This window comes from Micromonospora matsumotoense (assembly GCF_900091525.1).
Taxonomy (GTDB): Bacteria; Actinomycetota; Actinomycetes; order Mycobacteriales; family Micromonosporaceae; genus Micromonospora; species Micromonospora matsumotoensis.
The window spans coordinates 169,585-226,801 of sequence record NZ_FMCU01000008.1; the positions used below are offsets into that span (position 1 = coordinate 169,585).

Sequence of the window (57,217 nt, forward strand, 5' to 3'; positions counted from 1 at the left end):
TCGCGGCGCTGCTGCACACCCACGGGGCGCTGGCGTGCTGGGACTACGCCGCCGCCGGCCCGTACGTGCCGATCCGGATGGCTGAGTCGACGCCGGGAGCGGCGGACGACAAGGACGCGGTCTTCCTGTCCCCGCACAAGTTCGTCGGTGGCCCGCAGACCCCCGGGGTCCTGGTGGTGCGCCGGGACCTGATGCGCAACCGGGTCCCGACGGTGCCCGGTGGCGGCACCGTGGCGTTCGTCGACCCCGTGGGGCACCGGTACCTCGACGATCCGGTGGCCCGCGAGGAGGGCGGCACTCCGGCGATCGTCGAGTCGATCCGGGCGGGCCTGGTGTTCGCCCTCAAGCAGTCCGTCGGCGCGGACGTCATCCAGGCCCGCGAGGAGCGGCTGTGGTCGCGGGCGCTGCGCCGCTGGTCGGCGAACCCGGGGATCGTGGTCCTGGGCAACCCCCGGGCGCGGCGGCTGCCCATCGTGTCGGTGCAGATCCGCCACGGCAGCCGCCACCTGCACCACAACTTCGTCGTCGCGCTGCTCAACGACCTGTTCGGCATCCAGGCCCGGGGCGGGTGTTCCTGCGCGGGCCCCTACGGGCATCGCCTGCTGGGCATCGACGAGGAGCACTCCCGGGCGTTCCGGGAGCAGATCGCCCTGGGCTGGGAGGGGATCAAGCCCGGTTGGACCCGGATCAGCTTCGGCTACTTCGTCTCCGACCTGGTCGCCGACCATCTGATCGACGCGGTCGACCTGGTCGCCCGCCTGGGGCACCGCCTGCTGCCCGACTACCGCTTCGACGCCCGCAGCGGGCTGTGGCGTCACCACCGGGGCACGGGGCCGTCGCTGCGCCTGGCCGAGCTGGCCCGCCTGTTCACCGGCGACGACCAGCCGGCCCTGCCGCGGCGGTGGGCCGCCTGGCCGGCCACCTGCACGAGGCACGGGAGATCCTGGCGGGGCGTGGGGACCACGTCGACGAGGGGCCCACCGGCCTGCCGGCCGGCGTGGAGGCGCTGCGCTGGTTCCACCTCCCGCCGGCCTGCATGGCTGCCCCGAACGCGCCGTCCTCGCGCTGAGCAGGGTGGGCGTGGGTGGCCGAGGTTCTGTACCGCACCTACCTCTCACACGAGCAGGAAGATGGGGCCACAACATGGGTCACCATGAGCAAGAGCAAGCAGCAGACCCGGCGGGTAGATTGCGCGCCTAACTAGATCGCGATACTGTCTAGACATGGGTGATGCGGCGTGGCCGTCGGAGTGGCTTCGCGGGGTGCTCGGACCGGCCGTTCTCTCGATCCTGTCGGAGCGCGAGGCGTACGGATATCTGATCGCCCAGCGATTGGAACAGGGAGGGCTGGGCCACGTTAAGGGCGGAACCCTCTACCCGCTTCTCGCGAGGTACGAGTCCGCGGGACTGCTGGAGTCTTCGTGGCAGGAAGGCGACGGCGGACCTGGGCGTAAGTTCTTCACGATCACCGAAGCGGGAGCCGCGGAACTCAGCGGGCTCCGCGAGAGATGGGCGGCTTTCTCGCATCGCGCCGGGGCACTCATCAACCCAGAGGAAGCAATGAGATGACTCACCCCGACACAGACGCGTACCTGGACGAACTCCGCACCGCCCTGGAGTTGCGCGACGCAAGCGACCACCAGACCGCAGACATCATTCGCCAGACGCGAAGCCACCTGATCGATACCGGGGAAGACCCCTACGAGGCATTCGGCGACCCTCGCGACTACGCGAAGCAGTATGCACCGCACTCGACGCCGGTGCGATTCTGGGCTCTCATCATCGGCTCGGTCATTCTCGCAACGACCGGCGGATGGCTCCTTACGAACGGCATCATCAACCTCGTCGGCGGGAATACCGTTCTGTGGGGTCTGCCCCCCGTCGTCGGGATCATCGTCGGCAGCCTGCTCATCGTCACCTGGATGGCCGCCCTCGTGACCGTCGGAGTCCGACACGCCAGACAGCGCAGAATCCGAAACTGACGCGGCTTGGCAAGCAGCCACGACATCCACTGGCATGAGGCACGCGTCGCGACTCATCAGTAAGCTGGAACAGCGCACACGCGCACGATCACAGGCGAGCGTGTTTGGACACCTCGGCTAGCCCGGTTCGCCGGGCCGCAAGGCCGGCCCGCGGCAGGACGGCCGCTTCGGCCGTGTCCGCGGTCGCGACGGGGCCGGCACGCCGAGGCTCAGGGCGCGGCCCGGCCTCCAGTTGACCGTCGAGATCCATCGGTGCGAGCGGTCGAGACGGTGGCGACGACGCTCACACCTGGTCGGCGGACATCGGGCGGCTCAGGCAGCAGCGGACCCGTCCGGCGGTGGAGCCCGCTACGGGCCCACGTCCTTGCCCGTTACCGCGATGGCCGGTGGCTCGCAACTCCGTCCGGGTCACCGGACCTCCGTCCACGCCGACACCCCTGACCGGCGGACCGGGACGGCGACGAGGAGCAGACGTGCGCGGGGTACGGCCATGGCGGATAATCGCCCGATGACAAATCCTGACCTCGATCCCGCCGTCTATCCACCCCTCGACCCCCGTGAGCCGGTGCCGGACGACCTCGGCGAGCTTCTTCCCGACACACCCGGCGAGTTGCCGGAGGCACCGGTCGAGCCGATGCCCGACGACGGCGAGCCGGGAGCGGTGCCCGAGCCGGCATGACTCCCGGCGCCGGCGGAGCGTCGACCAGCGGTCCGGGGCGGTCGGAGACCAGCGCCATGCGTCGAGCTTCCGGGGGTTCCGGACCACCCACACGTGGCTGATCCTGCCCGTGTCGGTCGTGGCGGGTGCGAGCACGGCGAGAGTGCGGCCCTGACGATCAGTCGCGATCAGGCCCGGCGCGCCGTTGACAATCTCCTCGCCGACGGCAGCGAGGTCGGGTTGCCGGTCCCACACGCCGAGGAAGAAACTCGCGATGGCTGCTGACCCGTGCAACGGTGCGAGCATGGCGAAGACCAGGCCGCCACCGTCGATGATCGCGGTAGCGTCCGGATCGAGCGCCTCGACGAGAGCGGCGAGGTCGCCGGCCTGCCAGGCGGACCTGAACGCCCGTACGGCCGCGGCATGCTCGCCAGGCCGCGCCGTCTTGAGCATGCCGAGGGCGATGCGGCTGGCAGTCTTGTATGAGCCACGCTCGGGGGTTGGCGATGGGAGAGCGCCGACGATGTCAAGGCCACGCAGTCCGACCCGCAGGCAGCCGAATACGCCCGGCGGACCGCCGCGATCGCCCGGGCAAGCCCCGGCCTCTACACCGTCGTCGACGAGTTCCCCACCAGCGGTGGCGGGCGGACCGACGCCAGCCCACACAGGCACGACGATCCGACGTGGCAGCTCGGTGCGGGTGTCGCGCGTGGCATCGAAGGAGCCGTGTCGGTACGGGGTTGCGGAGGTCCCCTGTCCCACCCTCGCCGTCGTGGATCTGCACCCGGTGGTGTGCCGTGCCCTGTGCGCCGTCACCTGTGTGCGGTGCGGGGCGTGCGGTGTGTGCCGGGGGATCGAACCCCTGCGCCTGCCCTCGGCGCGCCGGGAGTGAGCCGGAATACCCGCCGGCTCTCGGGTTCGTGCCCGCCTCCACGTCGGCTACCTGCTCCGCAACCCGTCAGTCCAGCAGGTCGACCTCCCAGTTGGTCCGCTGGATCAGGGTGTCGACCTCGCGGAGCTGCCGGGCGAGATCGTCGGCCTGGCCGCGCAGTAGCGCCACCGGCAGCGCCGGGATCATCTTCAGCTCCGACCGCAACTGCCGAAACCCCCGCTGGCCCTCCCCCCGCAGCGGCGTCGGCGGCAGAAGTGACCACGCCGTGCCGCAACCGGAGCACGTCGCGGCGGGCCAGCGCATCGGTGAGCGTGCCACCGTCGACCACGGTGGCGGCGTTGGTGCGGTTGATCCGCCGAATCAGCGTCTCCAGTTCACCGAGCACCCCGCCGACCTCCGCCAGGAGAGCCGCCGCGTCCTCCGCGGGCGTCTCACCCTCCTGGAAACGGGCGCTGGCGACGATGCGGGCACGGAGTTGTTCGGCGCGTCGCGCCGCATCCGCGCGCAGCGCCAGAGCCTCAGCAAGCTTCATGGGCACCAGTATGACCAGCGAGGATCACCCGCCGCCTCCCCAATTCATCGGGCGACGAGCGGAGGCAGCAGCAGGCACGGTGGAGCGCCGGCCGAGTCCCGGGCAGGAGGATCGGGCACCGTTGTAGCCTCTGCGGATGGCTGATGCCGACGATGTACGCCGTCTGGCGCTCGCGCTGCCCCACGCGGTGGAGATTCCCAGCGACGGCTTCGACTTCCGCGTGGAGAACAAGGGTTTCGTCTGGTCTTATCCGGAACGCGTGCCGGGGAAACCGCGGGTGATCCGCACCGATGTCGCGGTGCTCCACGTCGGTGATGAGGGGGAGAAGCAGGCACTGCTCCTCGGCGAGCCCGCCCTGTTCTTCACGACGGCCGGCTACGACGGGCTGCCCCTGGTGATGGTGCGCCTCACCGAGGTGTCAGTCGAGCGGCTGGCCGAGCTGATCACCGATGCGTGGCGGATGCGGGCGCCCGCCGAACTGCAGGAGAGCCTGCAGGACGGATGATCCCCGCGCCGCCGTGGCCGCACGCCGCGTCCTGACGCCGTGACGATGGCGTTGCGGCGGAATCCGGGTGGACCGGTCGGGTCTTGATCGTCGAGGATCGACGGGTGTCCGTTCCCGTACGCCAGATCCGTGCTCGCTATTCGACCGCGACCATCACCGTGTACCAGGCGTATCCGCCGGAGATTGCGCTGCCGGCGGTGTCGGCCGGTCGTTTCGTGGCCCCTTTCAAGCGGGACCGGATGACGTGGATCAAGCCGTCCTTCCTGTGGATGATGTACCGCTGCGGCTGGGCCACGAAGCCCGGGCAGGAGCGCGTGCTGTCCATCGACATCACCCGGGAGGGGTTCGAGTGGGCGTTGGCACGGGCGTGCCTGAGTCACTACCACCAGGGCCTGCACGGCGACGCGGCGAACTGGTCGCGGCAGTTGAAGGCCAGCCCGGTCCGGGTGCAGTGGGACCCCGAGCGGGCACTGCGCCTGCACGCGTTGCCGTACCGGTCGTTGCAGGTCGGCCTGTCCGGCAAGGCCGTCGACCGGTACGTCGACGACTGGATCGTCGCCGTCGCGGACATCACCCCCACCGTCGAGCGGGTCCGGGACCTGCTGTGCCGGGGCGACGAACAGGCAGCCGCAGCGCAGCTGCCTGTCGCGCATGTCTACCCGCTCCCGGATCGGATCGCCGCCCACCTGGACGCCAGCCCGGACACCGCTCCCGCCGAGAACCCCGAGCGGCGGCACCGGCACTGACCGGCCGCCCCTGACCGCCGCGCCGCGGCAGGACAGGGCCCGTCGCCGCCCGGATCTCGACGGCGTCGGGCACCGTCGGGCCGGACGATCCGGCTCGGGGCGCACGTTGCCCTGCCCCGGGCCACCCGGCACCTGGTCAGGTGATCACCGGCGGTCACTCGGTGGGCTCAGGACGGGAAACCCGGTGGCCGGGGCCACTGCTGCGCCTCCGGATCGGGCTGGTAGCCCGGCGGGGGTGCCGGTGGCGTGGCGGGCCGCGACGACGCCGCGGTCACTGCGGGCGGCAGGTGGCCGGCGGGCTGCGGCCCCGGGCCGGAGATCGCCGGCACGGTCGCCCTGGGCCGCCAGACCGGCTCGCCGCCGACCAGGCCACCGAAGTCGAACTGACACTTCGGGCAGGCGCGCAGCGCGGTCTCGGCACGGCGGTCACCGCACCGTTGGCAGTAGGTCACCACCGTCTCGTCGGCGTCCATCCCCTGACACCGGGGGCAGGCGAACTTCGGGCCCTTGTTGTTGAGCTGCACCAGCCGACCGGCGAGCACGTAGGGCGTGACCAACCCGCCGATGCTGCTGGCCAGGTCCCGGGTCCGTCGGGTGCGCTCCTGCATGCGTTCCATCTCCGGGTTGGCGACCTTTTCCAGCCGGCAGGTGGTGCAGGTGCGCAGCGTCCGCACCGGCAGCAGGCCGCGCAGCCGCGCCTGCTGGTGCAGGAAGGTCACCGCCGGTACGTCCGCCGGCTCGACGGCGAGCCGGTCGGCCCCGCCTGCCGCAAGGCACTCCTCGACCCGGAACACCAGCGACTGCACCTGCCCGACCAGCTTCGGCGGCATACCGCCCGGCCGGCTGACGATCAGCGTGCCGACCATCAGCATGCCGTCGGCCAACTCGGCGGGAACCTCGGCGACGGCATCGGCCGTCTCGAAGGTGAAGGTCGCCCCGCCGGTACGGGTGACCACCGCCTGCCGTTGCGCCTGCCCGTCGCCGTCGAGCAGCCGTCCCGCGTGCCGCGAGAGGGCCGCCTGCGCCCGGTTGGCCAGGCCGGCGGCGTGCTGCATCATCGCCACGTCACCCGGGCCCGTCTGCCGCCACCACGGGGCGAACGAGGCCGCCGCCGCCGGGTCGAGCCGACCGAGGACGGCGTCGACCGTGCTCAGCACGGACTCGAAGAGGCCGACGTACACCGAGGTCACACCCCAGTTCCGCCCCAGCTTGCCCGGCCAGCGGTCGACCAGCAGCACGCCCACCCGCACACCCGGGCCGTCGGCCTCCAGGGTGATCCGCAGCAGCACCGGCACCTGGGCCGGCGAGAGGGTGACGCCCCCGAAGCGGGAGCCGCGTACCGCCTCCAGGAGGCTGAGCTGCTCGACCTTCAGCGCGAACGCGAGTTCGCGGACACTGCGCAGCAGCTGCTGGCGGGCCACGCTCGGCGGGACGCCGAGCCGTCGTTCCACGCCGGCCGCCAGCCGGCCGGGCTCCAGCCCGGCCGCGGCGGCCGGCGGCACGGCACCGGGTCCACCGGCGTCAGCCCAACTCATTCCGCTACGTCGTACGAGGTGCTGGCGTCGTAGCCCCCGGCGTCATACGACGTGCTCGTGTCGTACGACGTGCTCGTGTCGTACGAGGTGCTCGTGTCGTACGAGGTGGTGTCGTAGGAGGTGCTGGTGTCGTACGAGGTGTCGGTCAGGGAGGTGTCGGTGCCGCTGGTGGCCCAGTCGACCTCGGCGGCGGCGGTCTCCACGTGGTCGACGACGGCGTCGGAGTAGTCGTCGGAGACCGTGTAGTTGTTCTCGGCGATGTTCGCGTGGTCGGCCGCCCGGGCCATGGCGCTCTCGGCGACCTCGGTGTTGCCGGCCGCGGCGTTCTCCACGGCGTAGTCGGCCCAGTCCTGGGCGGAGTCGGCCCAGTCGTCGCCGCTGTCCGCGTGCCAGTTCGACCAGTCCTGATCGTTGACCGCGCCGCTGATCTCGCTCTCCACGATGGACGCCGCCGGCTCCGGCAGCGCCGCCACCGCCTCCGTCAGGGTGGTGTCCCCGATCGGAGTGTCGGTGGTCAGGAAGTCTCCCCAGTCCGAGTCGGCATTCATGCGTGATTCCCCAGATTCTGATGAACGTTGCGGTAGGCGGTCGTCGCCCGGGCGATCCGGCCGAACGACCAGAACTGTCCCACGACCACGCCAGGGGTCGCGCGGTCGCGGCGGTGGGGCCGCAGAGCATCGGCCGAGGTCACGGCAGGTGCCGGCCGGTAGGGGCGGGCGATGGTGTCAACATGTCGACAGATTCCGGCCGCCGCCGCGCGTGGGCCACTGGTCCGGCCCGCCCCGCCGTCAGTGGTTTCTCCACCCCGAGTCGGGCTTTAACGGCTCTCTAGGTCGGCTCAAGTCTTGTCGATAACCTGTGATCGGCTCACTACCGAGCGCCCCGATTCGAGGAGGGTTCGCCATGAACACCCAGGATGTGAAGGCCGTGCGGCCGATGAAGAAGATCACCGTCCGCAAGGCCGGGTCGGTCCGGCTGACCGCCAACGCGAACTCCCTGTACGCCCCCTTCTCCTGCTGGCCGTTCTGATCGTGGCGCGCCGCCCGGCCGGGTCTTCCGGTCGGGCGGCGCTCCGCCCGGACCGACACCACCACAGGAGGACGGCATGAGCGGCCACGCCGGCACCGATCAGGTCATCGTCCCGGCCGGGGAACCGGGCTTCGACCCGGATCGGCAGGTGCAGGTACCGCGTCTGTCGTTCCTGCCCGAGGGCGACGGTGTCGTGGTGGGCAACGCGGACACCGACTCGTATGCGGTCCTGCCCACCGATGGCGCGGAGCTCCTGCGACGGCTCGCCGAGGGGATGACGCCCCGGGCCGCCGCCGCCTGGTATGCCGAAACCTACGGCGAGGAGGTCGACATGGCCGAACTTCTCGCCGATCTGGCCGAACTGGGCCTGGTCGCCCTGTCTGACACCGTCGGGCGGGTCACTCCCTCCGCACCCGCACCGGTAAGATGGCAGCGGTTGGGCCGTGCCCTCTTCTCTCCGGTGGCCCTGCTCGCCTACGCGGCGTTGATCGTGGCCGCCGTCGCCGTCGCGGTGGCTCAACCCGACCTGCGCCCGCACTACCGGGCCATCTTTTTCACCGACTACCTGACAGTCGTCACGATCGTGCTGGCCGTCGGCCAGTGGCCGCTGATCGCCCTGCACGAGTCCGCGCACGCGCTGGCGGGGCGACGGTTGGGGCTGAGGAGCCGGCTGACCATCGGATACCGGTTGCAGTATCTGGTCTTCGAGACGGTGATGGACGGTCTGGTCACCGTCCCGCGCCGCAAGCGCTGGGTGCCGATGCTTGCCGGCATCGGCGTGGACCTGGTCGTGATGGCGCTGCTGACCCTCGCCGCCGCGGCGTTGCGCGAGCCCGACGGCTCGCTGCCGCTGCTCGCGCGGCTCTGCCTCGCGTTGAGCTTCGGCGCGCTGCTCCGCGTCGCCTGGCAGTTCTTCCTCTACCTGCGTACCGACCTGTACTACCTGCTCACCCTGGTGCTCGGCACGGTCGACCTGCACGGCAGCGCCAGCGTGCTGCTGCGGCACCGGTTCCGCCGGCTGACCGGCCGGCCGGGCCTGGACCAGCAGTGGGCACAACTACACCCCGTCGACCGGCGGACCGCACGCTGGTACTCGTGGGTGATGGTCGCCGGGTACGCCGCCACCCTGGCCACGCTGACCTTCGCCATCGTGCCGGCGGGCATCCACTTCTTCGCCGAGGCGCTGGCCGAACTCGACGGCCGGCACGGCACCGACAACCTCGTCGACTCCGCCGTGGTGCTCGTGCTCAGCGTGGCCGAACTGGCCTTTGTCGGCTACCTGGCCCTGCGCACCCGACGCCGCGCCCGGACCACGCCGGCCTGAACGCGGCCGCCATCGCAGACAACCGACGGCCCCGTGACCATTCGAAAGGTGAACCGTGCCGCAGACCCCGCACCGCTGGATCAGGGCCGCTCGACACCACGACCGGCAACGGCTGCTGACCACCGGGATCGACGTGCCCGTGCTCGCCGACCTCGATGCCCACCGGTGGTTGCGCGGGCCGTACACGGCTGCCGGCACGCTGCTGCGCGCCCTGGTGCCGACGATGCTGGCGCGGCGTCCGGACCTCGTCGCCCGGCACCAGATCGAGATCCTCTCGGTCGCGCCGGAGTTGCGGGAACTCATTCCGGCCACCCGGGAGACGCTGACCTCGCTCGCGGTGCCGGCGGAACGCACCCGGTTCTACTCCCGGATGCGGACCCTGCGCCACGCGCACGGGCTCGTCGACCTGCTCGACGCATGGCTGCGGCACCTCGACGACGGACCGAGGTGTCTGGTGGTGGAAAACCTGCACGAGGCGGACCCGACCGACCGGGAGTTCGTCGGGACGCTGCTGCGCCGGGCCGACCCCGACCTGCTGCACCTGCGGGTGGCGACGGCCACCGACTCGGTCGACGAGCCGCCCGGGGCGGTCGCCGTCCCGATCCTCGGTGCCCTCCAGCGGCACGCGGTGGCCGTGGACGGCGATCCGTCGCAGCCGGCGACCGAGCTGCCCGCCGACCCGGCGTCGCGCGCCCGGGCCTATGTCGACGGTGACTGTGTCGACGACGACCCGGCGGTGCTGACCGCCTACCGGGAGCTGCCGGCGCCGGTGCGGGCCGCCCTGCACGACGACCGGGCCGATGAACTGCTCGCCACCGGGCAGTGGTCGTGGCGGCTCGGTGCCGTCGCGCTGCATCGGGAACGGGGCCGCGCGCCGGGCTCGACCGGTGCCGACGCGCTGCGCGAGGCACTCGAATACTGCGTCAACCTGGGCTTCTACCACGCCACCCTGGACTACGGTGCGCGTGGCCGGGCGGTGATCGACTGGTCCGGACAGGTGGAGCACTGGTGGGCGTTCACCACCAAGATGACCACCTCGTTGATGGCGTTGGAACGGCCGCTGGAGGCGTTGGACCTCTATGACGAGGCGCGGGCGCAGACCGACAGCGGCATGGTGCACATGCAGGCGGCGTACGCCACCGCCATGATCTACACCCGGCACCTGGAAACCGGGAAGCGGGACCACCGCAAGGCGCGGGCCTGGTGCAACGCGGCGATCGCGTTTGCCCGGCTGGCTCCGAACCCGCAGGACAGCGCCGCCAACCTGGTCTTCAACCGCAACGGTCTGGCCCTGGTGGCGATGCACGAGGGCAAACTCACCGAGGCGCTGGACCTGATCACCACCGGCATCGCCAGCATGGAGGACGCCCTGAGCGACGACAAGCACCTGCTCCACCGCTCGGTGCTGCGTCACAACCGCTCACAACTACTCTCCGCCCTGGGCCGGCCGGAGGAGGCGCTGGCCGATCTGGAGACGGTCATCGCGATCGATCCCCACTATGCCGAGTACCACCTCGACCGGGGCACGCTGCTGCGCCGGCTGGGCCGTCTCGACGAGGCGTTGGAGAGCTACGAGCAGGCGTCGCGGCTCTCCCCGCCCTTCCCTGAGGTGCACTACAACCGGGCCGACGTGCTGCTGGAACTCGGTGCTCTCGAGCAGGCCCTGGCAGGCTTCGACAGGGTGCTCGACCTCGACCCGGAGCACCTGGACGCCCGGATCAACCGGGCCGGGCTGCGCCAGGGGCTCGGCGACGTCGAGGGGGCGTGGGCCGACGTCCGGGCCGGGCTGGCGCTCGACCCGGACAACGGCCACCTGCTCTGCGTACAGGGACAACTGGAGCTGGAGGCGGACCCGGAACAGGCCCGGCGGACGCTGACCGACGCCGTGGCGGCCGATCCGAGGCTCGCCGCCGGCTGGGCCGCCCGGGGGGTGGCCAGCTACGAGCTGGGCGACCTGCCGGCTGCCATCGCCGACCTCGGCCACGCGCTGGAACTCGACGACGATCCGGCAGTCCGTTTCAACCGGGCCCTCGCCCTGGCCGACGCCGGCCGGCAGGCCGAGGCGGATGCCGACTTCCAGGCGTGTGTGGCGGCGGACCCGACGCTCGCCGCCGAGGTGGCCGAACAACGCGAGCGACTGCTGCCCGCCTGAGCGCGGCCGGCCCGGGACCTCACCCGGCGCCGGCCGGGTTGACGGGGCGGTCCACGTCGGAGTCCCACGATGACGGGGCCACCCCCGGTCCTGCTCCGGGTCTGCGGGCTGGTCGCGACGGCCGGGTGGTGGGTGGGTACCGGCCGGGAGCGGTGGCTCGTCAGCTACGGCGGCTCCACGCCGGCGAATTCGAGGAGCTCGAACGTCGGGCGAGCCTGGGCTGCTGGTCGCCGCCGACGCGGCGACCAGCAGCCCAGGCCGTCGTCGCGCTTGTCACGTATCACCCGCCGCCGGGGCACACAGCGGCGGCGACTCCCGCTGACCGGACGGTCCCGTCGGACCGTCGTGCCATGATGCCGCTCACCCAAGGCAAGGAGCACGGCGCAATGGCCACGGTGACGGTTCGGGACGAGACGGCGACCGGCAGGGCGATCGATCAGTGGCCGCTGGCCGGCCTGCCGGAGCGCATCTCCGCGCGGGAGTTGGTCCGGTTGCGCGTCCGCGAGGAGGTGGCGCGGTTCAACGCCGACCAGACGGACCTCTTCCGGGGTCTGGTGCGGCCGACCGACGCGGAGGCGACGTGGAACGGCTACCGGGTCGGTCAGGGTCGGCGGCTGGACTGGGAACGCCAGGCGGACGCCGCCTGTGCCGCCTTCGCCCGTAACGGCTTCGTGCTGCTGGTGGGTGACCGCCAGGTCGAGGACCTGGACGAGGAGATCGACCTGCTCGCGGAGCCCGAGGTGGCCTTCGTGCGGCTCGTTGCCCTGGTGGGTGGCTGAGGTGGCCGACTGGACACGGCTGCTTCCCCCGCTGAGCGCGGCGGATCGCCAGCGGGTGGAGACCGGGGTCGCCGAAGCCGATGCCCAGGTTCGGCCGCTGCTCCGGCGGGCCAGCACCTACCACTGGACGTCGTCGGTGACCCACACCCCCGAGTGGGCCGTCACCGGGTCGTGGCCGACCGGGCTTCGCCGCTGTGCCGCGCTGGCCATGCACCTGGAGGTGGTGGCCAGTTCGATGCCGTCGGTGCTGAACAACGTCGTACGGAGTCTCGCCGACGGTGAGCACGACTGGACCCGGGCGGATCTTCTGTGGTGTCTGGAGGCTGTCGGACAGGGGCTCGACTACGACCTCGGCGTCCGCCTGGAATTGCCGGCGACGATCGCCGCGCACCTGGCTCCCGCCGACCTGGCCGATCTCGCGCCGGCGATCTCGGGCCTGTTCGACGAACTCGCCGCGAGCAACGTCCCGACGGCCGGCCCTCGACGTCGGGTCGTCACGCTGATCGGGGAGGCGCTCGACCGTGCCACGGATCGCCGCGTGCCGTCCTGGTTGCTGCACCCCGGAGATGAGTTCGGTCCGCTCGTCCGCGCCGGCCTGGGGGACGTCCTCGCCGCGCCGGGCGTGCCCGAGTTGCTGGTGCACTGTGCCTCACTCGACAAGCCGGCGGCGTCGGCGACCTGGCTGCGCGGCCTGGACCAGCAGCTCACGACCGCGACCGACGGGAGGAAGGCGGTCCGTACGATCCTGGAGGCGTTCGCCGCCCACCGGCACCCGGTGCACGACGACTCGGACCGCCTCCTGCGTGGCCTGGTGTGGGCGCTGTCGCGGGAGTCGGACGAGGCAGCGACGGACCTGCTGACCCGGGTCACCGCCGCCGCCTCGGCAGCGCCCCGCCAGGCGGCGGGTTTCCCCCACGCCCAGCGCACCGCGATCGCGGCCGTGCAACTGCTCGCCGGGCGCGACGGTGAGGCGCCGGTGCGAACCCTGGCGCGGCTCGCGGTGACCGTGAAGAACAAGGCGGTACGCAGTCGGGTGCACACCGCGCTGACCCGCCTCGGCGCTCTGCGGGGGTGGTCACTGAGCGAGGTGCTGGAACTCGCCGTCGACGACCACGGGCTCGACCCGGCCGGGACCCGGCGGACCCCCGTCGGCCCGTACGAGGCGACGGTGCGGGTCGAGGGTGAGAAGGCCCGCCTGACCTTCGCCCGCGGCGACGTCGGGCTCAAGGGCGTTCCCGCGGTGCTCAAGGAGACACACGCCGGCGAGCTGAGACAGCTGCGCGACTCGGTGAAGGCCATCAACGCGACGCTGACCGCCGAGCGCCAACGGGTGGAGGCGTTGCTGTCCGAGGAGCGCACCTGGGCGTACCCGGACTGGGCGTCCCGCTTCCTGGACCACCCGGTCACCGGGACGTACGGGCGGCGGCTGCTCTGGGAGACCAGCGCCGACGGGTGCGACTGGTCGGCGGGCCTGCCCCGCGAGGACGCCGACGGGTGGGTGATCGTCGGTCTCGACGGGCGGCCGGTCCGTGGGGGCCGGGTCCGGCTGTGGCACCCCGTCCGCGCCGGGATGGACGAGGCCCTCGCCTGGCGTGACCGGGTGCTCGGCACGGGCCTGACGCAGCCGTTCAAGCAGGCATTCCGCGAGGTCTACCTGCTCACACCGGCCGAGGAGCGGACCGGTTCCTACTCCAACCGGTTCGCCGCGCACATCCTGCGCTACCGCCAGGCGAACGCGCTCATGCGCGCCCGCGGCTGGCAGGCCGGCTACCTGGGCACCTGGGACGGCGGGTACGACAGCGAAGCCACGAAGCTCTTCGGCGGCGGCGCGTGGCGGGCGTCCTTCCACCACCAACTGGTCGGCACGGACGATCCCCAGAACTACGACGTCGACCACTGCGCCACCGATCAGGTGCGTTTCGCCCGATCCGACGGCGCGACCTGGCAACCCGTCCCGGTCGCGGACGTGCCACCGCTGGTGTTCACCGAGGCGATGCGGGACGTGGACCTGTTCGTCGGCGTCACCTCCATCGCCACCGACCCGCAGTGGGCCGACCGGGGCGAGGACCGGTTCCGGGACTACTGGCACCGCACCGTGGTCGGGGCACTGACCCCGTCGGCGGAGATACGCCGCGACGCCCTGGCCCGGCTGCTCCCCCGGATGGCCATCGCCGACCGGGTCACCCTCACGGACCGCTACCTGCACGTACGCGGGAACCTGCGCGGCTACCGGATCCACCTCGGCTCGGGCAACATCCTGATGGAGCCCCACGACGCCTACCTGTGCATCGTCCCCGCGCGCGGGGGCACCGGGCGGCTGCACCTGCCGTTCGAGGACGACCCCATGCTGTCGATGATCCTGTCGAAGGCGATCATGCTCGCCGCCGACGACACGATCACCGACCCCACGGTGGTGGCACAGTTCGCCCCATGACCGGCGGGGCGCGACCGCACGTCCCGCTCCGTGGTGTCGACACGACGTTCCACATGGCCATGCGGGGCAACCGCCGCCTGCACCACCTCATCGGTAATCACGTGCCGGCCGCTTCGTCGCCGAAGGCGGCCGGTTGATCAGCCGCTTGCGCTGTTGCGTGGACGAGGAAGCCCAGCACACCGCGCCCGCCTGACGGCTCGCCGGGCACGCACCTGACGGTTGGCTGACGGTCCCGGCCCCCACCGACATCCGGCCGGGTCGCCGCGCCCACCCGGCCGAGGAGCTCGGGCACGACTGACGTGACTTCCTTCGACATCGGCTATTGACGTCGATGTAACAGGGGGCTTAGCGTCTGTCGAACCGCTTCGTCGAACCGCTTCGACGACTACCCGGATGCGGTTGCCTGCCTGGCCGGAGGAGGTGCGCGGTGGCCACCATGCATGACGTCGCCCGCCTGGCGCAGGTCTCGGTCAGCACCGTGTCCTACGTCCTCACCGGTGCCCGGCCGATCTCCCAGGCCACCCGGGCCAAGGTGCTCACCGCCATGGCCGAACTCGACTACCAGCCCAACGCCATGGCCCGTGGCCTGGCCAGTCGGCGCAGCCGGATCCTGGGCCTGCTGCTGCCGATGGACGAGCGCGGCCTCGGCGCGACCGAGACGGCGTTCGTCACCGGGGCCGCCGCGGCGGCCAGCGCCGTCGGCTACCACCTGGTGTTGTCGCCCGTCGGTGGGGGCGGTGACCTCGACGGTCTGCGCCGGCTGGCCAGCCAGCGGATGTTCGACGGCGTCGTGCTGATGGAGGTGCAGCTCGCCGACGAGCGGGTCACCGCGCTCCAGCAGGCCGGTGTGCCGCTGGTGCTGATCGGGCGCACCGGGGACACCGACGGGCTCTCCTACGTCGACATCGACTTCGCGCAGACCGTGCGGGAGGCGGTGGCGCACCTGGTCGGCCTGGGGCACCGGCAGATCGTCTACGTCAACCACTCGGCCGAGACCCTGGCCAGCGGTTACGGGCCGGCGCTGCGTACCCGGGACGCCTTTGTCACGGCCATGACCGGCCACGGCCTGGAGCCGGTCATGATCCCGGCCCAGGACAGCGCCGCAGGCGGGCGGGCCGCGCTGGCCGCCGCCTTCGCGCGGACGCCGGACCTGACGGCGGTGCTGGCCATGAACGAGACGGCGGTCTTCGGCATCCTCGGCGAACTGACCGCGCGGGGGCTGGCCGTGCCCGACGACGTGTCGGTCGTCTCGATGGTCACCTCGCCGCAGGTCGCCGAGCTGGCCACCCCGGCGCTGACCACGATGACGTCGCCCGGGTCGGCGATGGGCCGGATCGCGATCGAGGCGCTGGTGCGCCATCTGGACGGGGCCGGTGACGAGCGCCACCAGCAACTGCTGCCGTGCGCGCTGGAGATCCGGGGATCGACCGCAGCACCACGAAGCCGCCACACCGATGGGGGCTGACCAGGAGAAACGGTCCGTCGCCGCGCGGCAACGCGACGACGGACCCAGTGAAGTACCGGGCTCGATACTCAACGAGGAGGATAGCAATGCAGCGATTCCGCCGGATCGTCGTCGCGATCGCCCTGGCGGCGACCGCGACGACCACCGTGGCCGCGTGCGGCGACGACGACAGCGGTGACGACAGCGGCGCCACGACCCTCAAGCTCTGGCACTACGAGGGCGAGAGCAGCGCGATGGGGGTCGGCTGGGACCGGGCCATCGAGATCTTCAAGACCGAGCACCCGGGCGTCGAGGTGCGCTTCGAGCGCAAGGCCTTCGAGCAGATCCAGCAGAACGCCGGCATGATCATCAACTCGTCCGAGGGCCCGGACATCATGGAGTACAACAAGGGCAACGCGACGGCCGGCCTGCTGTCGTCCCAGGGTCTGCTCACCGACCTCAGCGACGAGGCGTCGAAGCGCGGGTGGGCCGACAAGCTCAGCCCCAGCCTGCAGACCACCGCGCGCTACAGCGACAAGGGCGTGATGGGGTCGGGCAACTGGTTCGGCGTGCCGAACTACGGCGAGTACGTCACGGTCTACTACAACAAGGACCTGTTCGACCGTAACGGCGTCACGGTGCCCACCACCATGGCGGAGCTGACCGCCGCGATGGACACCTTCGTCGGCAAGGGCATCACCCCGCTCGGCACGGCCGGTGCCGAGTACCCGGCCGGGCAGCTCTTCTACCAGCTGGCCCTGTCGAAGGCCGACCGGCAGTTCGTCGACAACTACCAGCTCTACAAGAACCCGGTCGACTTCCGTGCCGACCCGCTGAAGTACGGCGCGGACACCTTCGCCGACTGGGTGCGCAGGGGCTACGTGGCCAAGGACTCGGCGAGCCTCAAGGCCGAGGACATGGGCACCGCGTTCATCGCGGGCAAGACGCCGATGATCGTGTCGGGCAGCTGGTGGTACGGCCGATTCAAGGCCGAGATGAAGGCCAACTGGGACACCTTCCTGTTCCCGGGCAACACCCTCAACGCCGGCTCGTCGGGCAACCTCTGGGTCGTCCCGACCAGCAGCAAGGCCAAGAGCCTGGCGTACGACTTCATCGACATCACCCTGCGCCCGGAGATCCAGGACCTGATCGGCAACAACGGTGGCATCCCGGTGGCCGGCGACCCCGCCAAGATCAGCGATCCGAAGGACCGCAGGCTGATCGGGGACTTCAACACGGTCAGCAAGCAGGACGGTCTGGCGTTCTACCCGGACTGGCCGGTGCCCGGCTACTACGACGTGCTGGTCGGCGGGTTCCAGAGCCTGATCAACGGGTCCAAGTCCCCCGACCAGGTGCTCGACACGATCGCCAAGCCGTACGCCGATGGCGTCAAGGAGATCACCGGCAAGTGACACGGCGAGCGGCGGGCGCGACCGGCAGCACGGCCGACGCGCCCGCCCACCCCCGCCGGGAAGGGTCCTCCATGGCAGTCCCCGACACCGTCGCCGGCACACCCTCGGCGGCGACCCGCACCCCCGCGCCCGCGCCCCGCCGCCGACCGGGGGGCCGCGCTGCGGCGTACTGGCTCTACCTGCTCCCCGGAGCGGCGCTGTTCATCCTGGTCATCGGCGTGCCGCTGGTGGGTACCGGCTACCTGTCGCTGACCCGGTGGTCGGGCGTCGGTGACCCCACCTTCGTCGGGTGGGACAACTACCAGCGGTTGCTGTCCGACGAGGTGTTCTGGGCGTCGTTCCGCAACACCGTGGCGATGATCGTCGCGATGGTGGTGGTGCCGACCCTGCTCGGGCTGCTGCTCGCCTCGGTGCTCTTCGACGTCATCGGGCGTCGGTTCAGGCCGCGTACGGCGGCGGCGTTGCGGGCCGCGTTCTATCTGCCGCAGGTGCTGCCCGTGGTGGTGGCGGGCATCGTCTGGGGTTGGATCCTGCGCCCCGACGGCGCGTTCAACAGTCTGCTCGACGCGGTCGGCCTCGGGGCGCTGCGCCACGACTGGTTGGGCGACCCGGACACCGCGCTGCCGGCGGTGATGGCGGTGATGATCTGGGTGCAGATCGGTTATCCGGTGGTCGTGTTCATGGCGGCGTTGCAGCGGGTCGACCCGGAGCTGTACGAGGCGGCCGAGGTCGACGGGGCGAACTGGCGGCACCGGTTCCGGGCGATCACCCTCCCGCAGATCCGACCGGAGACCTTCGTGGTGGCCCTGACCTGCACCATCGCCGCCCTGAAGGTGTTCGGGCCGATCTACGCGCTGACCCGGGGCGGCCCGGAGAACGCCACCAACGTGCCGTCGTACTTCGCGTACTACACGTTCTTCAAGAAGCTCCAGGTCGGGTACGGGTCCGCGATCTCCACCGTGCTCACGGTGATCATCGTGGTGGTGGCCGTGGCCTTCATCGCGGTGCAGGCCCGCACCGAACGCCGGGACCGGGGGTTCTGAGATGGCCGTCACGATCACCGAGGTTCCCCTGCGCCGGCGGGTGCGCGACCGGCACCACCGGGGCGTGCGCCGTTGGGTGGTGCTCGCACTGGTCACCGTGGGCGCGCTGGTCATGCTGGTGCCGTTCGCGTTCATGCTGCTCAACGCGTTCAAGTCGCCCGGTGACTACTCGTCGGGCGGGCCGCTGAGCTGGCCGACGGAGTTCTACACGTGGGGCCTGCGGACGTACTGGTCCGAGGTGAACTTCCCGCTCAAGCTGTGGAACTCGGCGCTCATCGCCGGGTCCGTGGCGGTGCTCGGCGTCGTCGTGTCGCTACTCAACGCGTACGCCCTGGGTATCGGCCGGGTCCGTGGCCGGCTGTGGATCGTCGGGTTGTTCCTGCTGGCCAACATGTTGCCGCAGGAGGCGTTGATCTACCCGCTGTACTACGTCGCCAAGGAGATCGGCCTCTACAACACCCGACTGTCGGTGATCATCATCTTCACCGTCATCCAGAGCGCGTTCGGCACGTACCTGCTCGCCTCGGTGCTGGGCACGTTCCCCCGCGCGCTGTTGGAGGCCGCGGCGCTGGACGGCGCCGGCACGTGGACGGTGCTGTGGCGGGTGGTCTTCCCCCACCTGCGGCCGACCCTGGCCGTCCTGCTCATCTTCTTCTTCATCTGGACCTGGAACGAGTTCCTCATCCCGCTGGTCATGCTGATCGACAACCAGACCCAGACCATCCCGGTCGCCCTCGCATCGTTGCAGGGTGACCGGCTGATGGACGCCCCGACGACCAACGCCGGCGCCCTGATCAGCCTGGTGCCGGCCATCCTGTTCTTCCTCATCTTCCAGCGCACCCTGGCGCGCGGCATCACGGCAGGAGCCGAGAAGTGAAGTTCACCGACGGGTACTGGCAACTACGCCCGGGGGTCAGCGTGCTGCGCCCCGGCACGGTCGAATCGGTCGAGCCGGACGACCGCGGCTTCACCGTCTTCGCGCCGGCCGGTCAGATCAACGGTCGCGGCGACACGCTCAACCGGCCCGTCGTCACCGTCCGCTTCTTCTCCCCCGCGCCCGGCGTGGTCGGGGTCACCATCGGGCACCACAGCGGCGGGCTGGTCCGCGAACCCCACTTCGGGTTGCACACCGACGACACCCACCCGGTCACCGTCGACATCACCGGGATCAGCGCGTCGCTGACCACCGGCGAGCTGACCGTGCGGGTCGCGCTGATCGACGGCTGGCGGGTCGAGTTCCGGCACGGCGACCGGCTGGTCACCGCGTCCACCGGGCGCAGCGTCGGCATCGTCACCGACGGCGAGGGCCGCCGGTACGTGCACGAACGGCTCGCGCTCGGCGTCGGCGAGACGGTGTACGGGTTGGGCGAGCGGTTCGGCCCGTTCGTCAAGAACGGTCAGACGGTCGACGTCTGGAACGCCGACGGCGGCACCGCCAGCGAGCAGGCGTACAAGAACGTGCCGTTCTATCTCAGCAGCGCCGGCTACGGGGTGTTCGTGGACCACCCGGAGCACGTGTCGTTCGAGGTCGGCTCGGAGGTCGTCGCGCAGACCCAGTTCAGCGTCGAGGGCCAGTCGCTCACCTACCACGTCATCGACGGGCCCACCCCGAAGGACGTGCTGCGTCGCTACACGGCGCTGACCGGCCGGCCGGCCCGGGTGCCCGCCTGGTCGTACGGGCTGTGGCTGTCCACGTCGTTCACCACGTCGTACGACGAGAAGACGGTGACCGAGTTCGTCGACGGGATGGCCGAGCGGGACCTGCCGCTGTCGGTGTTCCACTTCGACTGCTTCTGGATGCGCCAGTTCCACTGGGTCGACTTCGTGTGGGACCCGGCGACCTTCCCCGACCCGGAGGGCATGCTGCGCCGGCTGCACGAGCGGGGCCTGAAGGTGTGCGTGTGGATCAACCCGTACATCGCGCAGCGTTCGTACCTGTTCGAGGAGGGCCGCCAGGCCGGTTACCTGGTGCGCAACCCGGACGGGTCGGTGTGGCAGTGGGACAAGTGGCAGGCCGGCATGGCGCTCGTCGACTTCACCAACCCGGACGCGGTGGCCTGGTTCACCGGCAAGCTCAAGGCACTGCTGGACATGGGCGTCGACTGCTTCAAGACCGACTTCGGGGAGCGCATCCCGACCGACGTGGTGTGGCACGACGGGTCGGACCCCCAGCGCATGCACAACTACTACTCCCACCTCTACAACAAGGCGGTCTTCGCGCTGTTGGAGGCCGAGCGGGGCGAGGGCGAGGCGGTGCTGTTCGCCCGCTCGGCCACCGCCGGCGGCCAGCAGTTCCCGGTGCACTGGGGCGGCGACTGCGAGTCGACGTTCGTCGCGATGGCCGAGTCGCTGCGCGGCGGGCTGTCCCTGGCGGCGTCCGGTTTCGGCTACTGGAGCCACGACATCGGCGGCTTCGAGGGCACCCCCGACCCGGCGGTGTTCAAGCGGTGGATCGCGTTCGGCCTGCTCTCCTCGCACTCGCGGCTGCACGGCTCCGGCTCGTACCGGGTGCCGTGGGCGTACGACGAGGAGGCCGTGGACGTGCTGCGCCACTTCACCCGGCTCAAGCTCAGCCTGATGCCGTACCTGGCGGCGACGGCCGAGCAGGCGCACCGCGACGGTGTCCCGATGATGCGTCCGATGATCGTGGAGTTCCCGGACGACCCGGCCGTGGCGCACCTCGACCGGCAGTACATGCTCGGCGCGGACGTGCTGGTCGCGCCGGTGCTCAGCGCCGACGGGCAGGTCACCTTCTATGTGCCCGCCGGCACCTGGACGCACCTGGTCACCGGCGCGCAGCTCACCGGCCCGAGGTGGGTGACCGAGAAGCACGGGTACGACAGCCTGCCGGTGCTCGCCCGGCCCGGCGCGGTCATCGGGTTCGGGGCGCGCTCCGACCGGCCCGACTACGACTGGGCCGACGGGGTGGAGCTGCGGCTCTACGCTCCGGCGGAGGGGCAACGGCAGCGGGTACGCATCCCGGCGCCCGGCGAGGGGCCGGGCGCGCAGTTCGAGGTGAGCTTCCGGGGCGGGGTGGCGACCGCCGAGTTGGTGGCGGGCGAGTCGTCGGGGTACCACTGTGTGGTGGCCGGCGCGGAGAGGGCGGGACGATGACGGCACGGAACTTCCCGGAGAGCTTCGTCTGGGGGTCGGCCACGGCGGCGTACCAGATCGAGGGCGCGGCCACCGAGGACGGTCGTGGTCGGTCCATCTGGGACACCTACAGCCACACCCCCGGGCGGACCCGCAACGGCGACACCGGTGACGTGGCCGCCGACCACTACCACCGGTGGCCGCAGGACCTGGACCACCTCGCCGAGCTGGGGCTGGGCGCGTACCGTTTCTCGATCTCCTGGCCCCGGGTGCAGCCGGGCGGCTCCGGGCGGTTCCACTCCGCCGGCCTGGACTTCTACTCGCGGCTGGTCGACGGCCTGCTGGAGCGCGGCATCCGACCGGTCGCGACCATGTACCACTGGGACCTGCCGCAGGAGTTGGAGGACGCCGGCGGGTGGCCGGCGCGGGAGACGGCGCTACGCTTCGCGCAGTACGCCGCGGGGATCGTCGGCGCGCTCGGCGACCGGGTGCACACCTGGACCACGCTCAACGAGCCGTGGTGTTCGGCGTACCTGGGTTACGGCTCCGGCGTACACGCGCCCGGTCGGACCGAGCCGGCGGCCGCACTGGCGGCGGTGCACCACCTGAACCTGGCGCACGGCCTGGCCGGGCGGGTGGTCCGGGAGCTGGTGCCGAGCGCCGAGCTGTCGGTGACGCTGAACCTGCACGTCGTGCGGGGCGCATCCGACTCGGCCGCCGACTGCGACGCGGTCCGGCGGATCGACGCGTTGGCGAACCGGGCGTTCCTCGGCCCGATGCTGGACGGGGCGTACCCGGCCGACCTGCTGGCCGACACCGCCGCCGTCACCGACTGGTCGTTCGTGCGTCAGGATGACGAGAAGCTGATCGCGGTGCCGCTGGACGTGCTCGGGGTCAACTACTACTCCAGCACCCTGGTCCGCGCCTGGGACGGACACTCGGCCCGCTCCGACGCCGACGGGCACGGCGCCTCGGCCCACTCGCCGTGGGTGGGCGCCGAGGACGTCGACTTCCTGCCGCAGCCCGGCCCGTACACGGCGATGGGGTGGAACATCGACCCGCCGGCCTTCACCGAGCTGCTGCTGCGGTTGCGTCGCGAGTACCCCGGCCAGCCGTTGATGATCACCGAGAACGGCGCGGCGTTCGACGACGTGGTGTCGGCCGACGGGCGGGTCCACGACGACCGGCGAATCGACTACCTGCGCCGGCACATCGGCGCGGTGGCCGAGGCCCGCGCGCAGGGCGCGGACGTCCGGGGCTACTTCGTCTGGTCGCTGCTGGACAACTTCGAGTGGGGCTACGGCTACGACCGCCGCTTCGGCATCATCCGCGTCGACTACGACACTCAGGAGCGCACCTGGAAGGACAGCGCCCACTGGTACCGCCACCTGGTCGCCAGCGGCCAGTTGGACGACTAGGTTCGCGGTGGGCCCGTCGTCGGCGGGCCCACCGCGGTCGAGGCGGCGCCGGACTTCGCGCTGCTGGCCCCGGCGACGCTCAATGTGGTGTGTTTCCGTTACCGGCCGCCGGGTGTCACCGACGAGGAGGCCGACCGGCTGAACACGGCGCTCGGGTCCGCCGTTCTCGACGACGGCCGCGTCCACCTGGGCACCACCCGGCATCGGGGCCGGGTCGCCTTCCGCCCGGCTCTCGTCACCTGGCGGACCACGGCGTCGGACGTGGCTCAGTTGCCGGCGTGCTGCGGCAGCTGGCCGGGCAACTCGACGATCTGCCGCCTGCGCCGTCAGGCCACCGCAACAGCGTCGCGGACGATCGCCCCGCTGCGGCGAGGTCCGACCGAACACTGAGCCCTGACCGGGTGTCGGCTGCCGGCCACCGCGACCTTCGTGGGCTGGGGCGGCACCTCGGGCCGCCCCAGCCGGTGACGGATCAGACAGGGGCGATCGCGAGGTCGGTGACCTGGCCGTCCTTGATGCCGAACACGAACGAGAAGGACAGCGGCCCGCCGGGGAAGTCGCCGTCCCCGGAGGCCACCAGCCGGTCGTCCGCGAACGAGGTCGGCGTGAGCACGATCTTGGGGGTGATCAGATGCCCCTGGATCCACTCGCGGATCTCGGTCTCGCCGGCCCAGGTTTTCCCGTCATCGCGCACGGTGGCCCCGTCGCCGAAGACCGCGACCAGCGCGTTCGCGTCGTGCGCGTTGGTGGCTGCGATGAAGTTCTCGACAACGTCGGGCAGCGTGATGTCATTCATGTCTACTCTCCGGTTTCTCGGGTGCCAGGACGCGAGGGCGTGCTGGCACATCCCTGCGGTACCTCAGCAGCACGATGCCGATGAGGCGGCGGCCCGTCACCGGCTGTGCAGCGCGGTGATCAGCTCAAGGCGTCGACACCACTGTGGCGACAGGCGCAGAAGTCCGCACTGCGTGAGAGCTTCTCGTTCGCGTGCAGCTCCGCGAGTGCGTTCTCGTGCATCGCCACAACGACGTCGTAGCCGGAGTTGCCGAGCACGATCCGGTGCGGTGGAACGGGTGCGTTCATCGCGCTGACCACGGCTTGCACGCCACGAACAGGGTCACCTGCCTGCTTGCCGTTGGCGTCCACGAACGCCGCCTTGACGGCCTCGACCATCGGCACGTAGGCGTCGACGGTCTCGTTGACGGGCTCGTTCTGGAAGTAGGAGAAGGCGCTGGTACGGAAGGCTCCCGGCTCTACGGCGAGCACGCGTACACCGAACGGCTCGACTTCCTGGCGCAGCGTCTCGGTGAGTCCTTCGATCGCGAACTTCGCCGCCGCGTAGTAGCCGAACCCCTGTGCGCCGACGAGGCCGGCCACCGACGACATGTTCACGATCCAGCCGTCGCCGCGTGCCCGCATACCCGGGAGGACCGCGCGGATCACTTCGACGACGGCGAACAGGTTGAGGTCGAACGTGCGGCGGATCGTCTCGTCGGGGGCCCCCTCGATCGAGCCGTACCAGCCACGGCCCGCGCTGTTGACGAGCACGTCGATTCCGCCGAACCGTTCCTCTGCCGTCTTGACCGCCGCACGCACCTGGTCGGAATCGGTGACATCGAGCTGGAGAACCAGGACACGGTCGCCGTACGGTTCAGCCCATTCCTGCAGTTCAGAGGGTCGACGCGCGGTCACCGCCACCTGGTCTCCCTGGGCCAGTGCAGCCCCGGCATAGACCAGGCCGAACCCTCCGGGCGTCCCACCAGTGATGAACCAGGTCCTCATGGACTTCTCCCCTCGCTATAGAGAGCAATGTAGCGCTACATGAGTTACCATAGCAAGCGTGAAGAACGCACGGGATCGCCTCCTGCTCGCCGCGGCGGAGTTGCTGGAGAGCGGCGCTACGGTGTCCACGAGGGCGGTGTGCGAACGCGCCGGGGTGCAGGCCCCGACGCTGTACCACCACTTCGGCAGCAAGCAGGGCCTGATCGATGCCGTGGCGAACCACGGCTTCACCCAGTACACGGCCGTCGAGAACTCGGGCGACCCGCTGGACGACCTGCGCAAGGGCTGGGACCGGCACGTGCAGTTCGGGCTGGAGCACCCGTCGTTCTACGGGTTGCTCTACGGCCGCGCCGAGCCGGGAAAACCCTGCGCCGTCACCGCTCCCGCGCACGCCGCGTTACGTGAGCGGTTCACCGCCGCAGCGACCCAGGGCAGGCTCAAGGTGCCGGCGGGCGACGCCGCCGAACAGGTGCTCGCCGCCAACGTCGGCATTACGCTCACCTTGATCAGCCAGACGGAGCCGGACTTCGGGCTGTCCGGACGCGTCCGTGAGGCCGCGCTGGCCGGAGTCCTGCACGCACCCTCCGCCGCCGCCCCCGCGACCCGCGCAAGCGCTGCATTGACGTTGCGTGCGCTGGTCGACAACGACCCGGGCGACCTCACCCCCGGCGAACGCGCACTACTCGACGAGCTGCTGGAGCGCCTGGCACGCTAGTAGTTCTTTCTTCGGTTTGGTGGTGTTTGTTGCGTTATAGCGGTTTCACGGGTCAATGGCAGGTGATGCAGGCACCGGTCCAGGTCGCGACGGTGAGAGTGACCGGACGTCGAGGAGAGCGCGGGGGCTGAATACCAGATCCTCCGCTTGCGCGGAGCTCCCGAATCGAACGGAACAGCAGGAAGCACCCGCATGGCCTCGACTGTGGCCGGTTACTCAGGGATCAACTCGTGGAGCCGACCCAGTGTCAATGCCTCCGATCCGTCCGGCAGGTTCTCCGGCGCCTCGATGCCGACGAAGGTGACCGGCTCGTCCGGCAGCAGACCGTTCCACATCGTCACCTCGGTTCGCGCGCGCCACCGATCGACAAGGTAGGACACGGTGAGGTACCGCCGTTCCATCAGTGCGCGTACCCGGTCGGCCGTGGTGAACGTGTTCTCCTCCACCCGGTTGAACGACGGCCGTCCCCGCAGGTACAGGTGCAGCCACACCGCCTGCCAGCCACGCTCGTCCCTGGCGAACACCATCGGCAGCGCGACCCGACCCTGGCCGCGCAGGTGCGACCGCGCCCGGACGGTCCGCGCGTCGAACGGCGCGCCGCCCTGGTCCCGCGCCCGGGTCTGGTAGCCGAACATCGACTCGGCGACCTCGTCGAACGACTCCCCCGCATAGATGTTGACCTGCGGAACCACGTAGTGCCCGCGGGCGGTCAGGGGCACGTCGATGAACTCCGTCGCACCGTTCGTCGCGTCGGTGATGTCGCCGGAGTGCACCACGCCGTCGTGCTGGTAGTTCGTCCATGACACCTGGCCCGCACTGTGGAAGTCGTCATCGAGCAGCAGCAGCGACAGGTCGTAGTCGGTGCGGCGGCTGGTCTGACGCCAGTAGGTGAAGAAGCGCAGCAACTCACCGGAGACTGACGCCCGCGAGCCCCTGGGCATGACCGCGAAACCGCCCTCGGTTGCCTTGCCGGACAGCGGCAGCGCGACGTCGAGCACCTCCGGATCCACCACCAGCGGTCGGTGCGACTGCGGCAGTCGAGCGCTGATCTCGGCGTCGAGTAGCGATGACAACTCGGCCACCAACCCGGCCGGCAGCGGTGGGCGCTCATCGGGACCGACCCACGCGGTGCGCGAGCGGCTCGCATACATCCGGGCCGACGCAGGGGTCAGCCGGTTGTCGACATGCTCCCGCAGCGACAGGAGCACCCGACCCGACGCCGAGCCGAGCGCACCAGTGACCGCGTCGACGACCGTGGCGCGCTCCGGCGCTGACGCCAGCCGCAGCAGCCGGTCAGCAGACCGCAGGAGCAGGCCCGGCGCAGCCGACAGCACCGATGCGGCCGGACCGATGGCACCGGCGCGGATCGCCGCCTCCGCGCGGCCGGCGAGGTGGTGCACCCGCCGTTCGCCACGCGCCACCGTGAACACCTCCTGCGCGTGCGGCCACTGGTCGTACTCGTGCGGGTGCAGCCGTTCCCCGAGCCGCTTCCAGCGCTCCGCGTAGCGCACGACATCACCGAGCTTGTCCTGGTTTGCCGCGACGACCTCGTTCAGCGCGACCAACAGCATCCGCCGCTCCGGGCGTCGGAAGGCACGAAACCGCGTGGGTGCCGCCAGCGAGACGTCCCCGCCGGAAACCTGGCAGGCAAGGCGCAGCACGTCGGTCGTGGTGTCCACGCCGACCAGCGGCCGGCCGAGGACGAGTCGGATCCCGTTGAGGACGGCACGGTTCTCCCGTACCGGAATCTCGGCTGGCTGCATGCCATCCGCGCAGGCGACCGCCAGCTCGCTGAGGATCGCGAGATCGGCCTCGCCGTGCGGCGTCGAGCTGCCGGCCAGGGCCAGATAGAGCCGTGCGGCCTCCACCTCGGCGGCGTCACCGAGACGCAGCAGGGTCACCCGGTCACCGGCCGCGGTGACCAGCGTGTCGTGCGCGGCCAGCAGCTCCGGATAGGTGTGCTGGTAGGTGCCGTAAGCCGGCAGGTCGAGCAGGTTCACTGCGCCCGAGACGGCGGCGCCCCGCAGCTGCGCGTCGGTCGCCGTGTGCCCGCCGGTCAGCACAGCTGCCCGCAGCCGGTCGACCCAGAACTCGATGGTGTCCGGCACGTCGTGCGGGAATCCGATGAAGTAGGCGTTGTGCTGGACATGGTCCCCGACCAGCTCACGCACCGCTGAGACGACCGTAGCGGCGAGATCCATCGCCGGCGCGGGGGCCAGGGTGCCGATGTGCTCCAGCAGAGGCCGCGAAGCCGAGAACCCGACATCGAGCAGCGCCGCGTCCAACTGCCGGGCCACCGCCGTGCCGTCACCGGCCGCAGCCGTGCTCGCCGGTACGCGCAGGGTCTTCTGGATGATCAGCTTCTCGAGCACGTGCTCCTCCGTTCCCGTCGGCGCTGGCAGGTGGCGGCGCGCAGTGGCGCAGTGGGTCGCCGGGGACTCGAACCCCGAACCTTCCGATCCAACAGGGAGAAGGAAGCGCACCCATCGCCGCACGAGCGGATGGCGGACGCGCTACACAGTCGGATGCTCTAGCCAGTTGAGCTAACGACCCAGATGTCGATCATCCATCAGCCGGGTCGACCTGGCTACCGGGATTCGACGTCACCGCCGAGTCCTTTCGGACAACCGCTGTCCGGGCGGGTGACGGGAGCGGTTCCGTCGGACCGTCATGCCATGATGCCGCTCACCTCAACGGCATGGAACACAGCGGGATGGTCACGGTGACGGTTCGGGACGAGACAGCGACGGGCGGGGCTACCGATCAGTGGCCGTTCATCAGCCTGCAGGGGCGCACCGCGCGGCTGACGGATCCACTCGGCTTGAGCCGCATCATGATCGAGCCCCACAGCGACTACCTGTGCATCGTCCCCGCGCGCGGGAGCATCGGGCCGCTGCCGTTCGAGGCTGACCCGATCCCGTCGACGGCGATCATGCTTGCCGTCGACGACACGATCACCGACACGACCGTGCTGCGGCAGCTCGCCTCATGACCGACTGGGCGCGACTGCACGTCAGCCACTGCCAGTACGACGTCAGCACCGTGCCCGGCGCGACCGGCGCGGCGATCTACACCGTCGGCGACGACCTCCTGCACGTGGGCGGGCCGTATCAGTTCACCGGTTTCTGCGGCATCCACACCGGTGGGATCGAGGCACGCCTGCGGGTGCTGTCCGTACCGCCGGCGGAGGTCGATGCCGGTTGGGACGCGATCAGTGAGGCGACCCTCTGGAGCCCCAGCGGTCGGTTGTCGGTAGTCGGCCTGATGGGCGGCACCGCGGAGACTCTCACCGACGTCGCCGTCCCACGCGGGCTGATCCGGGTGCGGGTGCACGCCCGCCACCGCCTGCACGAGACGGTGCGCACCGACGACGACCCGCCCGAGCAACACGAGCTGCACGTCTGGGCGGTGAGCGAGCAGATGCCGTGCCGCACCGTACTGGCCGACCCGGGGGCACGCTGCTGGGAGCAGAAGCCGGCGAAGGCCGCCGAGTGGGCGATGCTGTCCCTGGTGCCGCGCCCGTCCACCCGGCCGGCGATCCTGCCGCCGCTTCCCTCCGACCCGTACGAGGACGACAACGGCCTGGACCGGGTGACGGTGGTCCGCCACCGGCCCGCACCGGTCCCCCTGCCGGTGGGCGTGCTGCCGGTGGGCGTGCTGCCGGTGGGCGTGCTGCCCGTCGGTGACCTGGAGGTACGCCTGGACCGGGTTGACGCGGAAACCCTCCGGTGGTCGTGGGCGACCGCCGAGTCACCGATCTTCCCCGACCCGCTGACCACCCTGCCGGACGACGAGCCCACCACGGTACGGGTGACGACCGGTCCCGACGGCGTCACGCTGCGGCATGAGGGGGTACGGGGCCGGCACGCCGTCGCCCTCGGCCTGATCTGGGACCACCTGCTCGACGGCACCGGGCCACACCCGTGGGTCGAGACCCTGCGGGGGCAGGCCGCCGAGGCGACGGCGCAGGCCGAGAAGGCCCGCCGGCTCCAGGCCGAACAGGAAGCCGCGCGGTGGGGAGGTCCTCCCCCGTCGGATCGGGTCCGCAGACTCTTCGGACACGCGCAGTCCCTGGCGCGGATCGACCGCCGGTTGCTCGACCGCATCGACGCGCTGCCCGCCGATCGGCAGCGGGAGGTGGCCTGCTGGGCGGCCCGCCGCGCGATGCGGGTGGCCGGGCTGGAGCAGCTCGACTGGATCGCCGATGCTCTCGCCGCCGCCGAGGACGGCCGCCCACTGCCCCGCGCCTTCACCGAGCAGAATGGTGCCGCCGCGTACGGCCGGCTGATGTCGGACCCCGAGGTCCCCCACACCACCATTCCCCTCACGCCGGACCCGGCGTTCAGGGCGTTCGGTGTCACCGAGGTGCGCCAGCAGGCTGTCGCATTCCCCGCCCTGGTCGCGCTGGCCAACCATGACCCGCTGGCCGCCGCGATCGATGCCGTCCGCGACGCGGCGATCGCTCACGGCGACGACCGCGACCGATTTCTCACCGAGGCCCATGCCGCTCTAGCCTGAGCTACTCACCATCGCGGCAGTCCCGATGTCGTCAAAGCTCAGCCTTGATCACCGTCCGGGCAGGCAGACCAGCGAGGCTGCTCACTGCGCCGGCGGTACGGCACCTGAACTGCCCCCGAGCGACCGGTCCCCGCCGGGTGGCAACGTTCGCCAACTGCGGTGCGCTGCCTTTGACCTCCACGGATATCAGAGGTACTTGTCGATCGTTCCCGGTCCGGGGCCCCTCACCCCCCTCACCCCGGCACGCCTTTACTGTCCGCCCGTTTCGCCCTTTTTATCCCCCCGGGCGCGGTGGCCGGGCGCAGCCTGTCGGGCACCCCGGCCACCTACCAGGTCGAGGGTGAGTCGCAACGTACCTGTAGCGATGGAGCCTGGCCTGCACATGTGTGACCGGACGCGGTAACACCGCCGGGATCACCAGGAGCAACAGATGACGACAGCCACCCTCGCCCAGACGGCTCTGCGAGGTGACGCCGGTCCTGCGCCGAAACGCAAGCCTCGGCTGTACGCGCTGGACGGATTGCGGCTGGTGTGCGCGCTGGCGGTGGCCGGCTATCACTTCGGGGACTCGTGGCGGTTGGACGGGGTGCACCCACCCGCGTACTTCCTGCCGGACGCAGCACCGGTGTTGATCTACGGTTTCCTGGGCGTCGAGGTGTTCTTCCTGATCAGCGGATTCGTCATCCTGATGAGCAGCTGGGGACGCACCGTTCGCGAGTTCGCCGCCTCCCGCGCCGCCCGACTCTACCCGGCCTTCTGGGCCTGCGTACTGATCACCGCCGTGGTCAGCACGGTGCTGCCCATCAGCGGCGGAGTGCCGTTCCCGCCCCTGCCGGGCGGCCCGGACGTGCTGATCAACCTGACGATGCTGGCGGAGCCGTTGAACAGGCCGCTGGTCGACACCGTGTACTGGACGCTCTGGTGTGAGTTCCGGTTCTACCTGATCATCATCTGCATGCTCGCCGCCGGACTCACCGACAAGCGGGTGCGGCTGCTCGGCGCAGGATGGCTGGCTGCCGCCGTGCTCATGCCGGCCTTCCCGGGAGCGCCGCTCCACCAGGTCGTGATGCCCACCTTCGCGCCGTACTTCATCGCGGGGATGACCATGTTCCTGCTGCGCCGTGACCGCTCCGACCGGTGGTCCTGGGCACTGCTGGCCGCCTGCTGGCTGGTCAGCCTGCACCACGTGCACGGGCGGGCGTCGGACCTGCGTCCTGGCTTCGAGGTCCCGGTCTGGCCGGCGCCGGTGCTGCTCACCATTGCGTACGGCGTCCTGCTCGCCATTGCCCTCGGCGTCACCGACCGGATCACCTGGGGCTGGCTGAGCACGGCGGGCGCGCTCACGTACCCGTTCTACCTGCTTCACCAGCGGGCCGGCTACAGCCTTGTCCGCACCCTCCACACCGCCACCGGGCTGCCCGCGCCGATACTGATCGGGGGAGCCATCCTCGTCCTGCTCACCGCGGCATGGCTTGTCCACCGCTTCGTCGAGCGTCCGCTCGCACCCCGCGTCCGTAGTTTCGTGCAGGGCCGGTCGACGACGACCGATCACCGCAGATCGAGCGACGCGAGCGTGAGGGAGTCATGAACCGGGCGACGGCGGATGCTGAAGCCGCCTTCCGTGAGCTCTTCGAGGCCGCGTACGACGATCTGCTGGTGTTCGTCGAGCGCCGTACGGACTTCGCCCTGGCTGACGACGTGGTCGCGGAGACGTTCCTGGTCGCCTGGCGGCGTCTGGACGACGTGCCGGGCTCCCTCGACGCGGCCCGTGCCTGGCTGTTCACCGTCGCGCACAACCTGCTGCGTAACCGGCAGCGCAGCGAACAGCGGCAGCAGAAACTCGTCCTGCGTATCCTGCGGGAACCAGAGGGCTACACCGGCGGTGACGCCGACGCTGTGGCAGCCCACGTCGACCTGGCCCGGGCCTGGCAGCATCTGTCCCCCGCCGATCAGGAAGCGCTCACGCTCACCGCGATCGAGGACCTCACCGGGCCTCAGGCCGCTCACGTGCTGGGCATCTCCCGGACGGCGTTCAGTCTGCGCCTGCTGCGTGCCCGCCGCCGCCTGCGCCAGCACCTGCGCCAACAGCAGGAACCCGGCCCTGCCCCCTCTCCCGCTACTGCCCGCCCCGCATCGTCCGGAGGCCCCGCATGACCAGCGACGAACTCGACCACGCCATCCGTTCCGCCGCCAGCCCGGTGCCCGCCCGCGTCACCCAGGCTCGGGCCCGGGAACTGCTCGAGAGCATCGTCACCACCGACCGGAGGGCAGGCTTCGCGCCGGCCGCACCCCGGGCCCGGCGCGGTCTGAAGATCGGCAGCGTGGCGACGGCGCTCGCCGCTGGGGGCGCGGTGATCGTCGGTCTGGTGGCCGGCGGACCCGCGTACGCGTCCTGGACCCCTGATCCGGGGCCCGTCTCGGCAGCCGAGGCCCGTGGCATCGTGGTCAGGTGCGTGCCGGCGCAGGAGATCGGCGTTGCGCGGATTGTCGTCGGTGAGACCCGCGGTGACTACGCGTACGTCAATGCCGTGACGCCGAGCGGAAGCCGGACCTGCTTCCGCGACCACAACGGGGACGTGACAGAGTCCAGCATCCTCACCGTGCTCACCAGCACCGCGCAGTTGGGCGCCACCGGCGTCGAGCTGTACGCCTGGAGTCAACTGCGCACCAACGAGGGCTACATCCGGCTGATGGCGGGACACCTCGGCTCCCAGATCACCGATGTCGACATCACCGTACGCGCGGAGAATGGCACCTCGTCCCGAACGGCGCACGCCACCGTCCGCGACGGCTACTTCGCCGCCTGGTATCCGGAAGGCCGCGACGAGGCCAGCAGCAACATCACCACACTGACCCTTCGCCTCACCGACGGCAGCACCGTCGGCAACCTGTCTGCCGGACAACTGTACGAGCATCCAAAGCTCGACTAGGGCGTGTTTCGTGGCGCGGCCTCGGTCCTGTCGGCCGCTCCACCCTGCCCACCGAGGTCACCCGGAGTCACACGGAACGAGCGACGCCGGTCAGCGGCGTCCGGCTCAGTGTGGCGAGGGCTTCGGATCGCAGTCGCAGGTGGGTACGACAGCGGTCGCCCTCGGACCGGACCACGAGGCCGGCTTCGGTGCGGACCGTGACGTGGTGTGTGGCCAGGTTCGTCGGCATCCCCAGGTCTTGGGCGATCTCGCCGGGAGCGGCGTCGCCCAGGTCCACTCACCGGCATGGGCTCGACGGTGGATCATGTGCTACGGTAACCGAGTTGCAGTTTTGATTTCCTTAGACGTTATCCGGCGCCTGATGGGGTATCTGAAACCCATCCAGGCGCTTCTCGTTTTTCGTGTCGTTTCGACGCGGGTGATCAACGCGGCGGCGTGCGGGTCCGCACAGTGCGGTCTCCAACAGCCTGCGAAGGAGCAGACATGACTACAGGTACCGTGAAGTGGTTCAACGCCGACAAGGGCTTCGGCTTCATCAGCCCGGACGACGGCGGCGCCGACGTCTTCGCCCACTTCTCCGCGATCTCGGCGAGCGGCTTCCGCAGCCTCGACGAGAATCAGAAGGTGGAGTTCGACATCACCCAGGGCCAGAAGGGCCCGCAGGCGGAGAACATCCGCCCGCTCTGATCCACATTTTCTGAACGGCGGCCCGACTGGTTCAGCGGGCCGCCGTTCGGCATTTCATGCGCTCACCACGGCATCGCGGAAATCTCCTGATCGGCAGCAGACCGGTCCGCTCGGTGTGGAGCCAACTCAGCATTGCCCCCGTGTTCTCCACCTGGAACGATTCGGACCTCGGGCACCAGTCTGCCAAGCATCGATCCTTGTCCCTTACGAGCCGAATGCCGCGCCACCGCCGCCCTGACGGTCGAGGCACGTACGGTCGCAGTCAGGTGGAACACCATCCTGATGCCTGTCAGACCTACCGGCCCCGGCGCGCACGGCCCTAACTGCTGAAGGGTTGATGACCATGACGACGACCTACTCCGGTCCTGCGAGACTGATCCTGGTCGACGGCGCCTGCATCTCCGGCATGGCGTCCCTCAGCACCAACCAGCGCGGCGGACTCAACGGTTGGGGCGGCACGTTCCGTCCGGACGAGATCACGACAGAACTTCGCAACGCGGCCCAGGGGCTGCAGTTGGAGCTGCCCTACGACCGGGTGGGGACAGTCACCGTCACCGGCATGCGCAAGCTACTCGCCACGCAGGTGTTGATGTCGTTGGCAGGCCTCGGACCCGCGCCGTTCTGACCGTACGCCGCTACATTCCCGCCGCGGCGCGGTCAATTTGCTTCGACGCAGCGACAAGGGCGGGGCCGTGTTAGTCGGTAGGCGCTGCCAGGAACCGTCAACTTTCTCACCGCTGACCGGAGCGTTCCGGGTGCGGCACGAGGGTGCGGCAGCGAACAGTCGTTCCTTCCCCGAGTGAGTGCGCGGACCTGGCTCTGTCGGCTCCGCCGGATCGATGACTCCGTGGTGCCGGCTGCCCCAACCTCCCACCTCCGCATTACCGCGCTGTTCCCACTGCGGCGCTTTCGGAGGTTTAGTGTGATAGCTGGCATGAACGGGCCCCGCTTCGGTCAATGCCCTTGGGTCCAGTTCGACCACGATCGGGAGGTGGTCTGACAACGCTCGGGCAATGGGCGTGTCGATCACCTGGTAGCTGCGGAGTGCTGCCGGCCTTGTGGTCCAGAAGACGTCCTCGCGTCTGGTCCAGCCGCCGTGGTGTCCGCCGGTGGTTTTCCTGGACACGGCCAAGCGAGGAGGCGGCAGATCTACGCAGGCAGCTGGACAAGGCAACCGGTGGGCGGTAGAGCGGAAGCAGGATGACGCGCGACCTCACCGCCGACGGCCGAGGCCGGCACATCTGTTCGTGTGGGTCGGGCGACTGCTGCTGTCTCTGGTGAGCCTTGGGTGCCTTCGGTAGCGTCAGGTGCACCCGTTCACCGTCTTCGATTGGGGATGCCGCCTCCGTGTCACACATCGAGAAGATCACCGGGGAACTCCGTGCCCTGCTGGCCGGTGTCGAGCGGGCGCAGGGGTTGACGACCGCCGCCGACCGGCAGGCGCAGCAGGTGGCGCTACGTGCCGCAGGTGCCGGCTTCCTCGCTGTCGCCGCAGGCGTGGCCCGGGTGCGAAGCGCCCTCACGGACATCCAGGGCGGCCTGGGAAAGCTCGGGGGGTCGATCGGTGACGCGACGAAGGCCGTCGCCGCCGTACCCCAGCAGGCCACCCCGCAGGAGACGATCGCCGCACTGACACCCGTACAGAGCGCCGTCGGCGCCGCACGCGGCGCGGCGGGCGGCGTCATCACCCAGATCGGTGAGACGCAACAACTCGTCACCACGATCCTCCACGGCGGACAACCCGGACCCCTGCTACAGGCCCTCGACGGCATCAAGCAGGTCCTGATGCAAGTCCTCGCCCGCACCAGCGGCGCACGACAGGCCATCGAAGCCGCGATCGCCGAGGCACAACGCGTGGGATCAGCGGGAAACTGACCGGGGCTGGAGGGCACCCACCGACCAGCCCCAGCCGAATCACCATCGGCCCGCACCCACGACCCTCGGCATGGACGTCGCCTCACCCGCCCCTGGGGCCGGGTCCGCGTGGAGTAGGCGTCCCACCGGCCTGCTTCAAGGCTCGCCGATCGGTCCTCGCACCCGGATCTCCGCGAATGAGAAACCACGGGAACGCCGAGTCCTGGAGCTGGAGCTGGAGCTGGAGAACGAGTGTGCCGACAGGGTCGCCGCCGCAGGGTACCGGGTTCACCAGAACCCCACCAGGCGGGAGATCTCGGATGCACGACGCGCGACCGGGGACACCGGGAAGCCGGAGAAGGCACCCGAATACCTCATCGAAGGGCACGCCTTCGACTGCTACACGCCCACCATCTGGCGACCGTTGCCATGATCCTCGCCGGCACGACCGAGGACGCCGCACTCACCCTCAATGGCGACGTGCTGATGCTGACCCGCGTCGCGGGAACCACCCAGCTACCCAACACCGACGGCTGGTACGACGAAACCTACGAGACGGTCCTCCCCCGCTGACGCCATCACCCGGGCTACACCTCGTGCACCCGGCGCATGCTGGCGGGACGCTGCCCGGTGACGACGCACTCGACAACGGCGCATAAGCCGCTGACGCCGCCTGATCGGTCAACGGCGCACCCGATAGCGCAGATGAAGCACCCGGTCGCCCGGAATGACCACGTCAGGGTCCTCCAGCAGCTGCTGCGCGTGGACCGACCCGAAGTAGCGTTTGCCGGAGCCGAACACGACAGGTATGACGTCCATGCGCACCTCGTCGATCAGGCCGGCGGCGAACACCTGGCCACCGACGTCGCCGGCGGCGACCTCGACAATGCGGTCACCCGCGAGTTCTTGCGCCTTGACCACGGCTGCCTCGATGCCGTCGACGAAGTGGAACGGGGCGTCAGGGTCCCCGCCCTCGGGCGCCGGCCGGTGCGTCACGACGACCACGTGATCAATTCCGCTCGGCGGCTTCCCGTCCCAGCCGTCCGTCATGTCGAAGACGTGGCGCCCGGTGATCGTCACCCCGATCTGGTCCCAGTACGGCCGGAGGTAGTCGTAGGACTTCTGCGACACCTTCAGTACGCCGCTCCCGTCCAACGGGACGTCACCGCTGGTCAGCCAGTCGAACAACGGTCCGGGCTGGTCGTTCTCGTCCGCGACGAAACCGTCCAGGGACACCGAGGCGTACATGACCACCTTGCCCACGGGGCGCTCCTCTGCTCGGGGATGCGCCGAGATTAGCGGCCTATGGGCTGTCTTTCTTGTACGAAATCAAGCCGAACTCCCACGCGCGGGTGGGCATGGTGACCACGCAGCCGTCGGCGTACTCGGCTGACGCGATGTCGGTGCCGGCGCGAACGCGGAACGGCGCCCCCAGGTTCACGATGAGCAACGTCGACGGCGCGGGCGGTAGCGTCAGCCGGGTGTACGGCGGCACACCTTCCAGGAAGTGGAGGTCGTCGATCAGCGTGTCCAGCGGCGGTGGCGGCACTCTGGACACGTACTCCACGCCCACAGCACCGCAGACACCATCAGCGTCATCGGGGACGCCTGTATCGAAGAGCCGATGATTCGGTGTGCCGGGTCAGCTGCCCGAAGCGCGAGTGCTCGGCGACCTCCGCGACCGGTAAGCGGGCGGCCGTCGGCAACGTGACCCAGAACGGCGACCTCTACTGCGGCGGCTTCAAGGTGGCCAACTACGGCCGGCACGTCGTCGCTTCCAGGTGCCACTTCCACGGCAGCCGGGGCCGCCTCACCAACCTATGCTCCTACCGCAACGGGAGTGTGTCGAAATCTCTATGCAGTCCCGGGGAAGAGTGGCGGCGAAAAGGGCGCGGCCACCGGGCGACAACGGTGGTTGTCGCGCGATGACCGCGGGGACGGGTGCGGGATCAGGCCGCGATGGTTTGCAGGTAGACGGTTCCTCCGCAGGACAGCGTGCTGAGGTTCTTGAACCACATCGCGAGCTGACGCTGAGAGGATCCGTCACTGTTGATGCGCTGGATGTAGACCACGCGCGTGACCTCGAACTGGCAGTAGGTGGGGAAGCTGCCCTGGGGCGACGGGCCGATCACGTAGGCCGAGGTGACCGGATTCGCGTTGTTCCAGGTCGTGGACCAGGTGCCGCCGGGGCCCACGGTGGCCATGGAGAACTGCGAACCGATGGTGGTGGAGCCGAGCCGGATGTCGGCCTGGCAGGTGATGGTCCCCACGTTCTTGACCTCCACCCAGATCTGGCGGAGCGAGCTGCCCGGCTGCACGGTCCAGACGCGTGTCACCTGGAACTGGCAGGCTGCCGAGCTCGTGGCGCCGCTCGGGTTGAGAGCAGCCACCCAGATGGTGTTCCAGGGGACGTTCCAGAGGCTTGTCTGGGTGCCACCCGGGCTGACGCCGCCGGTCGAGGCAAGGACCGAACTGGTCACCGCCGTGAGTTGCACCGTCGCACCACAGGCGATCGAGCCGACGTTCTTGAGGGTGAACTGGTACTGCCGCTCCCCACTGGGCAGTTGGACGTACCGGCTGTTGATCGTCTCGAACTGGCAGGTGGCCGAGGTGGTGGCGCCGGCCGGGTTGTAGCCGACCACGTAGGCGGCGTCGGCTGGGGCGTTGGTCCAGGTCCAGCCCTGTGTGCCGCCGGCCGAGAGGGTGCCGGTGAACCACGTCGCGGCGATGCCGATCCCGCCCTTCGCGGCATGGCTCAGTCCGCCCGACGCCGCTGCGGCGGCCCGTGCGTCGCGCAGTGACGACTGCGATGGCGGCGACGACTCGTCGGCCTGCGCGACCCCGACCGACGCGACGACCATGCTGAGCGTCGTCACCGCGAGGAGAGCCGCGCGGATTCTTCGTCTCATTGAAGCTCCTTTACCCCATGTTCCGGGCCATCCGCCCGGCTCCATCAGGCTGCGCGGCCCGGCTTGCCATCGGCTAGCCATCCGATAGCCGCCCTGGCGGCGACACATAGGATCAAGTTCGATACATCGATGTGGGGGTCGGATGACATGGCGGTTACTCGGCCCGGTTGAGGCCGTGGTGCGGGGCGAGCGAGTGCCGCTGGGGCGACCCCAACAACGCGCTGTGCTGGCGTATCTGTTGCTCAATGCCAACGTGGTGGTGTCGGCGGAGCAGTTGACCGAGGCGCTGTGGGGCGGAGCTCTCCCCACCCGCGCACGAGCACAGGTCCAGGTCTGCGTCTCCCGGTTGCGACAACTGACGCGCGCGGCCGGTATACCCGAGACAATCTATTCGGATTCTGGGGGATACCGCCTTGAGTTGACCGGCGACGAGCTGGATGTGGTGGTCTTCTCCGGGCTGACCGAAGCTGCGCGTCGGTACGCCGACTCCGGCGAGCACGAGCGGGCCACCACCCTGTTGCGGCAGGCGTTGGCGTTGTGGCGTGGCCCGGCACTCGCGGGTGCGTCCGCCGCGTTCGTACCGGCGGCCGCCGCTAGCCTGCACGACAAGCGGCTTGCCGCGTCCGAGGACCTGTTCGACGCCGAGTTCGCGCTCGGTCGGCACGCCGCCGTGGTGGCGCCGTTGCGTGAGCTGGTCACCGGGAACCCGTGGCACGAGGGTCTCGCCGTGCGGCTGATGACGGCGCTGGCCGGATCGGGGCACCAGGCCGAGGCGCTGCAGGTGTTCGAGCGGATCCGCCGCCTACTCGCCGACGAGCTGGGCATCGAGCCGGGAGCGCGGCTCGCGGAGGCCCACGTGCGGGTGTTGCGGCAGCAGTTTCCGCCGAGCAGGCCCGCGCCACCGGTCCGGGAACCCGGATCTGCGCTGCGTCCCGCCCAGCTGCCCGCCGGTCTATCGACCTTCACCGGCCGTGGCAACGCACTCGCCGCGATGGACGCGATGCTGAGCCAGGCTCGGGGAAGCGGCGCCCTGGCGGTCGTCGCGATCATCGGGACGGCCGGGGTGGGCAAGACGGCGCTGGCGATCCGGTGGGCACACCAGGTACGGCCACTCTTCGACGAGGGGCAGCTCTTCCTGGACCTGCGCGGTTACTCACCCGGAGCGGCGATAGCGCCGCTGGACGCTTTGTCGCGCTGCCTTCGGGCGCTCGGTGTGCCGCCCGCACGGGTGCCAGACGACGTCGACGAGGCAACGGATCTCTACCGCAGCGTGCTCGCCGACCGGCGGGTGCTGATTATGCTCGACAACGCCCGCGACACCGCGCACGTCCGGCCGCTGTTGCCCGGCGGCGCCGGCTGCCTGGTGATCGTCACCAGCCGGGACCGCCTCGGTGGGCTGGCCGCTCGGCACGACGCGCAGCGGCTGTCGTTGGACGTGCTCCCGCCGCAGGAGGCCACCGAGCTGTTGACCCGCGTCATCGGCGCGGAACGGGTCGCCGAGCAGCGGGACGCTCTCGCGGAACTGGCCCATGACTGCGCCCACCTGCCACTGGCCCTGCGTATCGCCGCAGCAGACCTGCACGGCCGCCCCCACGAGATGGTCAGCGGGTACCTGGCGCGGCTTCGCGCGGGCGGCCCGCTGACCGTGCTGACTGTCCGTGACGACGAACAGGCCGCGGTGCGTTCGGCGTTCGCCGTTTCGTACCAGGCGCTGCCACCGCGACTCCAGCGGCTGTTCCGGCTGTTCGGCCTGGTGCCCGGCTGCGACATGACAGCGGAGGCGGTCGCCGCGATGCTGCGGTGCGGAGTCGGCGAGGCGGCGGACATGCTCTCTCGTATCGCCGACGCGCACCTGGCACAGGAGCGGATGCCGGGTCATTTCGGCACCCACGACCTGCTCGGCCGGTACGTGACCGAGCTGGCGACGATGGAGGACAATCGGGAAAGCCTGGGTGACCTGCTGTCCTGGTACCTCTTCAGCGTGTACGCCGCAGCCGACCGACTGTATCCCCAGGTGTTACGCGTGCCCACGCAGCTACCCGCGCCCGCTGGGCCACCGATGCGATTCGCCACCCATGTCGACGCTCTCGCCTGGCTCGACGCGCACCGGCACAACCTCGTCGCCGTGACACGCCATGCGGCGCACCAGGAACTGCACACCTTCGCCTGGTCGCTGGCGGACGCGCTGCGCGGATACCTGTGGCTGGGAATGCACACCACGCAATGGTCCGAGGTCGCGAGGATCGGCCTCTCCGCAGCCCAGGCAGAACGGCACAAGCAGGCCGAGGCAGCGGCCCGGCTGAGTCTCGCCGCCCTGCACTGGCGGCTGGAACGGTTCCCCGAGGCGATCGACGACTATCAGCTGGCGCGGCTCTCGGCGAACCGTGCAGGATGGCGCGATGGCGAGGCAGCCGCGCTGGGCAACCTGGGCCCGGTCTTTCGGATGACCGGCCAGCCGCGTGAAGCCCTGCGGGTCATGGAGCAGGCGCTGGAGTTCAACCGGCGCAACGGCCGGACCGCGGGCGTCGCCGTCAACCACAACAATCTCGGACTGGTCTGCGCCGACCTCGGACGGCTCCGCGAAGCCGCGGACCATCATCACGCGGCGCTCACCCTCGCACACCAGGGCGGGGCAGCCTCCAGCCGGGCGCTCATCCTGAGTAACCTGGGCGTCGTCCACCACCTACTCGGCCGGTCCGACGATGCGCTACGGACACTGACCGAGGCATTGGAACTACATGAGCAGATGGGTAGCCGGGGCCGTGCCACCACCCTGTGTGCGCTGGCTCGGGTCCACTGCGATCGTGGCGACCATCCGCACGCGGCCAGCCTCGCCCGGCAGGCACTCGACATGGCGCGCGCGCCGGCCGAGCCCCGGGTCGAAGCGCTCGCTCTCCACATCCTGGGCATCGTGGAGAGGAGAACCGGCACCCTGTTGGATGCGTTGAGCACTGCGCGCACCACCGCGGATCGGTATATCGAGGCCGATATCACCGTCAGCCTCGCCGAAGTCGACGAGCCCGCGGCACCTTCCTGGTGCCATGCAGCGCTGTCCATCACGCGGCAGTGCGGCTATCTGTTGCTCGAAGGCCGGACGCTCGCCGCCCGCGCCGCAGCCGAGTACTCGGCTGGTGACGTGGCCGCCGCCCGGCGCAGCGCACGGCTGGCGGCACAGTCGCACGCCACGACCGGCCACCGGCCGGGCACGGAGCGAATCGAAAAGCTACTCGCCCTTCTCGCGTCGGATTCCTTGCCTGAGCACCGCGTGCAGGCTACCCGTCAAGCACCAGTGACCCGACCACGAAATAGCAGTTCAGCACCCGTGCGAGCCAAGCATGAATACGGAAAATGACGGCACCCAACATGGCATCCACGCGACATTCACTGCCTGATAGGAAAGATCAACAGAAGATGTATGACCGCGTTTCAACAGGTCAGACATCTCATGACTTTGTACGCCTAGCGGACTCGAAAGCTCTAACCCTCTGATCCATAGGCGGAAGGGCAAATCACCTGATCCACCATATACAGAGCCTCATAGCCCGTGCTGCTTTGCAAGCGCTTCGTCCGCACGGAGGGCTTTCTGTTTCGGCTGATCCGCGCGCTGCGACCGAAGGGCAGAACGGACGGTTCCCCCATGGCGATGTCGCCGCGCTGGTTCTGGCGCGTTCGTGCTCGCCCGGTGCCGCTTGTCGGAGCACCATCGGAGCACCATTCAGGCCAGGGTGTGGTCGACCTGATCTGGTCGATCCTACGCCGGCGCCCCGGGTGAGGGCGAGTAGCGGGCCGCGAGTGTCGATGACCGGTGGGCGACGGAGTGCGACACCCCGCACAGGGGGTTGATCTGCCGCATCGTCAGGTTCGTACGCCAGTAAGCCGCCACCAACAACGCTCGATCGGCGAGGTCGAGTGACCACTGCCGGCCCGGCCACCCGTCAGCGACAGTGTCGAGACCAGCATGCACGGCCTGCGGTCTTTTCCGGCCTCGGCGTCCTGGGTGGATGGTGTGACGCAGGTGGAATTCCTCACGCTCGGGCTGTCCATGTGGGGCGCTGTCGGTGCGATGGTGTGGCCGTGGTGGTCGCGGACGAAGCCGGTGAGCTGGTAGTTCAGTTCTGTGAAGGTGCCTTCCTTGCTCCAGGCGGCGAAGTAGCCGTAGACGTCGCGTGGGGCGGGAAGTCGTGGGCTAGGTGCGCCAGGCGATGCCGGTGCGGTTGGCGTCGAAGATGTCGCGCAGGTCGTGGGTGGTTGTGCGTCCGCTGACGCCGGCGTTGGTGCGGGCCTGTCGCCAGGCGGCGGTCAGGCGGGGCGCGATCAGGGCACAGCGGGCGTGGGACAGGCCGGAGGGATGGCTCGCCGTTCGGCCATGCGGCAGGCGTACGGCGTGCGGGAATCAGCTCGAAGCACGCCATGCCCGTCGATGTGAAACCGCCACCGGCGACGAACCCGATGGCACCCACAGGCAGGTTGACGGGCATGGACACGCCAAAGTGAGCTGCATTGATCGAAGCCTTCGACAGCGAGTGTGACGGGCGACACACTTGTGATTTTCTCGGATGGCCGTCCATCCTTATTCAGGATTCATCCACGGGGGGATATGACGTGCTGCCCAAGCTATTCCAGGCACCGCTATCCACACACGATGCGGGAGCCATCTGGTGAACCCGAATTCCAAGCCCGATCTACTCGACGTCACATTGCGTGACGGCGGCTATGTCAACGGGCACAGCTGGGCCACCCACGAAGCCCAGGCGATCGTCCGGGCCATTGGCGGATCCGGCGTGCCCTATGTGGAGGTCGGATACCTCCGCGACACCGCCGTGCCGCGACGTCCAAGCGCCAGCTGCCCGCCCGACTACCTCGACGCCCTCGCCGCCCTGACCGACCGTCCGCGACTTGCCGTGATGGTGCGACCGGGCGAGGTGTCCGTCAGCCGTGTTGCTGACCTCCCCGGACACGACGTGTCCATGGCGCGCGTGCTCGTCTCCGGCGGTTCCGTGGCCAAGGCCGAGCCCTATGTCGCCGCAGCGCGGGCCGCCGGGCTGACGGTGGCGATGAACCTGACCCGGGTGAGCGAGCGCACGGAGACCGAGATCGCCCAGGCGACCCGGGCCTGCGCCGATGTCGGCGCTCAGCTCGTGTACCTGGCCGACTCCAACGGCAGCCTCGACCCGGAGACCGTCACCGCTCAGGTCGGCGCGGCGGTGGCGGCCACCACGACGCCGATCGGATTCCACCCGCACGACAACCTGGGATTGGCGTTCATCAACGCCAAGGCGGCGATCACGGCGGGCGCGACCGCGATCGACGCTTCGATCGCCGGCATCGGCAAGGGCGGCGGGAACCTCCGCATGGAGGTGATCGTCGCGCACCTGATCGTCCGGCACGGCGCGGGCCTGCGGCTGGATCCGATCGCCGCCGACCAGACGACCCTCGCGGCGCAGCTGCGCATGCTGGCCGAAGGCAACACGAAGGCCGTCCTCACCGGCCTGCTCGACCTGAACCTCGACGGTGCCGCCGAGTTCTACGACATGGTCGCCGCCAACGGGTACGACGCGACCATCCTGACCATGTCCGGTCGGTGACGGCCACCGCCGCGCACCTCCGCATCGCCACAGAGAACGGGAGGACCGATGACCGATTTCGTAGCCGAGCTCGACCGGATGATCGGCGAGCGAAAGAAGATGACCAGCGCGCTCTACCAGACGATCCTCGCCGGCAAGGCGACCGAGCGCCTGTTGCGGAACTTCGTGCTGCACCGGTGGCCGATCAAGAGCTTCTGGACCCGCAACATTCTTGGCATCGCGTCCCGGATCGAGGACTATCGGCTGCGGGTGCTGCTGGTGGAGAACATCTACGAGGAGGAGACCGGCCGGTTGTCGAATTCCGGCCGCCACCTCGATACGTTCGCCGACTTCGGCACGGCGGTCGGGGTGACCGTCGAGGAGCTTGCGAACCCGCCGATGGCCCCGGAGACCGCCGCGGTCATCGCGCACAACGTCCGGGTCTGCAACGGCGAGGCGCACTTCACCGAAGGGGTGGCGTCCGTGCTGCTGCTGATGGAGGGTCAGCCGCCGATCGTCAGCGACAGCGGCCACAGCATGCTGTCGGTGATGCGGGACGTCTATGGCCTGCCGGAGCGGGGTTACGAGTTCTTCGTCCACCACGCCTCGGCGGACCAGGGGGACGACGCGGTCAGCGAACTCGAGGACGAGCACGCCGCTGCGGCCCGGAATCTGCTACGCCGCTACTGCGACACGCCGCAGCTGCAGGAGAACGCGATCAACGCGCTGGCCAACGCCCTGGAGCTGCGGCACCGCCACTTCGACTTGATCTTCGCGACGTCGTACGACCCGACGGAGCCCGTGTTCCGTTTTCCCGCGTGAGCGGGGCGTCCGCCGACGGCCGGACCGGCGCGGTCTGGCCGTTGGCGCACCACCGGGGAGCGCTGGTGCCGAAGGAGGCGGCGACGCTGCCGATGGGCAGCCTCGCCCTCCGGTACGGGATCTCGGTGTTCGAGGGGGTCCGGCTCTACCACCAGGACGCCGGCGGGGTCGTCCCGTGGCTGCTGGACCCGCACCTCGACCGGTTGCGCAACTCCTGCCGCATCATGGGGCTGGACGAGTCCTGCTGCGCCTCGGTGCCGGCGATCATCGACGAGCTGGTGGCCGCGCAGGGGATCGACGCGGACGGGTACGTGCGGATCGCGGTCAGCGCGGCCAACGTCGGCGGCATCGACGAGGCGGCCGAGTCCGCGCTGACCGTCACCGTCGCCCCCGCCGGGCGCAAGCGCTGGCTGGCGCACGGTGAGGGCATCCGGCTGGCCGTCAGCTCGTGGCAACGGCCCTCGGACGCGGTGTTTCCGTCGACGGCGAAGAACATCTCGGCGTACGCCGGTCCGCGCCTCGCCCTGGCCGAGGCCAGGCAGGCGGGCTTCGACTCGTGCGTGCTACGGACGGCCGAGGGCCTGATCAGCGAGGCGCCCACCGCCACCGTGGTGCTGGTCGAGGACGGCCGGGTGGTCACCCCCCGGCTCGACGACCACGTGCTGCCCGGCGTGACCAGGTCCTGGGTGCTGGCCACCGCGCGGGCGCTCGGTCACGACGCGATCGAGGACGCCGTGACCGAGGACCGGCTCCGCGCGGCCGACGAGGTCGTGCTGTGTGGCACCGGCCTGGAGTTCGGCCCGGTCCGCACGGTGGCTGACCGGGCACTGCCAGGGTGGCCGGTCTGTCCGGTGACCACCGAACTGGTGGACGCCTACTTCGACCAGGCGCGGGGGCGCACCGCGCCCACCAGGCTGGACTGGGCGCTCATCGCCAGGGGCGCGCGTTGACCGGGACCGAGCTGATCGACTGGCCGGCGGCGCTCGTCGTCGCCCACGCTGCGGTGTCCCGGGCGGCGGAGACCGAGCGGGCGGTCGGCGCCGCGCTGGCGGCCGGCCCGGTGTTCCGGAACCGCGACTTCCCGCTGTCCCCGGTTCCGGTGCTGGTCCGCAGCGAGCCGGCCGAACGGCTGGCGCCGCTGCTCGCCCGGTACGTGGCGCTGCTCGGCCGGGTCGGGGCGTTGTACCGCGCCCGGGCCGACGTCCGGGCGTTCTACGCGCTCGACCCGGCCGCGGACCGCCTGATCGCCGCCGACCGGGCGCTCGGCGACGCGCCCTGGGTGTGCCGGCTCGACGGCTACCTGGAGGCGGGCACGGAACGGCTGCGGGTGCTGGAGAACAACGCGGACTCGCCGGCGGGCACGCTCTTCACCGCCCGGATCAACGCGACCGTCGCGACGGTCGTCCGGGACCTGTCCGCCCGCGAGACCCCCCTGGCCGGGCTGACCTACACAGGCGAGGACCGATTCCTCGATAGTCTGCGCGCCGCAGGCCGGTCGGCGGCGGCGCGCGAGCCCGGCCGGTGCGCGGACCCGCGCCGGATCGCCGTCCTGCAACCCGTTGACGCCCCCAACCGGGAGAGCGTGGAGCTGGTCGCGCGGATGCGGTCCGTGGGGGTCGACGCGTTCCTCGCCGATCCGGGCTCCGTGGAGGTCGACGGCGACCGGGTCCGGTTCGCCGGCCGGCCGGCCGACCTGTGCTGGAACAAGGTCAACACGGTGTCGTGGCTGCGCCTCTGCGCCGAACCGGGGTTCGTCGCCCGGTGGGAGCGGGCCGTCCGGGACACCTCGATGGTGCACGTGAACCCGTTCGGGGCCCGGTACGTGGCAGAGAACAAGCTGACCCTGGCGTTCGTCCAGCAGCCGGAGTTCGCGGACCTGTTCACCGCGGACGAGCGGGCCCTAGTCGCCGGCCTGCTTCCGTGGACGCGCAAGGTCACCCCGGAGGCGGTGGACGACGACGGTGCCCCGCTGGCCGACCGGCTGCTGGCCGACCCGCGCGGGTTCGTGCTCAAGGAGGCCTACGACATCCGGGGCGACGGCGTCACCATCGGCCACGACTGCCCGCCGGGCCGCTGGCAGGAGGCGGTGGCCGCCGCGCTGCGGGACGGTCACGTCGTCCAACGCCGGGTGGTGCCGACCAGCTATCCGGTGGTGGTGCCCGGCGTGGGCCGGGTGTGCGCCCTGCCCATCAGCCTGGACACCTACCTGCTGGGTGGCCAGGTCGCCGGTTTCGGCGCGAAAGCCAGCCGCAACTCCAAAATCAACATCTTCCAGGGAGGCCAGAAATTGGCGGTGCACGTCGTCTCAGGCGGGGCTCGATGAACGCCCCCAGCGCGGTGCTGGCCCGACACGGCACGGCTGCGGTCAGCGACGCGCTCGACCTGGCCGGCACGCCGGGCGGCCTCTGGGGCCTCTCGCGCCAGTCCGGCGCGGGAATGGTCGTCGGCCCGGCCTTCACGGTGCGGTTCGAGGCGGTCGACCCGGGTGTGCGGGCTCCGGCGGCGGATTTCATTGACGACGTGCCACCCGGCTCGGTCGTGGTGATCGCCAACGAGGGCCGGCACTGCACGGTGTGGGGCGACATCCTCGCGGAGGTCGCCGTGGCCCGGCAACTCGCCGGCACGGTCGTCGACGGCTACTGCCGCGACCTTGACGGCATCCGCGAGCTGGGCTACCCGGTGTGGGCTCGGGGCGCCTTCATGCGCTCGGGCAAGAATCGGGTACGCATGGCCGCCGTCCAGGAACCAGTGACCGTCGGTGCCGACGGCGACCAGCTCACCGTACGCCCCGGCGACCTGGTCGCCGCCGACGGCAGCGGGATCGTCATCGTCCCCGCCGATCTGGTGGACGAGGTGGTCGAGACCGTGACGCGGGTGGCGGCGATGGAGCAGCAGGTGCTCGCGGACGTCCGGACGGGCACGCCACTGCGTACGGCACGCGTCACCCACGGCTACAACGACATCGCGCGCCGGCTCACCGTGGGCGGTTCGCCGTGACCGGCCTGACCGACCTGCTACGCACCCGCCGCAGCGGGGAGAAGCTGCTCGGCTGGCTCTCCGTGGGCCGGCCCGACCCCCGGGCGGCCCGGCCCGAACAACCGCCCGTCGACGTCTGGGGGCGCCGGGGCGTACTCGGCTCCGCAGCCGCCGGGTCGGTGGTGCCGTAATGAACGTACGCACGCCGGCCGACCCGACCGCCGTGGCGGAGAAGCCACGGCTGGGCCGGGAGTTCGGGAAGTTCTGGACGGCGGCGGCGTGCTCGGGCGTGGGCGACGGGATCTCGCTGGCCGCCGCCCCGCTGATGGCCAGCAAGCTCACCGACGACCCTCGGCTGATCGCCGGCGTCACCATGGCCCTCACGCTGCCCTATGTCGTCTTCGGCATCCCCGCGGGTGTCCTCGTCGACCGGTTCGACCGCCGCCGGTCGATGGCGGTCATCGACTTCGTCCGGTTCGGGGTGATGGCCGCCTTCACCGTGACCGTCCTACTCGGACAGACCTACCTCGCCGTGCTCTACCTGTGCTTCTTCCTGGTCGGCACGGGCGAGACGTACTTCCGCAACGCCTCGCAGGCCCTGGTTCCCTCGATCGTGGCCCGGGATGGGCTGATGCACGCCAACGGCCGGCTGGTGGCGACCCAGAGCGCCACCACCCAGTTCGTCGGCCCGCTGGCCGGGGCCGCGCTGTTCACGTTGACCCCGGTGCTGCCCTTCGGGGTCGACGCGCTCACCTTCCTGGTGTCGGCCCTGCTGTTGAGCCGGTTGCGGTTGACCGTCCGGCAGGAGTTCATCGACACCGCCGGGGCCGAATCCGGCGCGGCCCGCCGGCTGCTCGCCGACATGACCACCGGGGCGCGGTGGCTGTGGCGGCACCGCCTGCTGCGCGACCTCGCCATGATGGCGGGCGCGCTGAACTTCGTCTCGGCCGGCGCGATGGCCGTGCTGGTGGTCTACGCTCACCGGAGCCTCGGGCTCAGCGACCTCGGGTACGGCCTGCTGCTGGCCGCCGAGGCCGCCGGTGCGGTGCTCGCCGCCCCGGTGGCTCCCGTGCTGGTCCGCCGGATCGGGCGGGATCACGCCCTGGTGATCGTCGCGGCGACGCACACGGCAGCCAGCCTGACGCTGTGGCTGGCGCCGACCTGGCCGATGGCGGTCCTCGCGTTCTTCGTCGCCGCCTGTGGCTCGGTCACCTGGGACGTCGTGGTGGTCGCCCTGCGGCAGACCCTGATCCCGGACGGGCTCCAGGGGCGGGTCAACAGCGTCTACCGGCTGGTCGCCTGGGGGGCGATCCCGTTGGGCGCGGCGGCGGCGGGGATGATCTCGCACCGCTTCGGCCCTCCGGCGGTGTACGGGTTCGGTGCCGTCCTGATGGTCCTGATCATGCTCCGGATGCTGGTCGGCGCGCGACGCCAGTGGATCACCCGAGCCCTCGCGACGGAGGCGGCCCGATGAGCGGATCCACGCTGTCGCGGGTCGGCCGCGCCGACACGGTCCTCGACCTCACGGCCGCGCTGGTCGCAGTCGGGTCGGTCAGCCGCGACGAAGCCACGCTGGCCGACCTGGTCGAGACCCGGCTCACCGAACGGGCGCCCGGGCTGCATGTCACCCGGGTGGGCAACAACGTGGTGGCCCGTACCGAGCACCGCCGGCCCACCCGGATAATGTTCGCCGGGCACCTGGACACCGTGCCCGGCGTGCCGCCCGCCGAACCTGTGGTCCGGGGCGACGTGGTCGAGGGCCTGGGCGCGGTGGACATGAAGGGCGGCGTCGCCGTCATGCTGCTGCTGGCCGAACTCGCCCGGGACGCGGCGCACGACCTGACCTTCGCCTTCTACGACAAGGAGGAGATCGGCTCCCACCAGAGCGGGATGCGGCTGCTCTTCGACGAGCACCGCGAGCTGGTCACCGCCGACGCGGCCGTGTTGTTGGAGCCGACCGACGGCCGGTTGGAGGCCGGCTGCCAGGGCAACCTGGTGGTCGAGTTCACCTTCACCGGCGCCCGGGCCCACACGGCCCGACCGTGGCAGGGCCGCAACGCGGTGCACCGGGCGACGCCCGCGTTGGCGCGGTTCGCCGCGTTCGACCCGCCGCCGGTGGCGCTCGACGGCCTGGTCTACCGACAGTCCGCGTCGGTGGTCGCCGTCGCCGGCGGGGTGCAGGGCAACGTCGTACCGGACCGGTGCACCGTGAAAGTCAACTACCGGCACGCGCCCCACCTGGACACCGGGGCCGCGATCGCCGAACTCACCGCCCTGGCGCCGGAGGCGGACGAGACGCGCGTCCTGCTCACCTCGCCGCCGGCGGCACCGGCGCTGACCCACCCGGCGTTAAGCGCACTGCGCCGGACCGGCGGGCTCGAAGTGCACCCGAAGCTCGGCTGGACCGACGTCGGCCGCTTCGCCGCCCACGGCATCCCAGCCGTCAATTTCGGACCCGGCGACTCCGAACTGGCGCACACGCCGCATGAGGTGGTCAGCCGGGACGCTCTGGAACACTGCCTCGGCGTGCTGCGCCGGTTCGTCGCCACTGAGCATCCGGCCGCACCGAATTGACGCTTCACGACGGGAGAAACCCGACCATGCCCACCCACGCAGCCGTCCCGGCCGGCCGTGCCCTCACCGTCGGCTACCTCGAACACCTCGCCCGCCTGGGCGTCGACCCGGCCGAGCTGACCGCGCGGGCGGTCGAGTCATCGCGGCTCGCGGTGGCCTACCGGGGCAGGTTCCTGCCGTCCCCGGTCTTCCTGGAGCCGGGCGAGAGCACCCGGCTGGGTGAGGACCTGCTCCTCGCCCACCAACTGCTCGCCGACCTGCCGGACCGCATGTTCGACGGCGACCGGGCCGCGTTCGGCCGCGCCCTCGGGCTTGCCGAGCCGCAGATCGACCTGGTCCGGCGGGCACCCACCGGACCGTTGACCGCGCTGGCCCGCGCCGACCTGTACCGGACGACGGAGGGGTTCAAGCTGCTGGAGCTGAACATCACCTCGGCGCTGGGCGGCTTCGAGAACGCCGACATCAACCGGGCGATGCTGGCCCACCCCGCGCTGAGCGACTACGTGGCCGCGCGCGGGCTGACCTACCACGACACGTTCCGGGCCATCGCCGACACCATGCGGCACGAGCTGGGCGACCGGGCGGCCGGGCGGCGGCCGGTGATCGCCCTGGCGGACTGGCCGGAGAGCTTCACCTCCTACGAGCCCCGGCTGCACGTCATGGCCGGGCTCTTCGACGAGCTGGGCGTCGACGCGATCCCGTGCCACGTCGGCCAGTTCGTGGAGTCCGACGGGTTCCTGACCGTGCACGGCCGGGCAGTGGACCTGGTCTTCCGGTTCTTCCTCCTCGAGGAGATCGTCACCCGGCAGGACCTCGCGCTGGTGGAGCCGGTGATGTCCGCCGTCGAACGGGGCACCGTCGTGCTGTTCTCCCGGATCGACGTCGAGCTGTACGGCAACAAGGGCGCGCTGGCGATGCTCTCCGACGACCGCAACGCTGGCCTGTTCACCGGCGCGGAACAGGACTTCCTCCGACGGCTGCTGCCCTGGACCAGGTACGTCCGCGCCCGGGCGACGGATCCGCAGGGCGAGGTCGTGGACCTGATGGCCTACGCGACGGCGCACCAGCGGGACCTCATCCTCAAGCCGATCATGTTGCACGGCGGCTCCGGGATCGTCCCCGGTTGGCGGGTCGACGCGGCCGAGTGGGCGGCCCGGCTGGCGGCGGTGCTGGACGGCCCCTGGGTCCTCCAACAGCGGGTCCGTCCCGCGCCGGAGCCCTTCCCGGTCGCCGGCGGCGACGGCCGCCACGACCTCTACCTGAACTGGGGCGCGTTCGTCGCCGACCCGAAAGCGGCCGGCGGCGGTGGCTACGCCGGCTGCATCGTCCGGGGCACGGTGGACGCCGAGGTCGGCGTGGTCAGCATGGGTGCCGGCGCGCTCGTGGGGTGCTGCTTCCACCCCGAAGGAGCGGGCGGGTGACCGGGCGGAATCGGCGGGACGTCGACCAGGCGCGCCGACGACGGGGCAGCTGAGCGAGCGGAACGGGGGACGGCATGGCGGCCATCGCCATCGTGGACGGTTACTCTACGGGCAGCGCGCTGAGCAGAACCCTGGCCGAACGCGGTGTCATGTGCGTGCACGTGCGCAGCGCGGCGGAGGTCTCCGGCTACTTCGCCAAGACGTTTCGGCCCGGTGACTACGAGATCGATCTCGGCTTCCTTGCCGACCGGGCGGAGCTGTTGGAGCGTCTGCGCGCGATCCGGGTCGACCAGGTGGTGGCGGGCGCCGAGTCCGGGGTGATCCTCGCCGACACCCTCAACCATCTGCTGGGCCTCCCCGGTAATGAGATCGCGACCGTGGCCGCGCGCCGGGACAAGTCGGCGATGGCCGCCGCGGTGCTCGCCGCGGGTCTCGCCGCGCCGCTGGGCCGGGCCTGCGCGTCGGTGGACGAGGCTGCCGACTGGTACGCGGAGGCGATCGCCGGCCCGGCGGTGGTGAAGCCGCTGGACAGCGCGGGCAGCGACCGGGTGCGCTTCTGTCGAGACGTCGACCAGGTGCGTGCGGCCTGCGCGGAGCTGCTCGCCGCCCGCAACCTGTTCGGCGCGCCGAATCACCGCATTCTGGTGCAGGAGCAGCTCGTCGGGGCCGAGTTCTATGTCAACAGCGTCTCGTGCGGCGGGGCGCACCGCGTAGCCGAGATATGGCGGTACACGAAGCGTCCGGGTCCTGCCGGAGCCCCGATCTATGACTACGAGGAGCCGGTCGAGCCTGGATCGGCCGACGCCGCGCCCGTCCGCGAGTTCGCCTTCGCCGTGCTCGACGCCCTGGGCGTCCGGTCGTCGGCGGCGCACACCGAGATCATGCTCACCGCCCGGGGGCCGGTGCTGATCGAGAGCGGCGCCCGCCTCGGCGGGGCCACCCTCCCCGAGGTCGTGGCGAAACTCTCCGGTGTCTCGCAGACCTCGTTGCAGGCGCAGAGCCTGGTGGACCCGGCCGCGTTCAACGACTTCGACGACCGTACGCGGCGCTGGTCGACCACCGTGCGGAACGTCTCGCTGATCAACCCGATGCCGGTCGGCAGGCAGGCCGGTCAGTGGCTGGCCCGCCTGTCGCAGCTGCCGACGGCGGTCGCCATCGCCGCGAACTGCGTGCCGGGCGCAGAGCTGCCGCAGACCGTCGACCTGATCACCTCGCCCGGTTTCGTCTACCTGACCGCCGAGGACGCCACGGAGGTCGAGCGGGACTACCGGACGTTGCGCCGGTGGGAGCGGCACGGCCTGTACGGCCGGTGACCGGCAGCTCCGCGTGCCGTCGCCGGACTCTCCCGGCGGGCCGGCGCGGGACCGGACGGCCAACGTGCGGTCGAGGCCCGTCAGATCCGACCCCGTTGCTTCGGCCGCCAGCGGGACTCCGAAGCCGTTCAGCTCCGGCGGTGGGGAGGCCACGGTGAAGGCATGCGGCGTGACGTGATCCACCTCGAGCCGCGTTCGACCAGCAACTCCTCCACATCCCGGTAGGAAAGGTGGAAACGCAGGTACCAGCGCACCGCCAGGACGATCACCTCAGGCGGGAACCGAAACCCCGTGAACGCTGATGCGGGCGGGGACCAGGACCGGACACGAGACGGCGACCTCACCGGCCAAGCAGACCACAGGGAGCAAGCCGGAGTCGATCATGCCTCTACCCGATGCAACAGAGCCGATCATCGTCTTCGCATTCCCCAACGTGGCCAGTTTCGTCTCCGAGGACCTGACCCCGCAGTCCGTGCTGTCCGGCACGGTGCCAACTGCTCGCCGACGCGGAGGACGCAGACAGCCGGTGGCGCTTGTCCGCCCGCGTCTCTCGACAGACGCTTCCTATCGGTCGCCTTCGGACGTACGCTCTGCGGAGGAGCGCCGGGAAGCCTGGTCGGCAGTCGTCACATCGCGCCGACCGAAGAAGGCTCCCGTGGATGCGTTCGCTGTTCGCACCGTAGGTCTCATCAAACGCTACGGGCGACTCCTCGCGCTTGACGCGCTCGACCTCGCCGTGCCCGCCGGGTCGGTGTTCGGGTTCCTCGGCCCGAACGGTGCCGGCAAGTCCACCACCATCCGCCTGCTGCTCGGCATGGCCCGACCGACGGCAGGGTATGCCCGTATCTTCGGCACCGACGCCCAGGACGTACGCGTCACGCACCGGTCGTTGGCGTATGTGCCTGCCGACGTGGCGCTGTGGCCGCAGCTGACTGGCGCTGAGACCCTGGAGCTGCTGGGTCGCACCGGCCCCGGTGTCGACCGGGGCTACCGGGACGAGTTGGTCGAGCGGTTCGCGCTGGACGTGTCGAAACCCGGCCGGACGTACTCGACCGGGAACCGGCAGAAGGTGGCCCTGGTGGCGGCCTTCGCCACCCGCGCCCCGCTGCTGGTGTTCGACGAGCCGACCAGCGGCCTGGACCCGTTGATGGAACGGGAGTTCCAGCACGCGGTGGCGCAGGCCCGCGAGCGGGGGCAGACGGTGTTCCTCAGCTCCCACCAGCTCGCCGAGGTCGAAAGCGTGTGTGACCGGGTCGCGATCCTGCGCGCCGGCAAGCTCGTGGAGGTCGCTGACGTCGCGAACCTTCGACGCCTGCACCGCAGCCAGGTGGAGGTCACCTTCGCCGGCACCGCACCACAGCTCGACGGGGTGCCCGGTGTCGAGGCGGTCGAGAGGGTCGGGCCCACGCGGCTGCGGTTCACCCTCACCGGCCCGCCCGCGCCAGCCCTGCGGGGCCTGGCCACGGCGGACGTGACCGCACTGACGATCCACGAACCGACACTCGAAGAGATCTTCCTCGACTACTACGACGAGGTGTCCCGGTGACCGCCGTCGACGCGCCAGCACCGCAGGCCGCACGGGCAGCGGGCCAGACCGGCGCGATACATGCCCTGACCTGGTTGGCTGTCCGTCAGATCCGACGCGGGGCGATCGTCGTCATCGTCCTGGCCGGCGGCATGTCGGCGATGGTCGCCACCACCTACGCCAGCACGGTCGGCGACACCATGGACGCCGCCGCCCTCGCCGCGCTGGCCGAGAACCCGGCGATCCGCACCCTGTTCGGGCAGCCGGTGGCCCTCGACTCCGCGGGCGGCTTCACCGTATGGCGCACCGGTACCGTCCTGGCCGTCGTGGTCGGGGTCTGGGCGCTGCTCGCCGCCACCCGGATCACCCGCGGTGCCGAAGACGCCGGCCACTGGGACCTGCTGCTGGCCGGCAGGATTCCCCTGTCCACCGTCGTGATGCGCCACGCCACCGTGGTGGTCACCGCCGCTCTGTTCACCGGGGTTTCCACCGCGGCCGCCCTCACCGCCACCGGCACCCCGGCGGCCGGTGCCACCCTCCACGGGGCGGGTGTCGCGCTGGTCGGCGTGTTCTTCGCCGCCGCCGCAACCCTGGCGGCACAGATCTTCCCGCACCGCGCCGCCGCGAGCGGCGCCACCGTCGCACTGCTCGGCACCGGGCTGCTCCTGCGGATGGTCGGGGACGGCGTCGACGGACTCGGGTGGCTGCGGTGGCTGTCTCCGTTCGGGCTCACCGCGATCTCCCGGCCCTACCACGACAACCGGGCTCTACCGCTGGTGGTGCTGGCGCTGGCATCGTCGGCCCTGCTCGTCGCCATCCCTGCGGCCGCCGCGCACCGCGACGTGCGGGGTGGCTGGTTCGCGCCCCGCACCGGACGCGCGCCACGGCTGCGCCTACTCGGCTCGATCCCCGGGTTCGCCCTCCGACGTCTGCTGGGCCCTCTCACCGGCTGGGCCGCCGGTGTCGGCGTCTACTACCTTCTCATCGGGCTGCTGGCGGTCTCCATGACTGATTTCCTCGCCGACAACCCGCGGTTCGCCGACCTCGCCGCGCAGGCCGGGTTCGCCGGCCTCGGCTCGGTCGAGGGCTACGTGGCGGCCATGTTCGTGTTGCTCGCCATCCCCGCCGGGGTCTTCGCTGCCGTACGTGTCGCCGCCACTGCCACCGCCGAAACCGACCGCCGGCTCACCCTCCTCTACGCCGGACCCGTCACCCGGCTCCGGTTCCTCACCGCCGAAACTGCCAGCACCGCAACCGGTGCCGTGACGCTCACCGCCACGGCCGGGCTGGCCACCTGGATCGGGGCGAGGAGCATAGGCGCACCCCTGCACCTCGAAGCGGCACTCGCAGGCGCGGTGAACGTCCTGCCGATAGCGGCGCTCTGCCTCGGCGCTGCGGTCTTCGCGCTCGGCTGGCTCCCCCGCGCGGTCTCGCTGGTCGGCAGCCTGCCCGCCGTAGGTGGTTTCCTCCTCCAGGCCATCGCGGACAGCACCGGCGCCCCGCACTGGGTCGGCACGCTGTCCCCGTTCACGCACCTCGCCCCAGTGCCCGACTTGGCACCGAACTGGACCGCATCCGTCGGCATGCTCATCACCGCCGGCGCCGTCGCCGCGGTGGGTGCCATCGGTTACCACCACCGCGACCTACGCACCTGAACAGGCGAGCACAGCCGGGCTAGTCCGTGGTGGCGAAGCGTTCGACGTTGTCCACGGTGCCGACGACGAGGATGAGGTCGCCGTAGGTGAGGACGGTGTCGGGGGTGGCGTAGGTGAAAGCGCGGGGTTTGCCGCCGGGTACGGCTGCCTGCGGTTTGACGGCCACGACGGTGACGCCCCACTTGCTGCGTGCGCGGGATTCGCGCAGCGGCAGGCCGACGATGTCGCGGGGTGGGGTGGTCTTGATGACGGCGAAGTCGGCGTCGACTTCGACGTAGTCGAGGACGCGGCCGGAGAGCAGATGGGCTACACGTTCACCCATGTCGTGTTCGGGTGCGACGACGTGGTGGGCGCCCACGCGGGTGAGGATGTTGCTGTGCTGGCCACTGATGGCCTTTGCCCAGATGTCGGGGATGCCGAGTTCGGCCAGCAGGCTGGTGGTGAGGATGCTGGCCTGGATGTCGGTGCCGATGGCCACCACCGCGCGGTGGAACTCGGCCACGCCGACCTGCCGCAGGGCCTCGATGTCGGTGGAGTCGGCGGTGATCACGTGCGGCAACTGCCCGGAGAGAGCCTGGACGACCTTCGGTCGGTGGTCGATGCCGCGAGGACCTCGGTGCCCCGGCTGACCAGTTCCAGGGCCAGGGCGGAGCCGAATCGGCCCAGCCCGATCACGACGACGGGTTAGGTACGTGCGTCAGCCAACGATCGTCCTCTCCCCGGGTAGCTCGAAGCGGCGGTTGCGGTCGCGCAGCGCCAGCGCCGAGGCCAGGGTGAGCGGACCGACGCGGCCGGCGAACATCAGCACGTCGCTGGCGAGCAGGCTCTCCGGTCGTATCCCGCCGATGTCGACGCTGTTGAATCCGGCGGTCCGCGTCATGGCCGAGGCGAAGAACCCGGCCAGCAGCTTGTTTCCGCCGTCGAGCAGGCAGCAACACGGTGAAAAGCCTCGCGAGGGTCATGATCCCCAGCCCACCGGCCTGGATGAGCAACAG

At 70.6% G+C, this 57,217-nt stretch carries 53 protein-coding genes, 1 tRNA gene and 4 pseudogenes (1 of these 58 cut by a window edge); 41 read left to right on the forward strand and 17 right to left on the reverse strand.

All coding sequences use genetic code 11. From position 1 onward, the window contains the following. The 3 genes from GA0070216_RS17840 to GA0070216_RS17850 all read left to right on the forward strand — a co-directional run. A protein-coding gene (locus GA0070216_RS17840) for an aminotransferase class V-fold PLP-dependent enzyme (protein ID WP_218108230.1) crosses the window boundary here: on the forward strand, positions 1-1,157 show its 3' portion. The gene continues 640 nt to the left of window position 1, outside the view; only the last 1,157 of its 1,797 coding nucleotides appear in the window; its start codon lies beyond the left edge, outside the window; it ends in the stop codon at positions 1,155-1,157. Positions 1,158-1,223: 66 nt separating this feature from the next. Further along, the gene (locus tag GA0070216_RS17845) at positions 1,224-1,568 is read left to right on the forward strand and encodes a PadR family transcriptional regulator (protein WP_091247216.1); all 345 of its coding nucleotides are present in this window, start codon (positions 1,224-1,226) and stop codon (positions 1,566-1,568) included. Next, positions 1,565-1,981, forward strand: a complete 417-nt coding sequence (locus GA0070216_RS17850; RefSeq protein ID WP_091247218.1) for an HAAS signaling domain-containing protein — start codon at positions 1,565-1,567, stop codon at positions 1,979-1,981. Before GA0070216_RS17845 ends, GA0070216_RS17850 begins: the two co-directional genes overlap by 4 nt. Positions 1,982-2,264: 283 nt before the next feature. Here the strand turns inward: GA0070216_RS17850 and GA0070216_RS17855 are convergent, their stop codons facing one another. The 3 genes and pseudogenes from GA0070216_RS17855 to GA0070216_RS36435 form a co-directional block, all read right to left on the reverse strand. Continuing rightward, entirely contained in the window at positions 2,265-3,092 is an 828-nt protein-coding gene (locus GA0070216_RS17855; RefSeq protein ID WP_091247220.1) for a nuclear transport factor 2 family protein, read from the reverse strand. Between the two features lie 505 nt (positions 3,093-3,597). After that, positions 3,598-3,834, reverse strand: a complete 237-nt coding sequence (locus tag GA0070216_RS36430) for a DIP1984 family protein (RefSeq protein WP_342670759.1) — start codon at positions 3,832-3,834, stop codon at positions 3,598-3,600. Then, positions 3,821-4,063 (reverse strand): annotated as a pseudogene (locus GA0070216_RS36435) (DIP1984 family protein); the annotation flags it as partial. The pseudogene GA0070216_RS36435 and the gene GA0070216_RS36430, both read right to left, overlap by 14 nt. A gap of 136 nt (positions 4,064-4,199) precedes the next feature. Here GA0070216_RS36435 and GA0070216_RS17870 point away from each other — a divergent pair. Next, positions 4,200-4,568, forward strand: a complete 369-nt coding sequence (locus GA0070216_RS17870; protein ID WP_091247221.1) for an MmcQ/YjbR family DNA-binding protein — start codon at positions 4,200-4,202, stop codon at positions 4,566-4,568. A 104-nt stretch (positions 4,569-4,672) separates the two neighbouring features. Continuing rightward, positions 4,673-5,314, forward strand: coding sequence for a DUF4291 domain-containing protein (locus tag GA0070216_RS17875; RefSeq protein ID WP_091247395.1), 642 nt, complete (start codon positions 4,673-4,675; stop codon positions 5,312-5,314). A gap of 167 nt (positions 5,315-5,481) precedes the next feature. On the opposite strand, the gene GA0070216_RS17880 is transcribed toward GA0070216_RS17875, so the two are convergent. Next, complete coding sequence (locus tag GA0070216_RS17880; RefSeq protein ID WP_091247223.1) at positions 5,482-6,849, reverse strand: RING finger protein; 1,368 nt, start codon at positions 6,847-6,849, stop codon at positions 5,482-5,484. After that, positions 6,846-7,397, reverse strand: coding sequence for a hypothetical protein (locus GA0070216_RS34570; RefSeq protein WP_176739017.1), 552 nt, complete (start codon positions 7,395-7,397; stop codon positions 6,846-6,848). The genes GA0070216_RS17880 and GA0070216_RS34570 overlap by 4 nt, the downstream gene beginning before the upstream one ends. Positions 7,398-7,752: 355 nt before the next feature. Between GA0070216_RS34570 and GA0070216_RS36150 the strand changes: the two genes are divergently transcribed. The 12 genes from GA0070216_RS36150 (at position 7,753) to GA0070216_RS17940 (ending at position 23,367) form a co-directional block, all read left to right on the forward strand. Continuing rightward, on the forward strand, positions 7,753-7,878 hold the full coding sequence (locus GA0070216_RS36150) for a hypothetical protein (RefSeq protein WP_281190443.1): 126 nt from the start codon (positions 7,753-7,755) through the stop codon (positions 7,876-7,878). Between the two features lie 76 nt (positions 7,879-7,954). Beyond that, positions 7,955-9,202: a hypothetical protein gene (locus GA0070216_RS17890; RefSeq protein WP_091247225.1), complete on the forward strand. Its 1,248-nt coding sequence runs from the start codon at positions 7,955-7,957 to the stop codon at positions 9,200-9,202. Positions 9,203-9,257: 55 nt separating this feature from the next. Beyond that, positions 9,258-11,354, forward strand: a complete 2,097-nt coding sequence (locus tag GA0070216_RS36155) for a tetratricopeptide repeat protein (protein WP_091247228.1) — start codon at positions 9,258-9,260, stop codon at positions 11,352-11,354. Between the two features lie 386 nt (positions 11,355-11,740). Beyond that, the gene (locus tag GA0070216_RS17900) at positions 11,741-12,133 is read left to right on the forward strand and encodes a hypothetical protein (RefSeq protein WP_091247231.1); all 393 of its coding nucleotides are present in this window, start codon (positions 11,741-11,743) and stop codon (positions 12,131-12,133) included. A 1-nt stretch (position 12,134) separates the two neighbouring features. After that, positions 12,135-14,567 carry a DUF4132 domain-containing protein gene (locus tag GA0070216_RS17905; RefSeq protein WP_141723127.1) on the forward strand — a complete coding sequence of 811 codons (2,433 nt, stop codon included), beginning with the start codon at positions 12,135-12,137 and terminating at the stop codon, positions 14,565-14,567. Positions 14,568-15,003: 436 nt separating this feature from the next. Then, on the forward strand, positions 15,004-16,032 hold the full coding sequence (locus GA0070216_RS17910) for a LacI family DNA-binding transcriptional regulator (protein WP_245722579.1): 1,029 nt from the start codon (positions 15,004-15,006) through the stop codon (positions 16,030-16,032). Positions 16,033-16,118: 86 nt separating this feature from the next. Beyond that, positions 16,119-17,423, forward strand: a complete 1,305-nt coding sequence (locus tag GA0070216_RS17915) for an ABC transporter substrate-binding protein (RefSeq protein WP_091247238.1) — start codon at positions 16,119-16,121, stop codon at positions 17,421-17,423. Between the two features lie 71 nt (positions 17,424-17,494). Continuing rightward, complete coding sequence (locus GA0070216_RS17920) at positions 17,495-18,466, forward strand: carbohydrate ABC transporter permease (RefSeq protein ID WP_091247240.1); 972 nt, start codon at positions 17,495-17,497, stop codon at positions 18,464-18,466. A 1-nt stretch (position 18,467) separates the two neighbouring features. Then, positions 18,468-19,343 (forward strand): carbohydrate ABC transporter permease, encoded by an 876-nt coding sequence (locus GA0070216_RS17925; RefSeq protein WP_091247242.1) that lies wholly within the window; start codon positions 18,468-18,470, stop codon positions 19,341-19,343. After that, complete coding sequence (yicI, locus tag GA0070216_RS17930) at positions 19,340-21,580, forward strand: alpha-xylosidase (RefSeq protein WP_091247244.1); 2,241 nt, start codon at positions 19,340-19,342, stop codon at positions 21,578-21,580. Before GA0070216_RS17925 ends, yicI begins: the two co-directional genes overlap by 4 nt. Continuing rightward, on the forward strand, positions 21,577-22,977 hold the full coding sequence (locus tag GA0070216_RS17935; protein ID WP_091247246.1) for a GH1 family beta-glucosidase: 1,401 nt from the start codon (positions 21,577-21,579) through the stop codon (positions 22,975-22,977). Before yicI ends, GA0070216_RS17935 begins: the two co-directional genes overlap by 4 nt. 87 nt (positions 22,978-23,064) lie before the next feature. Next, complete coding sequence (locus GA0070216_RS17940) at positions 23,065-23,367, forward strand: hypothetical protein (protein ID WP_091247249.1); 303 nt, start codon at positions 23,065-23,067, stop codon at positions 23,365-23,367. A gap of 82 nt (positions 23,368-23,449) precedes the next feature. Here GA0070216_RS17940 and GA0070216_RS17945 read toward each other — a convergent pair whose 3' ends face one another. Then, positions 23,450-23,773, reverse strand: coding sequence for a nuclear transport factor 2 family protein (locus GA0070216_RS17945; protein ID WP_176739018.1), 324 nt, complete (start codon positions 23,771-23,773; stop codon positions 23,450-23,452). 119 nt (positions 23,774-23,892) lie between these two features. Continuing rightward, on the reverse strand, positions 23,893-24,759 hold the full coding sequence (locus GA0070216_RS17950; RefSeq protein WP_091247253.1) for an SDR family NAD(P)-dependent oxidoreductase: 867 nt from the start codon (positions 24,757-24,759) through the stop codon (positions 23,893-23,895). 58 nt (positions 24,760-24,817) lie between these two features. On the opposite strand from GA0070216_RS17950, the gene GA0070216_RS17955 reads away from it, so the two are divergent. After that, positions 24,818-25,474 (forward strand): TetR/AcrR family transcriptional regulator, encoded by a 657-nt coding sequence (locus tag GA0070216_RS17955; RefSeq protein WP_176739019.1) that lies wholly within the window; start codon positions 24,818-24,820, stop codon positions 25,472-25,474. 212 nt (positions 25,475-25,686) lie between these two features. On the opposite strand, the gene GA0070216_RS17960 is transcribed toward GA0070216_RS17955, so the two are convergent. Next, positions 25,687-27,846 carry a TerD family protein gene (locus GA0070216_RS17960; RefSeq protein WP_091247259.1) on the reverse strand — a complete coding sequence of 720 codons (2,160 nt, stop codon included), beginning with the start codon at positions 27,844-27,846 and terminating at the stop codon, positions 25,687-25,689. Positions 27,847-27,898: 52 nt separating this feature from the next. Then, positions 27,899-28,027: transfer RNA gene (locus tag GA0070216_RS34575), tRNA-OTHER, on the reverse strand. Positions 28,028-28,172: 145 nt separating this feature from the next. On the opposite strand from GA0070216_RS34575, the gene GA0070216_RS17965 reads away from it, so the two are divergent. The 10 genes and pseudogenes from GA0070216_RS17965 to GA0070216_RS34580 all read left to right on the forward strand — a co-directional run bounded on the left by GA0070216_RS17965 (position 28,173) and on the right by GA0070216_RS34580 (position 36,036). Continuing rightward, positions 28,173-28,466, forward strand: coding sequence for a DUF7737 domain-containing protein (locus GA0070216_RS17965; protein WP_091247261.1), 294 nt, complete (start codon positions 28,173-28,175; stop codon positions 28,464-28,466). Continuing rightward, positions 28,463-29,992, forward strand: a complete 1,530-nt coding sequence (locus GA0070216_RS17970; protein ID WP_091247264.1) for a hypothetical protein — start codon at positions 28,463-28,465, stop codon at positions 29,990-29,992. Before GA0070216_RS17965 ends, GA0070216_RS17970 begins: the two co-directional genes overlap by 4 nt. Before the next feature lie 430 nt (positions 29,993-30,422). Continuing rightward, the gene (locus GA0070216_RS17975; RefSeq protein ID WP_091247266.1) at positions 30,423-31,580 is read left to right on the forward strand and encodes an acyltransferase family protein; all 1,158 of its coding nucleotides are present in this window, start codon (positions 30,423-30,425) and stop codon (positions 31,578-31,580) included. Then, positions 31,577-32,146, forward strand: coding sequence for an RNA polymerase sigma factor (locus tag GA0070216_RS17980; protein WP_091247268.1), 570 nt, complete (start codon positions 31,577-31,579; stop codon positions 32,144-32,146). Before GA0070216_RS17975 ends, GA0070216_RS17980 begins: the two co-directional genes overlap by 4 nt. Then, the gene (locus tag GA0070216_RS17985; RefSeq protein ID WP_091247270.1) at positions 32,143-32,922 is read left to right on the forward strand and encodes a hypothetical protein; all 780 of its coding nucleotides are present in this window, start codon (positions 32,143-32,145) and stop codon (positions 32,920-32,922) included. Before GA0070216_RS17980 ends, GA0070216_RS17985 begins: the two co-directional genes overlap by 4 nt. A gap of 483 nt (positions 32,923-33,405) precedes the next feature. Beyond that, positions 33,406-33,609 carry a transcription antiterminator/RNA stability regulator CspE gene (gene cspE, locus GA0070216_RS17995; RefSeq protein ID WP_013283833.1) on the forward strand — a complete coding sequence of 68 codons (204 nt, stop codon included), beginning with the start codon at positions 33,406-33,408 and terminating at the stop codon, positions 33,607-33,609. A 343-nt stretch (positions 33,610-33,952) separates the two neighbouring features. Continuing rightward, complete coding sequence (locus GA0070216_RS18000; RefSeq protein ID WP_245722563.1) at positions 33,953-34,234, forward strand: hypothetical protein; 282 nt, start codon at positions 33,953-33,955, stop codon at positions 34,232-34,234. A 722-nt stretch (positions 34,235-34,956) separates the two neighbouring features. Further along, positions 34,957-35,484, forward strand: coding sequence for a DUF6244 family protein (locus GA0070216_RS18005; protein WP_091247274.1), 528 nt, complete (start codon positions 34,957-34,959; stop codon positions 35,482-35,484). 202 nt (positions 35,485-35,686) lie between these two features. Then, positions 35,687-35,875: pseudogene (locus GA0070216_RS36605) on the forward strand (CdiA C-terminal domain-containing protein); the annotation flags it as partial. A 17-nt stretch (positions 35,876-35,892) separates the two neighbouring features. Continuing rightward, on the forward strand, positions 35,893-36,036 hold the full coding sequence (locus tag GA0070216_RS34580) for a hypothetical protein (protein WP_176739020.1): 144 nt from the start codon (positions 35,893-35,895) through the stop codon (positions 36,034-36,036). A 108-nt stretch (positions 36,037-36,144) separates the two neighbouring features. Here the strand turns inward: GA0070216_RS34580 and GA0070216_RS18015 are convergent, their stop codons facing one another. From GA0070216_RS18015 to GA0070216_RS18025, 3 genes are all read right to left on the reverse strand, one after another. Then, positions 36,145-36,726, reverse strand: a complete 582-nt coding sequence (locus tag GA0070216_RS18015; RefSeq protein WP_091247276.1) for a dihydrofolate reductase family protein — start codon at positions 36,724-36,726, stop codon at positions 36,145-36,147. A 40-nt stretch (positions 36,727-36,766) separates the two neighbouring features. After that, positions 36,767-37,030: a hypothetical protein gene (locus GA0070216_RS18020; RefSeq protein ID WP_245722564.1), complete on the reverse strand. Its 264-nt coding sequence runs from the start codon at positions 37,028-37,030 to the stop codon at positions 36,767-36,769. A 382-nt stretch (positions 37,031-37,412) separates the two neighbouring features. Then, positions 37,413-38,339: a hypothetical protein gene (locus tag GA0070216_RS18025; RefSeq protein ID WP_141723129.1), complete on the reverse strand. Its 927-nt coding sequence runs from the start codon at positions 38,337-38,339 to the stop codon at positions 37,413-37,415. Positions 38,340-38,514: 175 nt separating this feature from the next. Here GA0070216_RS18025 and GA0070216_RS18030 point away from each other — a divergent pair, with 175 nt between their 5' ends. After that, complete coding sequence (locus tag GA0070216_RS18030; RefSeq protein ID WP_091247279.1) at positions 38,515-41,724, forward strand: AfsR/SARP family transcriptional regulator; 3,210 nt, start codon at positions 38,515-38,517, stop codon at positions 41,722-41,724. A gap of 418 nt (positions 41,725-42,142) precedes the next feature. Here GA0070216_RS18030 and GA0070216_RS36610 read toward each other — a convergent pair. Next, positions 42,143-42,297: pseudogene (locus GA0070216_RS36610) on the reverse strand (transposase family protein); the annotation flags it as partial. A 733-nt stretch (positions 42,298-43,030) separates the two neighbouring features. Between GA0070216_RS36610 and GA0070216_RS18045 the strand changes: the two are divergent. The 10 genes from GA0070216_RS18045 to GA0070216_RS18085 all read left to right on the forward strand — a co-directional run bounded on the left by GA0070216_RS18045 (position 43,031) and on the right by GA0070216_RS18085 (position 53,042). Next, complete coding sequence (locus GA0070216_RS18045; protein ID WP_176739022.1) at positions 43,031-43,957, forward strand: beta/alpha barrel domain-containing protein; 927 nt, start codon at positions 43,031-43,033, stop codon at positions 43,955-43,957. Positions 43,958-44,005: 48 nt separating this feature from the next. Then, on the forward strand, positions 44,006-44,758 hold the full coding sequence (locus tag GA0070216_RS18050) for an iron-containing redox enzyme family protein (RefSeq protein ID WP_091247283.1): 753 nt from the start codon (positions 44,006-44,008) through the stop codon (positions 44,756-44,758). Beyond that, the gene (locus GA0070216_RS18055; RefSeq protein WP_091247285.1) at positions 44,755-45,708 is read left to right on the forward strand and encodes an aminotransferase class IV; all 954 of its coding nucleotides are present in this window, start codon (positions 44,755-44,757) and stop codon (positions 45,706-45,708) included. The genes GA0070216_RS18050 and GA0070216_RS18055 overlap by 4 nt, the downstream gene beginning before the upstream one ends. Next, positions 45,705-47,081, forward strand: coding sequence for a hypothetical protein (locus tag GA0070216_RS18060; protein WP_091247286.1), 1,377 nt, complete (start codon positions 45,705-45,707; stop codon positions 47,079-47,081). The genes GA0070216_RS18055 and GA0070216_RS18060 overlap by 4 nt, the downstream gene beginning before the upstream one ends. Next, the gene (locus tag GA0070216_RS18065; protein WP_091247288.1) at positions 47,078-47,755 is read left to right on the forward strand and encodes an RraA family protein; all 678 of its coding nucleotides are present in this window, start codon (positions 47,078-47,080) and stop codon (positions 47,753-47,755) included. The genes GA0070216_RS18060 and GA0070216_RS18065 overlap by 4 nt, the downstream gene beginning before the upstream one ends. Continuing rightward, on the forward strand, positions 47,752-47,925 hold the full coding sequence (locus GA0070216_RS34585; RefSeq protein WP_176739023.1) for a hypothetical protein: 174 nt from the start codon (positions 47,752-47,754) through the stop codon (positions 47,923-47,925). The genes GA0070216_RS18065 and GA0070216_RS34585 overlap by 4 nt, the downstream gene beginning before the upstream one ends. Continuing rightward, positions 47,925-49,208, forward strand: coding sequence for an MFS transporter (locus GA0070216_RS18070; protein ID WP_091247290.1), 1,284 nt, complete (start codon positions 47,925-47,927; stop codon positions 49,206-49,208). Before GA0070216_RS34585 ends, GA0070216_RS18070 begins: the two co-directional genes overlap by 1 nt. Then, a complete protein-coding gene (dapE, locus tag GA0070216_RS18075; protein ID WP_091247292.1) occupies positions 49,205-50,308 on the forward strand; it encodes a succinyl-diaminopimelate desuccinylase in 1,104 nt (367 codons plus the stop codon). The genes GA0070216_RS18070 and dapE overlap by 4 nt, the downstream gene beginning before the upstream one ends. 26 nt (positions 50,309-50,334) lie before the next feature. Beyond that, on the forward strand, positions 50,335-51,729 hold the full coding sequence (locus tag GA0070216_RS18080) for a hypothetical protein (protein ID WP_091247294.1): 1,395 nt from the start codon (positions 50,335-50,337) through the stop codon (positions 51,727-51,729). Between the two features lie 74 nt (positions 51,730-51,803). Next, the gene (locus GA0070216_RS18085) at positions 51,804-53,042 is read left to right on the forward strand and encodes an ATP-grasp domain-containing protein (RefSeq protein ID WP_091247297.1); all 1,239 of its coding nucleotides are present in this window, start codon (positions 51,804-51,806) and stop codon (positions 53,040-53,042) included. Positions 53,043-53,138: 96 nt separating this feature from the next. Here the strand turns inward: GA0070216_RS18085 and GA0070216_RS36615 are convergent. Continuing rightward, a pseudogene (locus GA0070216_RS36615) lies at positions 53,139-53,386 on the reverse strand (hypothetical protein); the annotation flags it as partial. 311 nt (positions 53,387-53,697) lie between these two features. Here GA0070216_RS36615 and GA0070216_RS18095 point away from each other — a divergent pair. After that, positions 53,698-54,588 (forward strand): ABC transporter ATP-binding protein, encoded by an 891-nt coding sequence (locus GA0070216_RS18095; RefSeq protein WP_245722565.1) that lies wholly within the window; start codon positions 53,698-53,700, stop codon positions 54,586-54,588. Further along, positions 54,585-56,222: an ABC transporter permease gene (locus GA0070216_RS18100; protein WP_218108231.1), complete on the forward strand. Its 1,638-nt coding sequence runs from the start codon at positions 54,585-54,587 to the stop codon at positions 56,220-56,222. The genes GA0070216_RS18095 and GA0070216_RS18100 overlap by 4 nt, the downstream gene beginning before the upstream one ends. Positions 56,223-56,241: 19 nt before the next feature. Here GA0070216_RS18100 and GA0070216_RS18105 read toward each other — a convergent pair whose 3' ends face one another. From GA0070216_RS18105 to GA0070216_RS35560, 3 genes are read right to left on the reverse strand one after another with little or no spacing between them, the layout of a single operon-like run. Continuing rightward, entirely contained in the window at positions 56,242-56,772 is a 531-nt protein-coding gene (locus GA0070216_RS18105) for a potassium channel family protein (RefSeq protein ID WP_245722580.1), read from the reverse strand. Beyond that, positions 56,769-56,897 (reverse strand): hypothetical protein, encoded by a 129-nt coding sequence (locus GA0070216_RS36440; protein WP_342670755.1) that lies wholly within the window; start codon positions 56,895-56,897, stop codon positions 56,769-56,771. The genes GA0070216_RS18105 and GA0070216_RS36440 overlap by 4 nt, the downstream gene beginning before the upstream one ends. A gap of 22 nt (positions 56,898-56,919) precedes the next feature. Next, a complete protein-coding gene (locus GA0070216_RS35560; RefSeq protein ID WP_091247299.1) occupies positions 56,920-57,102 on the reverse strand; it encodes a hypothetical protein in 183 nt (60 codons plus the stop codon). Positions 57,103-57,217: the final 115 nt, after the last annotated feature.

Coding starts and splice junctions, on each gene's coding strand:
- GA0070216_RS17980 (WP_091247268.1), top strand. CDS start 31,577: ATGAACCGGGCGACGGCGGATGCTGAAGCCGCCTTCCGTGAGCTCTTC.
- GA0070216_RS36430 (WP_342670759.1), bottom strand. CDS start 3,834: ATGCGCTGGCCCGCCGCGACGTGCTCCGGTTGCGGCACGGCGTGGTCA.
- GA0070216_RS17910 (WP_245722579.1), top strand. CDS start 15,004: ATGCATGACGTCGCCCGCCTGGCGCAGGTCTCGGTCAGCACCGTGTCC.
- GA0070216_RS17880 (WP_091247223.1), bottom strand. CDS start 6,849: ATGAGTTGGGCTGACGCCGGTGGACCCGGTGCCGTGCCGCCGGCCGCC.
- GA0070216_RS17925 (WP_091247242.1), top strand. CDS start 18,468: ATGGCCGTCACGATCACCGAGGTTCCCCTGCGCCGGCGGGTGCGCGAC.
- GA0070216_RS17890 (WP_091247225.1), top strand. CDS start 7,955: ATGAGCGGCCACGCCGGCACCGATCAGGTCATCGTCCCGGCCGGGGAA.
- GA0070216_RS34580 (WP_176739020.1), top strand. CDS start 35,893: ATGATCCTCGCCGGCACGACCGAGGACGCCGCACTCACCCTCAATGGC.
- GA0070216_RS18030 (WP_091247279.1), top strand. CDS start 38,515: ATGACATGGCGGTTACTCGGCCCGGTTGAGGCCGTGGTGCGGGGCGAG.
- cspE (WP_013283833.1), top strand. CDS start 33,406: ATGACTACAGGTACCGTGAAGTGGTTCAACGCCGACAAGGGCTTCGGC.
- GA0070216_RS17915 (WP_091247238.1), top strand. CDS start 16,119: ATGCAGCGATTCCGCCGGATCGTCGTCGCGATCGCCCTGGCGGCGACC.
- GA0070216_RS36150 (WP_281190443.1), top strand. CDS start 7,753: ATGAACACCCAGGATGTGAAGGCCGTGCGGCCGATGAAGAAGATCACC.
- GA0070216_RS18070 (WP_091247290.1), top strand. CDS start 47,925: ATGAACGTACGCACGCCGGCCGACCCGACCGCCGTGGCGGAGAAGCCA.
- GA0070216_RS18085 (WP_091247297.1), top strand. CDS start 51,804: ATGGCGGCCATCGCCATCGTGGACGGTTACTCTACGGGCAGCGCGCTG.
- GA0070216_RS34570 (WP_176739017.1), bottom strand. CDS start 7,397: ATGAATGCCGACTCGGACTGGGGAGACTTCCTGACCACCGACACTCCG.
- GA0070216_RS35560 (WP_091247299.1), bottom strand. CDS start 57,102: ATGACGCGGACCGCCGGATTCAACAGCGTCGACATCGGCGGGATACGA.
- GA0070216_RS18080 (WP_091247294.1), top strand. CDS start 50,335: ATGCCCACCCACGCAGCCGTCCCGGCCGGCCGTGCCCTCACCGTCGGC.
- GA0070216_RS17950 (WP_091247253.1), bottom strand. CDS start 24,759: ATGAGGACCTGGTTCATCACTGGTGGGACGCCCGGAGGGTTCGGCCTG.
- GA0070216_RS18000 (WP_245722563.1), top strand. CDS start 33,953: ATGACGACGACCTACTCCGGTCCTGCGAGACTGATCCTGGTCGACGGC.
- GA0070216_RS17855 (WP_091247220.1), bottom strand. CDS start 3,092: ATGCTCAAGACGGCGCGGCCTGGCGAGCATGCCGCGGCCGTACGGGCG.
- GA0070216_RS18065 (WP_091247288.1), top strand. CDS start 47,078: ATGAACGCCCCCAGCGCGGTGCTGGCCCGACACGGCACGGCTGCGGTC.
- GA0070216_RS17920 (WP_091247240.1), top strand. CDS start 17,495: ATGGCAGTCCCCGACACCGTCGCCGGCACACCCTCGGCGGCGACCCGC.
- GA0070216_RS18050 (WP_091247283.1), top strand. CDS start 44,006: ATGACCGATTTCGTAGCCGAGCTCGACCGGATGATCGGCGAGCGAAAG.
- GA0070216_RS17900 (WP_091247231.1), top strand. CDS start 11,741: ATGGCCACGGTGACGGTTCGGGACGAGACGGCGACCGGCAGGGCGATC.
- GA0070216_RS17965 (WP_091247261.1), top strand. CDS start 28,173: ATGGAACACAGCGGGATGGTCACGGTGACGGTTCGGGACGAGACAGCG.
- GA0070216_RS17945 (WP_176739018.1), bottom strand. CDS start 23,773: ATGAATGACATCACGCTGCCCGACGTTGTCGAGAACTTCATCGCAGCC.
- GA0070216_RS17975 (WP_091247266.1), top strand. CDS start 30,423: ATGACGACAGCCACCCTCGCCCAGACGGCTCTGCGAGGTGACGCCGGT.
- dapE (WP_091247292.1), top strand. CDS start 49,205: ATGAGCGGATCCACGCTGTCGCGGGTCGGCCGCGCCGACACGGTCCTC.
- GA0070216_RS17845 (WP_091247216.1), top strand. CDS start 1,224: ATGGGTGATGCGGCGTGGCCGTCGGAGTGGCTTCGCGGGGTGCTCGGA.
- GA0070216_RS17970 (WP_091247264.1), top strand. CDS start 28,463: ATGACCGACTGGGCGCGACTGCACGTCAGCCACTGCCAGTACGACGTC.
- GA0070216_RS17935 (WP_091247246.1), top strand. CDS start 21,577: ATGACGGCACGGAACTTCCCGGAGAGCTTCGTCTGGGGGTCGGCCACG.
- GA0070216_RS17985 (WP_091247270.1), top strand. CDS start 32,143: ATGACCAGCGACGAACTCGACCACGCCATCCGTTCCGCCGCCAGCCCG.
- GA0070216_RS17870 (WP_091247221.1), top strand. CDS start 4,200: ATGGCTGATGCCGACGATGTACGCCGTCTGGCGCTCGCGCTGCCCCAC.
- GA0070216_RS17850 (WP_091247218.1), top strand. CDS start 1,565: ATGACTCACCCCGACACAGACGCGTACCTGGACGAACTCCGCACCGCC.